Source organism: Janthinobacterium sp. PAMC25594, assembly GCF_019443505.1.
In the GTDB taxonomy this organism is placed as follows: domain Bacteria; phylum Pseudomonadota; class Gammaproteobacteria; order Burkholderiales; family Burkholderiaceae_D; genus Janthinobacterium.
Genome location: NZ_CP080377.1, coordinates 4351035 through 4408705, shown reverse-complemented (window position 1 = coordinate 4408705; position 57671 = coordinate 4351035). Strand labels below are relative to the sequence as shown.

47 protein-coding genes (2 of these 47 cut by a window edge) are annotated in these 57671 nt (G+C 62.7%); 14 read left to right on the top strand and 33 right to left on the bottom strand.

The features are described 5' to 3' along the window. Window positions 1-434, top strand: partial view of a bacterioferritin gene (gene bfr, locus KY494_RS19710; RefSeq protein WP_034745609.1) — the 3' portion only. Its footprint begins 43 nt before the window's first position; 434 of the gene's 477 nt are visible here — the last part of the coding sequence; its start codon lies beyond the left edge, outside the window; it ends in the stop codon at window positions 432-434. A 54-nt stretch (window positions 435-488) separates the two neighbouring features. On the opposite strand, the gene KY494_RS19705 is transcribed toward bfr, so the two are convergent. The 5 genes from KY494_RS19705 to KY494_RS19685 all read right to left on the bottom strand — a co-directional run bounded on the left by KY494_RS19705 (window position 489) and on the right by KY494_RS19685 (window position 7967). Beyond that, window positions 489-1817, bottom strand: coding sequence for an MFS transporter (locus tag KY494_RS19705; RefSeq protein WP_219887936.1), 1329 nt, complete (start codon window positions 1815-1817; stop codon window positions 489-491). After that, window positions 1814-3694, bottom strand: coding sequence for an alpha-amylase family glycosyl hydrolase (locus tag KY494_RS19700; protein WP_258194339.1), 1881 nt, complete (start codon window positions 3692-3694; stop codon window positions 1814-1816). The genes KY494_RS19705 and KY494_RS19700 overlap by 4 nt, the downstream gene beginning before the upstream one ends. Window positions 3695-3709: 15 nt before the next feature. Continuing rightward, the gene (locus KY494_RS19695; RefSeq protein WP_219887935.1) at window positions 3710-6004 is read right to left on the bottom strand and encodes a TonB-dependent siderophore receptor; all 2295 of its coding nucleotides are present in this window, start codon (window positions 6002-6004) and stop codon (window positions 3710-3712) included. Between the two features lie 312 nt (window positions 6005-6316). Next, window positions 6317-7345, bottom strand: a complete 1029-nt coding sequence (locus KY494_RS19690) for a LacI family DNA-binding transcriptional regulator (protein WP_219887934.1) — start codon at window positions 7343-7345, stop codon at window positions 6317-6319. Between the two features lie 7 nt (window positions 7346-7352). Next, entirely contained in the window at window positions 7353-7967 is a 615-nt protein-coding gene (locus tag KY494_RS19685) for a glutathione S-transferase N-terminal domain-containing protein (protein ID WP_219887933.1), read from the bottom strand. Window positions 7968-8244: 277 nt separating this feature from the next. Here KY494_RS19685 and purB point away from each other — a divergent pair, with 277 nt between their 5' ends. The 6 genes from purB (at window position 8245) to KY494_RS19655 (ending at window position 14541) form a co-directional block, all read left to right on the top strand. Then, window positions 8245-9624: an adenylosuccinate lyase gene (purB, locus tag KY494_RS19680; protein WP_219887932.1), complete on the top strand. Its 1380-nt coding sequence runs from the start codon at window positions 8245-8247 to the stop codon at window positions 9622-9624. A gap of 186 nt (window positions 9625-9810) precedes the next feature. Then, a complete protein-coding gene (locus KY494_RS19675) occupies window positions 9811-10335 on the top strand; it encodes a cytochrome b (protein ID WP_219887931.1) in 525 nt (174 codons plus the stop codon). Window positions 10336-10374: 39 nt separating this feature from the next. Continuing rightward, window positions 10375-10929 carry a YceI family protein gene (locus KY494_RS19670; protein WP_219887930.1) on the top strand — a complete coding sequence of 185 codons (555 nt, stop codon included), beginning with the start codon at window positions 10375-10377 and terminating at the stop codon, window positions 10927-10929. Window positions 10930-11068: 139 nt separating this feature from the next. Continuing rightward, window positions 11069-11644 carry a YceI family protein gene (locus KY494_RS19665; protein WP_219132437.1) on the top strand — a complete coding sequence of 192 codons (576 nt, stop codon included), beginning with the start codon at window positions 11069-11071 and terminating at the stop codon, window positions 11642-11644. A gap of 166 nt (window positions 11645-11810) precedes the next feature. After that, window positions 11811-12080, top strand: a complete 270-nt coding sequence (locus KY494_RS19660) for a GlsB/YeaQ/YmgE family stress response membrane protein (RefSeq protein WP_071075198.1) — start codon at window positions 11811-11813, stop codon at window positions 12078-12080. A 307-nt stretch (window positions 12081-12387) separates the two neighbouring features. Then, window positions 12388-14541 carry a S46 family peptidase gene (locus KY494_RS19655; protein ID WP_219887929.1) on the top strand — a complete coding sequence of 718 codons (2154 nt, stop codon included), beginning with the start codon at window positions 12388-12390 and terminating at the stop codon, window positions 14539-14541. 68 nt (window positions 14542-14609) lie between these two features. On the opposite strand, the gene KY494_RS19650 is transcribed toward KY494_RS19655, so the two are convergent. After that, entirely contained in the window at window positions 14610-15176 is a 567-nt protein-coding gene (locus KY494_RS19650) for a hypothetical protein (RefSeq protein ID WP_219887928.1), read from the bottom strand. A 152-nt stretch (window positions 15177-15328) separates the two neighbouring features. On the opposite strand from KY494_RS19650, the gene KY494_RS19645 reads away from it, so the two are divergent. Further along, the gene (locus KY494_RS19645; RefSeq protein ID WP_219887927.1) at window positions 15329-17017 is read left to right on the top strand and encodes a M14 family zinc carboxypeptidase; all 1689 of its coding nucleotides are present in this window, start codon (window positions 15329-15331) and stop codon (window positions 17015-17017) included. A gap of 90 nt (window positions 17018-17107) precedes the next feature. Then, window positions 17108-19258 carry an FUSC family membrane protein gene (locus KY494_RS19640; RefSeq protein WP_219887926.1) on the top strand — a complete coding sequence of 717 codons (2151 nt, stop codon included), beginning with the start codon at window positions 17108-17110 and terminating at the stop codon, window positions 19256-19258. Between the two features lie 10 nt (window positions 19259-19268). On the opposite strand, the gene KY494_RS19635 is transcribed toward KY494_RS19640, so the two are convergent. The 6 genes from KY494_RS19635 to KY494_RS19610 all read right to left on the bottom strand — a co-directional run bounded on the left by KY494_RS19635 (window position 19269) and on the right by KY494_RS19610 (window position 28335). After that, window positions 19269-21218 (bottom strand): S9 family peptidase, encoded by a 1950-nt coding sequence (locus tag KY494_RS19635; RefSeq protein WP_258194338.1) that lies wholly within the window; start codon window positions 21216-21218, stop codon window positions 19269-19271. Between the two features lie 67 nt (window positions 21219-21285). Continuing rightward, window positions 21286-22758, bottom strand: a complete 1473-nt coding sequence (locus KY494_RS19630) for an amino acid permease (RefSeq protein WP_219887925.1) — start codon at window positions 22756-22758, stop codon at window positions 21286-21288. 454 nt (window positions 22759-23212) lie between these two features. After that, the gene (locus KY494_RS19625; protein WP_219887924.1) at window positions 23213-24643 is read right to left on the bottom strand and encodes an amino acid permease; all 1431 of its coding nucleotides are present in this window, start codon (window positions 24641-24643) and stop codon (window positions 23213-23215) included. A gap of 129 nt (window positions 24644-24772) precedes the next feature. After that, the gene (locus KY494_RS19620) at window positions 24773-25231 is read right to left on the bottom strand and encodes a RidA family protein (RefSeq protein ID WP_219887923.1); all 459 of its coding nucleotides are present in this window, start codon (window positions 25229-25231) and stop codon (window positions 24773-24775) included. A gap of 254 nt (window positions 25232-25485) precedes the next feature. After that, a complete protein-coding gene (locus KY494_RS19615) occupies window positions 25486-27069 on the bottom strand; it encodes an ATP-binding cassette domain-containing protein (RefSeq protein WP_219887922.1) in 1584 nt (527 codons plus the stop codon). A gap of 153 nt (window positions 27070-27222) precedes the next feature. Further along, the gene (locus KY494_RS19610; protein WP_219887921.1) at window positions 27223-28335 is read right to left on the bottom strand and encodes an NADH:flavin oxidoreductase/NADH oxidase; all 1113 of its coding nucleotides are present in this window, start codon (window positions 28333-28335) and stop codon (window positions 27223-27225) included. Window positions 28336-28499: 164 nt separating this feature from the next. Here KY494_RS19610 and KY494_RS19605 point away from each other — a divergent pair, with 164 nt between their 5' ends. After that, window positions 28500-29051, top strand: a complete 552-nt coding sequence (locus KY494_RS19605) for a glycine zipper 2TM domain-containing protein (RefSeq protein ID WP_219887920.1) — start codon at window positions 28500-28502, stop codon at window positions 29049-29051. A gap of 108 nt (window positions 29052-29159) precedes the next feature. Here the strand turns inward: KY494_RS19605 and KY494_RS19600 are convergent, their stop codons facing one another. The 10 genes from KY494_RS19600 to KY494_RS19555 all read right to left on the bottom strand — a co-directional run bounded on the left by KY494_RS19600 (window position 29160) and on the right by KY494_RS19555 (window position 44131). Further along, a complete protein-coding gene (locus KY494_RS19600; protein WP_086138669.1) occupies window positions 29160-29669 on the bottom strand; it encodes a DUF1993 family protein in 510 nt (169 codons plus the stop codon). Window positions 29670-29779: 110 nt separating this feature from the next. After that, complete coding sequence (locus KY494_RS19595; protein ID WP_258194337.1) at window positions 29780-30742, bottom strand: DUF2167 domain-containing protein; 963 nt, start codon at window positions 30740-30742, stop codon at window positions 29780-29782. Between the two features lie 148 nt (window positions 30743-30890). Beyond that, entirely contained in the window at window positions 30891-31910 is a 1020-nt protein-coding gene (locus KY494_RS19590) for a succinylglutamate desuccinylase (RefSeq protein WP_219887919.1), read from the bottom strand. Beyond that, window positions 31910-36619 carry an NAD-glutamate dehydrogenase domain-containing protein gene (locus KY494_RS19585; protein ID WP_219887918.1) on the bottom strand — a complete coding sequence of 1570 codons (4710 nt, stop codon included), beginning with the start codon at window positions 36617-36619 and terminating at the stop codon, window positions 31910-31912. The genes KY494_RS19590 and KY494_RS19585 overlap by 1 nt, the downstream gene beginning before the upstream one ends. Window positions 36620-36772: 153 nt before the next feature. After that, window positions 36773-38113, bottom strand: coding sequence for an N-succinylarginine dihydrolase (astB, locus tag KY494_RS19580; RefSeq protein ID WP_219887917.1), 1341 nt, complete (start codon window positions 38111-38113; stop codon window positions 36773-36775). 9 nt (window positions 38114-38122) lie between these two features. Next, entirely contained in the window at window positions 38123-39604 is a 1482-nt protein-coding gene (gene astD, locus KY494_RS19575) for a succinylglutamate-semialdehyde dehydrogenase (protein ID WP_219887916.1), read from the bottom strand. Continuing rightward, window positions 39597-40652 carry an arginine N-succinyltransferase gene (gene astA / locus KY494_RS19570; protein ID WP_219887915.1) on the bottom strand — a complete coding sequence of 352 codons (1056 nt, stop codon included), beginning with the start codon at window positions 40650-40652 and terminating at the stop codon, window positions 39597-39599. The genes astD and astA overlap by 8 nt, the downstream gene beginning before the upstream one ends. Before the next feature lie 13 nt (window positions 40653-40665). Then, entirely contained in the window at window positions 40666-41697 is a 1032-nt protein-coding gene (locus KY494_RS19565) for an arginine N-succinyltransferase (protein ID WP_077408834.1), read from the bottom strand. A 107-nt stretch (window positions 41698-41804) separates the two neighbouring features. Beyond that, a complete protein-coding gene (gene astC, locus KY494_RS19560) occupies window positions 41805-43046 on the bottom strand; it encodes an acetylornithine/succinylornithine family transaminase (protein ID WP_219887914.1) in 1242 nt (413 codons plus the stop codon). A 140-nt stretch (window positions 43047-43186) separates the two neighbouring features. Further along, window positions 43187-44131: a GlxA family transcriptional regulator gene (locus KY494_RS19555; RefSeq protein WP_219132420.1), complete on the bottom strand. Its 945-nt coding sequence runs from the start codon at window positions 44129-44131 to the stop codon at window positions 43187-43189. Between the two features lie 131 nt (window positions 44132-44262). Between KY494_RS19555 and KY494_RS19550 the strand changes: the two genes are divergently transcribed. The 3 genes from KY494_RS19550 to KY494_RS19540 all read left to right on the top strand — a co-directional run bounded on the left by KY494_RS19550 (window position 44263) and on the right by KY494_RS19540 (window position 46031). Then, window positions 44263-44697 carry a MarR family winged helix-turn-helix transcriptional regulator gene (locus tag KY494_RS19550; protein ID WP_219132419.1) on the top strand — a complete coding sequence of 145 codons (435 nt, stop codon included), beginning with the start codon at window positions 44263-44265 and terminating at the stop codon, window positions 44695-44697. Between the two features lie 45 nt (window positions 44698-44742). After that, window positions 44743-45027 carry a hypothetical protein gene (locus tag KY494_RS19545; protein WP_219132418.1) on the top strand — a complete coding sequence of 95 codons (285 nt, stop codon included), beginning with the start codon at window positions 44743-44745 and terminating at the stop codon, window positions 45025-45027. A 158-nt stretch (window positions 45028-45185) separates the two neighbouring features. Then, window positions 45186-46031: an HDOD domain-containing protein gene (locus KY494_RS19540; RefSeq protein WP_219887913.1), complete on the top strand. Its 846-nt coding sequence runs from the start codon at window positions 45186-45188 to the stop codon at window positions 46029-46031. On the opposite strand, the gene KY494_RS19535 is transcribed toward KY494_RS19540, so the two are convergent. The 9 genes from KY494_RS19535 to queA form a co-directional block, all read right to left on the bottom strand. Then, a complete protein-coding gene (locus KY494_RS19535; RefSeq protein ID WP_219887912.1) occupies window positions 46028-46192 on the bottom strand; it encodes a hypothetical protein in 165 nt (54 codons plus the stop codon). The genes KY494_RS19540 and KY494_RS19535 overlap by 4 nt on opposite strands. Window positions 46193-46379: 187 nt before the next feature. Further along, window positions 46380-46985, bottom strand: a complete 606-nt coding sequence (locus KY494_RS19530) for a glutathione S-transferase family protein (protein WP_258194336.1) — start codon at window positions 46983-46985, stop codon at window positions 46380-46382. Window positions 46986-47080: 95 nt separating this feature from the next. Next, on the bottom strand, window positions 47081-47782 hold the full coding sequence (locus tag KY494_RS19525) for a YafY family protein (protein WP_219132415.1): 702 nt from the start codon (window positions 47780-47782) through the stop codon (window positions 47081-47083). Beyond that, entirely contained in the window at window positions 47779-48528 is a 750-nt protein-coding gene (locus tag KY494_RS19520) for a hypothetical protein (protein ID WP_219887910.1), read from the bottom strand. Before KY494_RS19520 ends, KY494_RS19525 begins: the two co-directional genes overlap by 4 nt. Before the next feature lie 75 nt (window positions 48529-48603). Further along, window positions 48604-49626 carry a protein translocase subunit SecF gene (secF, locus tag KY494_RS19515; RefSeq protein WP_219887909.1) on the bottom strand — a complete coding sequence of 341 codons (1023 nt, stop codon included), beginning with the start codon at window positions 49624-49626 and terminating at the stop codon, window positions 48604-48606. A gap of 90 nt (window positions 49627-49716) precedes the next feature. After that, window positions 49717-51582, bottom strand: a complete 1866-nt coding sequence (gene secD, locus KY494_RS19510; protein WP_219887908.1) for a protein translocase subunit SecD — start codon at window positions 51580-51582, stop codon at window positions 49717-49719. A 96-nt stretch (window positions 51583-51678) separates the two neighbouring features. Continuing rightward, window positions 51679-52011 (bottom strand): preprotein translocase subunit YajC, encoded by a 333-nt coding sequence (gene yajC, locus KY494_RS19505; RefSeq protein WP_096238151.1) that lies wholly within the window; start codon window positions 52009-52011, stop codon window positions 51679-51681. A gap of 196 nt (window positions 52012-52207) precedes the next feature. Next, on the bottom strand, window positions 52208-53347 hold the full coding sequence (gene tgt, locus KY494_RS19500; protein WP_071075171.1) for a tRNA guanosine(34) transglycosylase Tgt: 1140 nt from the start codon (window positions 53345-53347) through the stop codon (window positions 52208-52210). A 2-nt stretch (window positions 53348-53349) separates the two neighbouring features. Then, window positions 53350-54405 (bottom strand): tRNA preQ1(34) S-adenosylmethionine ribosyltransferase-isomerase QueA, encoded by a 1056-nt coding sequence (gene queA, locus KY494_RS19495; protein WP_219887907.1) that lies wholly within the window; start codon window positions 54403-54405, stop codon window positions 53350-53352. 178 nt (window positions 54406-54583) lie between these two features. On the opposite strand from queA, the gene recG reads away from it, so the two are divergent. Continuing rightward, a complete protein-coding gene (recG, locus tag KY494_RS19490; protein WP_219887906.1) occupies window positions 54584-56686 on the top strand; it encodes an ATP-dependent DNA helicase RecG in 2103 nt (700 codons plus the stop codon). Window positions 56687-56740: 54 nt separating this feature from the next. Here the strand turns inward: recG and KY494_RS19485 are convergent, their stop codons facing one another. Together KY494_RS19485 and KY494_RS29830 are read right to left on the bottom strand one after the other, a co-directional pair. Then, window positions 56741-57229, bottom strand: a complete 489-nt coding sequence (locus KY494_RS19485; protein WP_258194335.1) for a transposase — start codon at window positions 57227-57229, stop codon at window positions 56741-56743. Window positions 57230-57559: 330 nt separating this feature from the next. Further along, window positions 57560-57671 carry the 3' portion of a hypothetical protein gene (locus tag KY494_RS29830; protein WP_258194334.1) on the bottom strand. The gene runs 14 nt beyond the window's last position, so only the last 112 of its 126 coding nucleotides appear in the window; its start codon lies off the right edge, out of view; the stop codon is at window positions 57560-57562.

The window sequence follows — 57671 nt, the reverse complement described above, 5'->3', positions numbered from 1 at the left end:
TCACCAACGAACTGTCGGCCATCAACCAGTACTTCCTGCATGCGCGCATGTACAAGCACTGGGGCCTGGAAAAGCTGGGCAAGAAGGAATACGAAGAATCCATCGGCGAAATGAAACACGCCGACAAGCTGATCGACCGCATCCTGATGCTCGACGGCCTGCCTAACCTGCAAGCGCTGCACAAGCTGCTGATCGGCGAGAACACGCCGGAAATGCTGGAATGCGACTTGAAGCTGGAGCGCGCCGCGCACGCCACCGTCAAGGAAGGCATCGCCATCAGCGAAAAAGCGGGCGACTACGTCTCGCGCGACCTGTTCCTGATGATCCTGGAAGACACGGAAGAGCATATCGACTGGCTCGAAACGCAGATCGATCTGATCGCCAAGGTCGGCATCCAGAACTACCTGCAGAGCCAGATGGCGATTGAAGAGTAATCGTTTCGCAGCATCGTAAAAAAACCGGCAGAGCCGGTTTTTTTACGTCCGTCCTCAAATCTTTGTGGCCTGCTGCGGGCGCAGCTTGACGAACAGCACCGCCACCGCCGCGCACAGCAACAGGGCGCCGGCCAGCCGGATGACGTTTTCCGGATTGCCGCCCAGCCAGCTGCGATAGTACAGGGGCAGAGTAAATATCTGGATGATCATCGGGATGACGATGAACATATTGAAGATGCCCATGTAGACGCCCGTGCGCGCGGGTGGAATGCAGCCGGCCAGCATGATGTAGGGATTGCCCATGATGCTGGCCCAGGCCAGGCCCACGCCCAGCATGGGCAGCAACAGCAGCGCCGGGCTGTGGATCAGCGGGATGCTCAGCATGCCGATACCGGCCGCGCACAGGCACAGGCTGTGCATGCGCTTGGGGCCGAAACGGCGCGTGAACGGCACCAGCGCAAAGGCGGCGATAAAGGCGACGAAATTGTAGAAGGCGCCCACTTGCCCGTTCAGCAGGCCCGCGTCGCGAAAGCCTTGCGACGCCGGGTCCGTCGTGTGGAACAGGGTCGCCGCCAGCGACAGCGCAATGTACTGCCAGTAGCAGAACATGGCGTACCACTGGAACAGGTTGACGAGGGCCAGCTGCTTCATCGTCGGCGGCATCTCGCGCAGGGCCGCGCCGATATCGGCCAGCGTGTGGCGCCAGCCCGGCGGGCGGCTGCGGATGGCCGCCAGCTCGCTGGCCGTGAGCGGGTTTTCCGGCGTCGTCTTCAGGGTCCATAGCACCGAGGCGAGCGAGAACACGGCGCCGATCAGGAAGGCGGCGATGACGATGTGCGGAATATGGCTGCCATTGACGGCATCCTTGTTCATGCCCAGCATGACCAGCAGCGATGGCGTCAGGTAGGCCAGCGTTTGCCCCAGTCCCGTAAACGCGCTTTGCGTGAGAAAACCCAGCGAGTGCTGCTTCTTGTCGAGCTTGTCGCTGACGAAGGCGCGGTACGGCTCCATCGTCACGTTGTTCGCCGCGTCGAGTATCCAAAGCAGGCTGGCGGCCATCCACAGGGTGGGACTGAACGGCATGGCCAGCAGGCCCAGGCTGCACAGGATGGCGCCGATCAGGAAGTATGGCGTGCGGCGGCCCCAGCGCGTCACCGTGCGGTCGCTCATGGCGCCGATCAGGGGCTGCACGAGCAGCCCCGTCATGGGCCCGGCCAGCCACAAATATGGCAGGCTCGCCTCGTCGGCGCCCAGGTATTTGTAGATGGGGCTCATGCTGCTTTGCTGCAGCCCGAAACTGAACTGGATGCCGAAAAAACCGACATTCATGTTGACGATCTGCCAGAACGACAGATGCGGGCGGTGCGTGCTGGCGTCGCTCATGCTGGTTCCCGTTTTTGCTCTTGCTCCCGCTCCAGCCACAGCATATGCCATGGCTGCAGGCCTACCGTGCCGGCCAGCACGCTGCCATCGAGGCTGTCGCGCCATTCGCCCGCGGGCAAGGTGAAACGCTGGCTGGCGCCACTGAAGTTGCTCAGGTTGAGAAACGCGTCGCCACGCAGCAGCGCCAGCACGGCCGGCGTGTCGGCGGGCAGTACGCGGCGCGGCGCGGCGGCGGCCAAGGCGGGCAAGCGCCTGCGCGCGTCGACCAGCTGGCGCAGCGCCAGGTACAGCCGGCCGCTGGCGCTCACGCCATCGTGGCGCCATGCCAGCAGGCTGTCGTCGAACGCGGGGCGCTGCAGCCAGCGGCTGTCCATCGCCCGGTCGGCGCGCTGCGTGTAGCTGTAATCGTTGGTCATGCCCAGTTCATCGCCCATGTACAGCACCGGCAAGGCGCCAAAGCTCAAGGCCAGGCCATGCAGCAGCAGCAGGCGGCGCAAGGCGTATTCCTGCTCCTGCACCGTGGTGGCGCTTTCCAGGCCGGCCAGCGAGGCGGCCATGCCGTTGCTGCCATGCGCCTTGTCGGCGCTGCTGCTCTGGAAGGCGGCGCCGCGCGCATAGCTGCCGGGGGCACCGGCAAAGAAGCGGGCGATGCGCGCCAGGCGCGCCGGCCCGTCCGCGCCCGCTTCATTGAGCAGCACGTTCCAGCCGATATCGTCGTGGCAGCGCACATAACTGAGCCAGCTTGCGGCCGGCGGCAGCGGCGGCGTGGCGGCGATCACCTGCTGCAGCAAGTCCGTGCTTTCCTCGGCCAGCGCGCCCCAGCCGGCGGCCATCAGGCTGCTGTGATAGGCGATATGGCATTCGGGCGCGGCATCGCTGCCAAAGTAGGCGGGCAGCTTGGGCGTGGGCACGATGGCTTCGGCCTTCAGCAGCACGCCCGGCGCGACGATGGCGGCAATCGCCCGCAAGGCTTGCAGCAGGCTGTGGGCTTCGGGCTGGTTCATGCAGTCGGTGCCTTCGCGCTTCCACAGGAAGGCCGTCGAATCGAGGCGGAACACTTCGATGCCCTTGTTGGCCAGGCCCAGCATGGCGCCGGCCATGGCCGCGAAGACGGCCGGATTGGCGTAGTTCAAGTCCCACTGATACGGATAAAACGTGGTCCAGACCCAGCGCTGGAGCTCCGGCACGAAGGTGAAATTGCCGGGCGCCGCCTGCGGGAATACCTGGCCTACCGTTTGCTCGTAGCGGTCCGGCTGCGCGCGGTCGGGATAGGTGTGGAAAAATTCGCGCAGCAGCGGATCGCCCGCCTTGGCGCCCAGCGCCCAAGCATGGTCGTCGGCCACGTGGTTGAGGATCAGGTCCGAGCACAGGCTGATGCCGGCCGCGCGCAGCTGCGCCGTCAGCGCCAGCAGGTCGGCATTGCTGCCCAGCGCGGGGTCGACCTCCTCGAAGCTGGCGACGGCAAAGCCGCCATCGCTTTCACCGGCGCGCGCACGCAAAAACGGCAGCAGGTGCAGGTACGTCACGCCCAGTTCGCGCAGGTGGCCAATGCGCGCGGCCACGCCCTGCAAATTGGCGCCGAAGCGCTGTACATACGCGCTGTAGCCCAGCATGGACTGGCTGGCAAACCAGTCCGGCTGCGCTTCGCGCTGCGCATCCTGCCGCCGCAGTTCGGGCGCGCGCGCCGCGTACAGGCGCCCCACGCTTTCCATCAGGTCGCCCAGCCAGGGCAGGAAGTCCGGCCGCTGGCCATACAGGCTGCCCAGGCGGTCGAGCAAGACCGCCTCCTGGCGCGCGTAGCGGCGCGCCGCATCGTCGCGCAAGTGCGTGGGGAGCGGCGCCAGCAGGCGCGCCAGGGGGCTGCGTATCGACATCATGAATCCTATCCTTGCTTAAAATGCGTATTTCAGGCTGACCTTGACGGCGCGCCCCGTGATCGAGCGGGCCGCATGGCCATCGCCCTCAACTTCCGTATAGCCGATCTTGTTGAGCAGATTGTTCGCCGTCAGCGCCACCTGCATTTGCGGCGTCAGCTGGTAATTGACGAAGGCATTGAGCACCTGGTAGGCGGGCAAGGTGATCGTGTGCGCATCGTCGCCCCACGACTTGCCCGTGCCGACCAGGCTGGCGCCCAGGGTGGCCGGTCCCCATTCATAGGTGGGCGCGAGCTGGTAGACGACACGCGCCTGGCGCCGCGGCGTATTGCCGATCAGCGCCACGTCGGCCGCCGCCGTGCCCGTGATCTCGGCATCCGTGAACGTCAGGCCGCCATTGATGCGGAAGTCGCCGGCGCTGTAGGCCGCTTCCAGCTCCACGCCCTTGGCTTCATAGCTGTTGGCCGTGCGCAGCTGGGTGGTCGCCTCGTAATTGCTTTCCTTGGTTTTGGCCTGGAACACGGTGACGAAGGTGCTCAGGGGACCGCGCCGCCATTTCACGCCGCCTTCGAGCTGGCGCACGGTATTGATGGCCACCGGCACGCTGCCGTCGAGCGGCGTGCCGAACAGGATACGGTCGGCATTGAAGGCCACGCCTTCGCTGACGCGGGCAAACACGGCCAGGTTGGCTTGCAGCTTGTAGTTCGCGCCCAGCGAGTACGAAGTGTGGCCCAGCGTGTAGTCGACCTGCTGCACCGTCGACGGCAGATAGGCTTGCGCGCCGGTCGCCTGATTGGCCGTGCCGCTGGCGTGCTGGCGGTCGCGCCGCAGGCCGCCGTCGAGGTTCAGCGCGCCGCTTTCCCAGGCCAGGTTCAGGTACGGTGACGTCGTGCGGTATTCCATGTCGACGGCGCGCGAGCAGCAGGCGCCGAAGGCCGGGCCGATGTAGCCCGGCGTGCCGCTGGCCGTCTGCAGCAGCGCGGGCTGGTCGCCCGTGGCCTGCATCAGGTATTCATTGAAGTTCCAGGTCAGGCCCAGCTTTTGCTGCGACAGGTACAGGCCGGCCGTGGTGGTCAGCTTGCCGCTGTCAAGCACGAAAGTCTTGGCCAGCTTGGTGTCGCTCAGGGTATTGCTGGCGTCGTCGATCGAGGTATTGAACACCACGGCGGAAAACGCGCGGCCCGTGTAGGGCTTGCCCTGATTCGGGCCGCTGGCAAACACATAGCTGCCGTCGCTGCCGTTATTCGACGGGAACACGCCCGTGAAGCGGCCCGAATTGTCGGCGTAGCGGAAGTTTTCGCTCACGCTCCAGCCCTGCCCCAGCTTGAACGACGCTTCCAGGCCCACGGTATCGCTTTTGACGTGCAAGCCGTCGTTGACGCGGGTGGCCACGCGCTGGTTATCCTTGTTCAGCACCATGTCGGGCACCCAGTACGGCGAATAGAAACTGGCCTTGCGCGGGTCGATGCCGGCGATTTCCGTGATGCGGCCATTGCGCACGCTGACCGGCACCGGCAAGGCCGTGGGCGACTGGTCGTCGAGGTGCTTGAACGACAGGCGCACGAAGCCGCTGTCGAATTCATGCGTGACATTGCCGCGAATCTGGCCGCCCTTTTCGCTGTTGACGCCACTGTGGCGGATGCCTTCGCCCGTGCGCCAGGAGCCGCCGATGAAGAAGCGCGTGCGCTCCGAAACCGGCGCGCCGTAATCGAAGTCCACGCGCGTCTGGTCGTAGCCCAGGCCGCGGCTGATGGCCACGCTGCCACCCTGCTCCTTGCCATTCTTGCTGATGAAATTGATGATGCCGCCCGGCGAATTGGTGGCCAGGGTGGAGGCCGAACCGCCGCGCACCACTTCCAGGTGGTCCAGCGTGGAATCGATTTTCACGAAGCTGTCGGGCGTGGTGAAGTTGAAGTCGCCGAACTGCAGCACCGGCAAGCCGTCCTCCTGGATCTGCACATAGCGCGCGCCGCCGGCGGAAATGGGCAAGCCGCGCACGGTGATGTTGGCATTGCCTTCACCGCCCGAGGATTCGGCCCGCAAGCCCGGCACCGAGCGCAGGACTTCGGCGGCGCTGGTCGGCGCGTTGTGCAGGATGGTGTCGAGTTCCATGCTGCTGACGGAATTGCTCGATTTCATTTTCGACGTGCCGCCGGTGCTGCCCGTGACCACGATGCGTTCCAGGTTCAGGCCATCGGCGGGGGCGGCGCTGGCGGTGTCGCCGGCCGATTGCGCCTGGGCGGCGCCCAATTGCAGCATGGCCAGGGCGACGGCTGCGGCCATGCAGCCGCGTTGAGCAGTACGTGTCTTCATCTTGTCTCCAGTGTTGTATGCCGATACATCGAGGTATCGGCTTGTTATGAGTCCTGGCCGCTGCATGCCGTGGCGCGCTGGCTGAGCCGGTACGTCATTATTCAACGAATAAGAATTTATTGCAATCGATTGCAATCTAGCGCTGCAACATGAAAATATTGTTGTTTTTAAGAGAATTTTACGGGTGAAACGGGGATAAATATGGGGAATTTGAGGCGAATACGAGGGTTTTCATGCTGCGGCACAGCATGAAAATAAACGGATAAATTTGAGTTTATTGCAATCGGTTGCAAACAAGAGACAATGCGCGCCTCAGCGGCCCGAAGCACGCACGATCAGCTCGGTTGGCAATTGCCGGGATGGCGCAGGCGCGCCGTCGACCAGCGCCAGCAGCGAGGCCACCAGCGCGCGCCCGGCGGCGCGGATCGGCTGGCGCACGGTGGTCAGCGGCGGATGGAAATACGCGGCCAGTTCGATATCGTCGTAGCCGACCACGGCCACCTGTTCCGGCACGGCCAAGCCGCGCGCGCGCAGGGCGCTGATGGCGCTCATGGCCAGCAAGTCGCTGCAGGCAAAGATGGCGTCGAACGGCAGGTGGCGGTCCAGCAGTTCCTGCACGTCCGTCGCGCCGCCCTGCGGCAGGAAGGAGCCGGCCACATACAGCTGCGGGTCGGGCGCCAGCCCCTGCGCGGCCAGCGCCTGCGCATAGCCCTGGTGGCGCTGCGCCACTTCGGGCAGCTTGGCGTCGCCAAAGAAGGCGATGCGCGTGCGCCCCGCCGCCAGCAAGTGTTCCGTCGCCAGCCTGCCGCCGGCGACGTTGTCGCCGCCGACGGTGCAATACAGCTGCTGCGGCAATTGCGCGCCCCACACGACGATGGGTACCTGGCGCGCGGCCAGCTGGTTCAGTTGTTCATGGTGGCGCCACTGGCCGATCAGGATGATGCCGATCACGCGGCCGCTATCGAAGGATTGGGCGGCCGCATCGAGCGTTTCGGCATCCACGCGCGAAATGAGCATGTCGAAGCCCTGCTCCGTCAGCGCATCGGCCAGGCTGCCCAGCATGCTGAGGAAAAAAGGATCGGACAGGTGCTGGCGCGTGGCCGCGTCATACGGCACCACCACGCCGACCGTGCGGTTCTGTTTCAGGCGCAGGTTTTGCGCGCCGATATTGATGGAATACTTGAGCGAACGGGCCAGCGCGATGACGCGTGCGCGCGTCTCTTCATTGACCAGCGAACTGCCGCTCAGCGCGCGCGACACGGTAGACGTGGACACGCCGGCCAGGCGCGCGATATCGGCCATCTGCAGGCGTTGTTGCGCCTTTGAATCGGTACCGTTCATCGTACGCTCACTGCGGCACGGTGTCCTTGAACGATGGCCGCTCGGACAGTTTGTCGAACAGGCGCGCCAGCGCGGGATGCTCGGCGCGCCAGTCGATTTCCGGGAAACGGAAGCTGAGCCAGCCCAGCGCGCAGCCCACAGCCACGTCGGCCAGGGTGTAGTTGCGGCCGGCGCAATACGCGCTCTCGCCCAGGCGCGCCTCTAGCGCGGCCAGACCCAGCGTGATTTTGTCGAGCTGGCGCGCGATCCAGGCCGCGCTTTGCTGCTCCGGCGGGCGCTGCGTGCGCTCCAGGCGCACCAGCACGCCCGCGTCGAGGATGCCGTCGGCCAGCGCTTCCCAGTTCTTGATATCGGCCCGCTCGCGGCCATTGCCGCCAGCCGGCAGCAGCTTGCACACGGGCGTGAGCGTGTCGAGGTATTCGACGATGACTTTCGAATCGATCAGCGTGCTGCCATCCTCCATCACCAGGCAGGGCACCTTGCCCAGGGGATTGGCCTGGGCGATGCGGGTTTCCGGCACCCACACGTTTTCCAGCTCGAAGACATAGTCGAGCTTTTTTTCCGCCAGCACGATACGGGCTTTGCGGACATACGGGCTGGCGAGGGAACCGATCAGTTTCATAGGTACTTTAAGGTAAGGGAGCAGCAAGCAGTATAGCATCGGCGGCAGCGGCGTTTGGCAGCATGCGCCTGGCGGTCCCCGGGGTGTGGCAGGCACGCCGCATCGGGGCCGGATTCAGCCAAAATGGGGGCCATCCGCCGCCGACGGACGGCTGGCCAGCGGCCAGCGGTGGTAAAATCGCCCTTTACTGTGGCGCCGTCAGTGTTGCTGTATTGCAATAGCCCTGCCCTCCCCGCGCGCCACACGCCAACCGTTTCTTTAACTTGCGTCCGCTCTCATGACTTCTACTACTCCGTATTCCACGCTGTCGGCCCTGTCTCCGCTCGATGGCCGCTACGCCAGCAAGACCGATCTGCTGCGCCCGATCCTGTCCGAAGCCGGTTTCATGCACCACCGCGTGAAAGTGGAAATCTCCTGGCTGCAAGCGCTGTCGCAAGCCGGTTTCGCTGAAATCAAGCCGTTCTCGGCAGAAGCGAGCGCCCGGCTCGACAAGATGGCGGCGGATTTCTCGGAAGCCGACGCGGCCCGCATCAAGGCCATCGAAGCGGTCACCAACCATGACGTCAAGGCGGTCGAGTACTGGCTGAAGGAACAAGTGGCGGATGTGCCGGAACTGGTGGCGGCGTCGGAATTCATCCATTTCGCCTGCACCTCGGAAGACATCAACAACACCTCGCACGGCATGATGCTGAAAGCCGCGCGCGATGGCGTGATGCTGCCTGCATTGAACGGCCTGGTGGCCAAGCTGACGCAGATCGCGCACGACAATGCCGACGTGCCGATGCTGTCGCGCACACACGGCCAGACGGCCAGCCCGACCACCCTGGGCAAGGAAATGGCCAACGTCGTGGCCCGCTTGCAGCGCGCCGTCAAGCGCATCGAACAAGTGGAAATCCTCGGCAAGATGAATGGCGCCGTCGGCAACTACAACGCCCACCTGTCCGCCTACCCCGGCTTCGACTGGCCGGCATTCTCGCAGGCCGTCATCGAACAGCGCCTGGGCCTGGTCTTCAACCCGTACACCATCCAGATCGAGCCGCATGACTACATGGCCGAACTGTTCGATGCCTTCGCGCGCGCCAACACGATCCTGCTGGACTTGAACCGCGACATCTGGACGTACGTGTCGCTGGGCTATTTCAAGCAAAAACTGAAAGCGGGCGAAATCGGCTCGTCGACCATGCCGCACAAGGTCAACCCGATCGACTTTGAAAATTCGGAAGGCAACCTGGGCCTGGCCAATGCCGTCCTGAAACACCTGTCGGAAAAACTGCCCGTCTCGCGCATGCAGCGCGACCTGACCGATTCGACCGTGCTGCGCAATATCGGCGTGGGCCTGGGCTACACCCTGCTGGCCTATGACAGCTGCCTGCGCGGCCTGAACAAGCTGGAAGTGAACCACGCGCGCCTGGCGCAAGACCTGGACGCCACCTGGGAAGTGCTGGCCGAGCCCGTACAAACCGTGATGCGCCGCTATGGCATCGAAAATCCGTACGAGCAACTGAAAGAATTGACGCGCGGCAAGGGCATCTCGAAAGAAGCGCTGCAGGAATTCGTCAACGGCCTGGCCATTCCGCAGGATGCCAAGGAAGTGCTGCTGACCATGACGCCGGGTAACTACATCGGTATCGCGGCGCAGCTGGCCAAGGCAATCTAAGCCACACTCTGCACCTGGATCAAGCAGATCCACTCCCGCGGGGCGGCCAGCACACAAATGCTGGCCGCCCCGCGGTTTTTCCGGCAGTCTTTCTTGTAGAATCTGCAGCACGCAGCGCAATTTGCTTTTCTTTGGTATATTAGGCCGAATTAGTCCTAATGCGTACTACTTTCAAGAAAGCCGCCGATGCAACGCTACACCACCACCGCCATCATCCTGCACTGGCTGACTGCCCTGCTGATCATCAGCGCCTTTGTCATGGGCCTGGTCATGACGGACATTCCCGGCCTGACGCCCACCAAACTCAAATATTTCTCCTGGCACAAATGGCTGGGTGTGACCGTGCTAGCCATCGCCGCCATCCGCCTGCTGTGGCGCAAGGCCAACGTGCCGCCGCCGCACCCGGCCAGCATGGTTGTCTGGCAAAAGAAGGCGGCCGATGCCATGCACGTGCTGCTGTACATCCTGATCTTCGCCGTGCCCATCTCCGGCTACCTGTACACCCTGGCCGCCGGCGTGCCGGTGGTCTATCTGGGCCTGTTCCAGCTGCCGGTCATCATGGCGCCGAACCCGGAACTTAAGCCACTTTTAAAAGAGATTCATTATGTTCTGAACATGACGATGGCCGCCGCCGTGGCCGCCCATGTGCTGGCGGCGCTGAAGCACCAGTTCATCGACCGCGATGGCGTCCTCAAGCGCATGCTGCCATAACGTCCTCCCCTTGCTCACTGAAACACAGGAAAAAACAAGATGAAAACCACCCAACGCATCGTCCTCGCTTCCCTGCTGGGCCTGTCCGTGGCCGCCACCGCCGCCACTCTGCTGAAAGTCGATCCCGCCAAGACCAGCGTGTCGGCCGTGTTCAAGCAAATGAACGTGCCCGTGGAAGCGAAGTTCAAGAAATTCAATATCGCCATCGATTACAACCCGGCCACGCCGGACGCCTCGAAGGCGTCGGTGGACATCGAGACGGCCAGCATCGATATCGGCGACCCCGAGTACAACAAGGAAGTGGCGAAGAAAGAATGGTTCAATTCGGCCCAGTTCCCGAAAGCCACCTTTGTCTCGAGCAGCATCAAGGCGGCCGGTGCGGGCAAGCTGACGGTGACGGGCAAGCTGAGCATCAAAGGCAAGACCACCGACGTGACTTTCCCCCTGACGGTGAAAGCCGACGGCGGAAAATATGCGTTTGATGGCGCCCTGCCGATCAAGCGCCTGACCTACAACATCGGCGAAGGCGAGTGGAAAGACACGAGCATGGTTGCGGATGAAGTCACCATCAAATTCCACGTCGCCGCGCAATAACACCTGAGAAAACGTCCATGACTGCGTTGCTCTTGCCTCGTCGTGCTATTCGCACTGCCTTCGGCAAGGCGCCTTGTCCTGAACGTTTTTCAGGCGTTACCAAAAACAACCCCACAACCTGTTCAACTTTAGGATCTGCATGAAATTTTCACACTTGATGATCGCCGTGCTGGCAGCCGCCGGCGCGGGTTCGGCCATGGCCGCCACCGACACCTACAACCTCGACCCGACGCACACTTTCCCCAGCTTTGAAGCCGATCACATGGGCATGTCCGTCTGGCGCGGCAAGTTCAACAAGACCAAGGGAACCGTGACCCTGGACCGCGCCGCCAAGACGGGCAGCCTGGACCTGGTCATCGATGCCGATTCGATCGATTTCGGCCTCGACGCCATGAACACGCACGCGAAAAAAGCGGACATGTTCAATGTGGAAAAATTCCCGGCTATCACCTACAAGAGCAAGTCGTTCAAGTTCAACGGCGATCAGCTGGTGGAAGTCGATGGCGAACTGACCCTGCTGGGCGTGACCAAGCCCGTCAAATTGAACGTGAGCAAATTCAAGTGCATCATGCACCCGCGCTACAAGCGTGAAGTGTGCGGCGCCGATGCAAGCGCGGAATTCAAGCGCAGCGACTTTGGCCTGAACTACGGCATGCCGGCATTCTCGCCGGAAGTCAAACTGGCCATCCAGGTGGAAGCCATCAAGGCCGATTAAACCTCATCTTGTCGCATGACAAGCCCGCCTCGCTGCCCGCAGCCAGGCGGGCTTTTGCATGCGCGACGCAAATCCGCTGGACTTTTCTATCGTGCGGCATCAGTATCACCTGGCATGATGTTTTTCTAACATGACACCCCCACTCAACCATCGCGCGGAGGACTACATGAATTTCATTATCTGGATCGTTATTGGCGGCGTCATCGGCTGGCTGGCCAGCATGGTCATGAAAACCGATGCGCAACAGGGCATCTTCCTCAATATCGTCGTCGGCATCGTGGGCGCCTTTCTGGGCGGCTGGCTGCTGGCCCCGCTGTTCGGCACGGGCACCATCAATAGCGACAATTTCAGCCTGTCTTCGCTGCTGGTCTCGTTCCTGGGCGCCGTGATCCTGCTGGGCATCGTGAATCTTTTGCGCCGCGGCAAAATACGCTAAAACAGACGAATAGCAGCACATCAGCAAGTGGCCGGGCGGCGCAAGCGCCCGGCCATTTTTCATTGCCGTCACGACACGTATGGACAAATACAACAGCCACGACACGGAAAAATGCGCGTTAGCGGCCGGTTCCAGCCCCTATGCCAATGAAAATCATGCCACTCAAGCAACTGCTTGCAAACATGCTGCCCGGAAAATGTGATTGACTAGTGCGAGTTCGATACGGATACTCTAGGTCGCCCGCTGCACAATCAGCGGGTACTCCGCTGATTCCGACTTCCCTACAATGTAAAAGAACAGAACTCGAATGAAAAAATCTCTCATCGCGCTCGCCATCCTGAGCAATTTCGCACACGCCGACGAAGGCATGTGGATGCCCCAACAGCTGCCACAAGTAGCCAAGGAACTGAAAGCGGCCGGACTGAAACTCGATCCGACCACCCTGACCAAACTGACCGAGTTCCCGATGGGCGCCATCGTCAGCCTGGGCGGTTGCTCGGCCTCGTTCGTCTCGCCGCAAGGCCTGGTTGCCACCAATCACCATTGCGTCTACAACAGCGTGGCGGTCAACTCGACCAAGGAACGCGATTTGCTGGCCAACGGTTTCCTGGCCAAGACCTTCGCTGAAGAATTGCCGGCCGCTCCGGGCAGCCGCATCTTCGTCACCTCGGCCGTGACCAATGTCAGCGACAAGATCATCACCGCCGACGTGGCCAAGCTGCAAGGCAAGGCACGCATCGACGCGATCGAGAAAAACCAGAAAAAACTGGTCGCCGAATGCGAAAAAGAAGCGGGCTTCCGTTGCACCGTGTCGAGCTACTACGGCGGCCTGGAGTTCTACCTGATCAAGCAACTGGAAATCCGCGACGTGCGCCTGGTACACGCGCCTCCAGCGGGCGTCGGTAAATTCGGCGGCGACACCGACAACTGGATGTGGCCACGCCACACGGGCGACTACGGTTTCTACCGCGCCTATGTCAGCCGCGATGGCAAAGCTGCCGACTTCAGCAAGGACAACGTGCCGTACCAGCCAAAACACGTGCTGAAACTGGCCAAGGATGGCTTGAAAGAAGGCGATTTCGTGATGGCGCTGGGCTACCCTGGCCGCACCAACCGTCACCGCCTGCCATCCGAAGTGGCGTTCACGTTTGACTGGAACTACCCGGCCTTCGTGAAAGCGTCGGGCGAAACCCTGGCCATCATCGCGCGCGAAACCAAGGACAACAAGGATGTCGCGCTGAAATACGCGGGTCAAGTTGCCGGCGTGAACAATTACTACAAGAACCGCCAAGGCATGCTCGATTCTTACGCCGGCAGCGACTTCCTGGCGCGCAAGACAACGGAACACGAAGCCCTGAAAACCTGGGTCAACGCCAATGCTGCCCGCAAGGCGGAGTTTGCCGGCGACATCGAGCAAGTGGAAAAGCTGATCGCCGAACGCGATGCCGACACCAAGCGCGACTTCTTCCTGGGCTACGCACAGCCACGCCTGCTGAACACGGCACGCAGCCTGTACCGCCTGTCGAACGAAAGCACCAAGGCCGATACGGAACGCAAGTCCGGCTACCAGACGCGCGATTTGCCACGCCTGGCCTCGGGCGTCACGTCGGTCGAGCGCACCTACGATGAAAAAGTCGACAAGGCGCTGGTACTGAACAGCCTGACCAAGTACGCCGCGCAACCGGCAGCACAACGCCGCGCCAGCTTCGACGCCGCCATCGGCATCAAGGACGGCATGTCGCCAGCCGACCTGTCCGCCGCCCTGGACAAACTGTATGCGGGCAGCAAACTGGCCGACAAGGAAGAACGCGCGGCATGGCTGAAACGCACGCCAGCCGAATTCCAGGCCAGCAAGGACAGCTTCATCCAGGCAGCCGTCGCCATGTATCCGGATTCGCTGAAAAACGAAGCGGAAGACGAAGAACTGGCAGGCAAGATCCAGCAAGCCTATGCCAACTACATGAAAGCAAAAATTGCCTTCATGAAGAGCAAAGGCCTGGCCGTCTACCCTGACGCCAACAGCACCTTGCGCGTCACGTTCGGCAAAGTTGCCGGCCGCGACCATGGCGCCGACGGCACCACCTGGACCGCCTTCACCACCGTCAATGGCGTCGCCGCCAAAGCCACGGGCGAAGGCGAGTTCAATGCACCAGCGAAACAACTGGCGGCGATCAAAGCCAAGGACTTCGGCAAATTTGTCGATCCTAAGCTGAAAACCGTGCCGGTCGACTACCTGGCAACGTTGGATATCACCGGCGGCAACTCCGGTTCGGCTGCCCTGAACTCGAAAGGCGAATTCATCGGCCTGGCATTCGACGGCACGCTGGACTCGATCATCTCCGATTGGGACTACAACAAGGCCAACACCCGTTCGATCCAGGTCGACCTGCGCTACATGCTGTGGAACATGAAACACATCGACCACGCCGACAACCTGCTGAAAGAAATGGGCGCTGAATAACAAAAAGCAATAACCCGGCAACAGGCGCTTTAGCCTGAGCCACTCCTGCGGGAGTGGCTTTTTTTCGCCTAACGTTTTACTTTGGCAAAGCGGTAAGGCACGGCTTGCTCCTCGCCAAACACTGGCGCGCGGCCACTTCCCAGCGGCAACATCACGCGCCGGCCATCCTGCAGCAACAAGGCCAGGTCGGCGCCGGGAAAGCGCTGCGCCAGCAGCGAATAGGCTGGCCGCTCGATGGTAGCGGCGGGAATCACGATGCGATAATCGGCCTCGCCAAAATCGAGCAGCAGCGCGGGCGCCTCAGGTCCCGGCAGCGCCGTGATGCGCAAGCGCGTGCTGCCCTTGATCAACTCGAAGGCTGACCACAGGGGCAAGCTGCGCCGCATGGAGCCGATCTGCAGCCGCGGCGCCTGGCCCGCATCGGCCGATGTCAGCAAGACATCGGGCCGCTCCTCCGATACTGCCCCATCGACGGCCAGCAGCCAGCCCCGGTAGCGTATCAGCGCCCCCTGCGCGGCGGCCGTCACGAACCCGCCCTGCGCCACCGGCCCCTTGCCCGCCGGCAAGCGCAACGGCGCAGCCTGTGCCGCCAGGCAAATCCACCACACCAGCGCCGCCATCGCCGCCTTGCCCATGCCGCCTCCATCCTTGCGCGTGAAACGTATTCATAGCACAAGTACTGCAGCAAGCCCCTGCGACGCATCAAGGCAGGAGCGCCGGTGCTACAATTGGCCCCTAGCGGGCGTACTTACCCAGCGCGCCTTCCCCCTCCCAGACTCAGACCGCTATGCCACCAGACTTGCGCACGACCTACGAACTCGGTAACCATAACCAGACCACGACCTGGCTGGAATGCATCACCTTCTATCAAGATCTCGCCGCACGCTATCCGCAGGTGCTGCACTTCGAACAGATCGGCCTGTCCGACTCGGGCGTGCCCATCCACGCTGGCGTCGTCAGCGCCGATGGCGTGTTCGACCGCGAGCAGATCAAGCGCGCAGGGCGCACCGTGTTCTTCAACAATAACGGCATCCACCCGGGCGAACCGGAAGGCATCGACGCCTGCATGGCCATCGTGCGCGACCTCTGCACACAGCCCGAACGCCTGGCGGCGCTGGGCAGCACCGTGCTGCTGTTCATTCCGATCTACAACGTCGATGGCAGCCTGAACCGAGCCAACACCTCGCGCGTGAACCAGGATGGCCCGGAGCAATTCGGTTTCCGCGGCAACAGCCGCCACCTGGACCTGAACCGCGACTTCATCAAGTGCGACAGCCTGAACGCGCAAGTGTTCAACCGCCTGCTGGCCAGCTGGGACCCGGACGTGATGGTCGATACCCACACATCGAACGGCGCCGACTACCCGTACACGATGACCCTGATCCACACGCAGACGGATAAGCTGGGCAATGGCCTGGGCCCCTTCCTGCAAGACACCATGCTGCCGCACATCTTTGCGCGCATGGAAAGCGCCGGCTGGCCCACCTGCCCGTACGTGAATCCCGTCAAGGACAGCCCCGACCACGGCATCGCCGAATTCCTCGAAGTACCGCGTTTCTCCACCGGCTTTGCGGCCTTGCATCACGTCATCGGTTTCATGCCGGAAACGCACATGCTGAAACCGTTTGCCGACCGCTACGCTTCCATGCGCGCGCTGCTCGACATCACGATGGCGTTCACCATCGAACATGGCGAGACAATCCGCCAATTGCGCGCGCAAGCCAAGGCGGCCGGCCGCACGCAAGCCGAGTGGCCCATCCACTGGGCCATGAACGAAGCGCAACCGTCCACCTTCCCCTTCAAGGGCTACGCGGCGCAATACACGCCGAGTATCCTGGGCGACTACCAGCGCCTGTCCTACGACCGTTCGCAGCCGTGGGAACGCGATATCGCCTACTACAACCGCTTCGATGCGGACGTCACCGTGGCCGCGCCGAAAGCCTATGTCGTGCCGCAAGCGTGGCGCGAAGTGATCGAGCGCCTGCGCTGGAACGGCGTCGAAATGAGCCGCATCACCGCCGAACAGACGCTAACGGCACGCTACTACCACATCACCAATGTCGGCACACGGGCCACCGCCTACGAAGGCCACATGTTCCACGATACGGTGGACGTGGAAGCACGCACGGCACAATTCACCGTGCAGGCGGGCGACTATGTAGTGTCCCTGGAGCAGGACAACGCGCGCTACGCCGTGGAAACGCTGGAACCGCAGGCGCACGACAGCTTCTTCCGCTGGGGCTTCTTCAACAGCGTGCTGGAGAAGAAAGAAGCGTTCTCCGATTACGTCTTTGAAGACATGGCATCCGAGCTGCTGCGCGATGAGCCTGCACTGGCGGCCAAGTTTGCCGATTGGAAAGCAGCGAATCCGGCCTTGCTGAGCAATCAGGAAGCCGTGCTCGACTTCATTTTTGAGCACTGCCAGCGCTTTGCCGAGCCGGAATGGCGGAGATATCCTGTCATTGCCCTGATGTAAATCCGGGCTGTAGCGAATGCAACATCCTGGCGCCGCATCGGAGATCCCGGTGCGGCGCCTCTTTCTGTGCCCTGCCCACAAGGTAATCCCATGCACTACGCACTGAACCTGCGCACCTTTATTTACAGCCATTATTTTTACCTGGGCTTGCGCGTGGCCATCGGCCTGGTCGGCCTGGCCTTGCTGGTCCAGGAAATCAGCGACAGCGCCACCGCCATGACGGTGTGCATCGGCGCCCTGTGCACGACCCTGATGGACATGCCCAGCCCGCTGCGCCACAAGTTCAACGAAATGCTGGCCTCGGTCCTGCTGTGCAGCGCCGTCACCTTGTTGATCAGCCTGTGCGGGCCCGTGCAGTGGCTGCTGATGACGGTACTCGTCCTCGTGAGTTTTCTCGCCAGCATGATGGTGGTGTACGGCAAGAAATCCATGCCCTTGCAACTGGCCGCCCTGTTCATCATGACCATGTCGATGGAGCATCAGATGACGTGGCAGCAATCGTTTCACCACGCCGGCCTGTTCATGCTGGGGGGATTGATCTATCTGGCCTATGCCATGGCCATCGCCTGGGTCTTGCGCCACCGCATCAAACAGCAAGTGCTGGCCGAAGCCCTGTTCGAACTGGCCGCCTACATCGACATCAAGGCCGATTTCTACGACACGCGTTTTAATTTGACGGAGCAATTCAACAAGCTGGTGCGCCATCAAAGCATCCTGGCCGACCGCCAGCAAGCGTCGCGCGACTTGATTCTGCGCAGCCACAAGAACAGCAAGGATGCCATCGTGGTGCAGGTGCATGTGTGCATGCTCGATTTATATGAACTGATCCTTTCCACGCACACGGACTACGCGCTGCTGCGCCAGCACCTGACCGACTCCGAGGTACTGCAATCCTTGCATGACCTCGCCTACAAGGCGGCGCGCGATATCGAATCCGTGGCGTATGCCGTCACGCGCAAGCGCGCTTCGTATGCGCAGATCAGCTACGACAAGGAATGGGCCGATATCGAAGGAGAAATTGCCCGCCTGCACGCACAGGGCGACGCTGCGCAGGAAGCGCTGGCGACCCTGCGCGCGCAGCGCAACAAGATCCGCGCGATTCTGAAGATGATCGCGGAGCTGCACCTGGCGACGCAAAAAGTCTATGCCGACGTGCCGTTCTGGAGCGGCGCGGACATGGCGCCATTCCTGTCGCAGCAAAAGTATGAACTGAAAACCCTGCTGTCGAATCTGCGCCTCGATTCACCCGTGTTCCGCTTCGCCCTGCGCGTGTCGATGGCCATCTCGGTGGGATTGCTGATCGGCCACTGGTTGCCGTACGCGGCGCACAGCTACTGGATCGTGCTGACCATCGTCATCATCCTGCGCCCCACGTTCAGCATGACGCGCCAGCGCCGCGCCGACCGCATCATCGGCACCATCATCGGCTGCGTGGTCACGGCCATCGTGATCCGCTTCGTGCACAGCAATATCGTGCTGATGGGCATTTTATTTCTCTCCATCGTGGCCACGCCCACCTTCATCTATTTGCGCTACCGCTACACAGCCATCGCCGTCAGCCTGATGATTCTGTTGCAGATGCATCTGGTGGCGCCCAGCAACCCGAACCTGGTCAGCGAACGCCTGATCGACACGCTGATCGGCGCGGCGGTCGCCACCGTGTTCAGCTTTGTGCTGGCCAACTGGGAATACCAGAGCCTGCCACGGCTGGTGCGCCAGGTGCTGAACGTGAACCTCAGCTATATGCAAGCCAGCTTCGCGCTGCTGCAGGGAAAATGTTTCGATGATTTCGCCTACCGCATCGAACGCAAGCGTTTGATGGACAGCCTGGCCGCGCTCAGCTCGGCACTGGTGCGCATGCTCGACGAACCGGCCAGCAAGCAGCGGGCCGTGGAAGACATCAACCTGTTCATCGTGCAAAATTACCTGCTGGTGGCCCACGTGGCGGCACTGCGCTCGATCCTGGGCCGGCACGCCAGCCAGCTGCCCGTCGCGCCCGTCAACGCCCTGCTTGGCCACAGCCATACGCAAGTGTGTTTGACCCTGTCGCGCGCGCTGGAACAGCTCGACGACAAGGCCACCATCAGCGCGCCACAGACTCCCGCTGCCGCGCCGCCCGTCAGCGACGTGGCCTGGTCGGGCTGGCCGCTGGTCAAAAGACGCATCCGCCTGTTGCAGGCAGATGCCGACAAGATCGTGATACATAGCGCGGCGATCGTGCATATTGTGGCGCCACGCTAAATACCGGACTTTACTTCAGATACTGCTCGAACCAGCCGATGGTACGCTTCTGCAAGTCGCGCTGGTGTTCGGGCTTGCGGAAGGAATGGCCTTCGCCGTCGTAGATGAACAGGCTGGACGGCACGCCCATGGCGCGCAAGCCGTGCCAGAATTCCAGCGACTGGGCGGCCGGCGTTTCCACGTCGCGCTCGCCCACGTAGATCAGGGTCGGCGTCTTCGCCGCCTTGATCGATTCGATGGGCGAGGCACGGCGGTAGACCTCGGGCTTGTCATACGCGGAGGCGCCAAAGAACGGGATCATCCACTGGTTGATGCCATTCTGGCCGTAATAACTGATCCAGTTCGATACGCCCGCCCCCGCCACGGCCGCCTTGAAGCGCTCGCTGTGCGTGACGCCCCACATGGTCATGAAGCCGCCATACGAATGGCCGGTCAGGCCCAGGCGCTGGCCGTCGACGGGCGCCACTTTTTCCACCGCATCGATGCCGGTGAGAATGTCGCGCCAGTCGCCGCCGCCAAAGTCGGCCATGTTGGCGCGCGTAAATGCCTGGCCCTGGCCAAAGCTGCCGCGCGGGTTGGGCAGGAAGACGAAATAGCCTTTTTGCGTCAATTCCTCGATCACGGTGCTCGCCGCCACATAACGGGGCGAGGCGGCGGCGCCCGGGCCGCCATGCACGTTGACGATCATCGGGTAGCGCTTGCCGGCCTCCACCGACAACGGTCCCAGCAACCAGCCCTGCACCTTGTATTGCTCGTTGTTCCAGCCCACGTTCTGCACCGTCAGTTGCGGCGCAAAGCCGTCATTGTCGCGCGTGATCTTTTTCAGCTGGCCCACCGGTCCCGCCACCAGGTAGCTGGCGTGCGTAAAATCTTCCTGTGCGGCAGCGGCTTGGCGGCCATCGGCGCTGAACGACAGACGGCCATCGCTGCCGCTACTGCTGATCTCACCGAGCAGCAGCGGCTGGGCCGGACCGCTTTGCGCATCGACAGGCACCAGCGCCAGTTGCGAATCGATCAGGGCCGTTGCCAGCAAGCCGGTGCCGCGCCAGACGACGCCATTGAAGGTGCCGCGATAGTCTGGCGTGAGATTGCGCGGCGTGCCACCGGCCAGCGGCACGGTATAAATATCGCCGCCGATGGAGCCGAAATCGCTCATCAGGCCGCCGATGAAGGCCACCGTCTTGCCATCCGGCGAGACGGAAGGCAGGTTCAGCTGCATGGCCGGCGAGGCGATCACGCGCAGGGCACCCGTGGCCGCATCGATATGGCTGAGCTTGGCGACCCACCAGTTGCTGTCGCCATTGCCTTGCGCGCTGGTGGCGACAAAGCCGCGGCCATCGGGTGTCCAGCTGTATTCATACACATAGGTGTCGGCGGGTGACAGCAAACGCGGTTCGCCGCCACTGGCAGGCACGACGGCGATGCGCTGGGCATCGTCTTCGCTGCCCACTTCGCCCACCTGGCGCGCGCCCGCCTCCACGGCGCCGGCCAGCTTGCGTGCGCCCACCGTGGCAAGCAGGGCCAGTTGCGTGCCGTCGGGCGACCAGCGCGCCGTACCGGCCACGCCCTTGATACTGGTCAACACGCGCACTGGCGCCTGCGACAGGGTGGCCAGGTACAGCTGCGCCGTGCCCGCCTTGGCGTCGTAGCCGACGAAGGCCAGCTGCCGGCCATCGGGCGACCAGCTGGGCTTGTCGTAAGAACACACGGTGCATGGATCGAATTGCTGCACGACGGCGCCGTTGGCGGCGTCGCGCACGACGATGACTGCATGCGGGCGCTGCGGCTGCTCGCCCGCCTTGCTCGATTCGATGGCGGCGATGTGCTGGCCATTGGCCGACAGCGCCACGGCGCGGTAATCGCGCAAGGCCGACTCGGTGGCAGGGGCGGCTTGCGCCAGGCTCCCCAGAAGGCTGCTAGCCAGCAAGCCACAGGCGGCCAGATCAGTTATTTTCATCATGTAAATTCCGGTTAGAAATAAAAAAAACCGCCGGCAAGCGCGGCGGTTTTGGATGGAGCAAACTGCATTAGCGGGTCTTCTTGCCCAGGTGCGAATGCCGCATGCTGTACAAGAAATAGATGGCCACCGTTACCGCCATCCACACGCTGAACACGACAAATGTCGTATGCGGCAAATCGCGCATGATGTACAGGCAAGCCATGATGCTCAGGCCGGGAATCACATACGGGCCGAACGGCACGCTAAAGCCTTCGATGCGGTTGGCGCCCTGCTTGTGGCGCAGCACGGGCACGGCAACCGAGACGACCATGAAGGCGGTCAGGGTGCCGATGCTGACCATGTCCCACAAATAAGTCGCATCGATGGAGCCGGCCACCACGGCCACCACCAGGCAGACGATGATGGTATTGCTGACTGGCACCAGGGTGCGCGGGTGGATCTTCTGGAACGACTTCGGGATCAGGCCGTCGCGGCTGACGGCAAACAGGATGCGCGTCTGGCCATAGATCGTCACCAGGGTCACGCTGAAGACGGAAATGACGGCGCCGGCCGACAGCACGAGGGCGGGCCAGGTCTTGCCCGTGACGTTTTGCAGGATCACCGCCAGGCCCGCTTCCTGGCCTTCGAACAATTTCGCCTGTTGCGCGCCCAGGGCGGCCACGGCCACCAGCAGGTAAAACACGGTGACGATGAGCAAGGCGCCGAGGATGCCGCGCGGCACATTGCGCGTGGGATTTTTCACTTCGTCGCCTGCGGTGGCCACCGTATCGAGGCCGATGAAGGAGAAGAACACGGTGCCGGCCGCGGCCGTGACACCCGTCATGCCGGCAAAGCCCTTGCTATTGTCCGTATTAAAGAAGGGAAAGAAGTTGTCGGCATTGAATCCGGAAAACGCGATGACGACAAAAAATACCAGGATCGCCAGCTTGATGATGACCATGATGGCGTTCATCAGGGCCGATTCCTTGGCGCCGCGCAACAGCAAGAAGCCGCACATGCAGATCAAAAAGATCGGCGGCAGGTTGATGTGGCCGGCATGAAATTCCATGCCATGCGGGCCGGAAACGATCATCGGCGTGCGCAGCATCTCGGGGATGTGCCAGCCGAAGGCATTTTCCAGGAAATTGTTCAGGTAGGACGACCAGCCAATGGCCACGGCACTGCCCGCCAACCCGTATTCGAGCAGCAAGCAGGCGGCCATGATGAAGGCAAGAAACTCACCCACGGTGGCGTAGGCAAACGAATACGAGGAGCCGGAGGCGGGAATGCGGAACGACAGCTCCGCGTAGCACAAGGCCGTCAAGCCGGCCGTGATGGCGGCGATCAGGAAAGACAGGACGACCGAAGGGCCCGCCTTGGGGACGGCTTCGACCATGGTAAAGAAAATGCCCGTGCCGATGGTGGCGCCGACGCCGATCATGGTGAGGGAAAACAGGCCGATGGACCGGCTCAAGCCACTGCTGCTGAGGCCTTCACCATATTCGACCGTGGTATCGATCGGCTTGGCGCGGCAAAGTTTCTGGACCAGGGTTTGGCTCACTAGACTTCCTTTATGAGGCATACGTATTTTCGTACGACGGGTAAAAACACTTGAAACGGCGCTCCGGCCTTGAGTAACCCCCAATAAATTCTTGTGTTTTCTAGCTTCCATAAGTGGCGCGCTGCTGCGTTACCCATCGCTAGCAGTGCTCGCACTGCGTCGCGCCGGGCGCCTTGCATCACATCCACTTCTGTTTGCTATAAATTCACAATAATTTCCTGGCGATTACCTACCTGGAAAAAACCGGAAAGATTGCGTCCATTTTTCAAAACTAAGCGATTATAGGGCTTTCATCGGCTCAGCTAAACAGAACTTTGATGCAAGGAAACAACGCCAGGCGTGCGCCGGCAAAGCCGCAAGAGTGCAAGCGAAGAAGAAATTGTTTATATGAAAGAAAAAGCGCGCCGCTGCAGGGAGCAGGGGCGCGCTTCTGGCTCAGCTCAACTACGCTGGCTTACTTCTTGACGTTTGGCGCATCGGCCGGCGGCCAGCCTGCCTCGTAGCCTTGCGGCACGTCGTCGCGGCGGTCTTTCGGCGCCAGACCCAGCACGTAGTACAGCACCGTCAGCAGGATCAGCCAGGCTGGTCCGACCATCAGGGCGATGCGCGTATCGGGGAAATACGCCATCAGGCCGATCACCAGCGCCAGGAAGGCCAGCGAAATCCAGGAACCGTAGGGCGCGAACGGCATGCGGAAGGCCAGGTTCTTGATTTCCAGCAGCGTCAAGGTCTTGCGGAACTGGATCTGCGTGACCAGGATCACGCCCCAGGTCCAGACGGCGCCGAAGGTGGAGATCGAGGTGACCCAGATAAACACTTTTTCCGGCACCAGGTAGTTCAGCAGCACGCCCAGCAACAGCGCGAAGACGGACACCAGGATGGCGCGGCGCGGCACGCCGCTGGCCGTGGTTTCCGCAAACGCCTTCGGCGCCTGGCCTTGCAGCGCCAGGTTGTACAGCATGCGGCCCGTGCTGAAGATGCCACCATTGCACGACGACAAGGCCGCCGTCAGCACGACGAAGTTGATGATGCCGGCGGCCGTCTTGATGCCCAGGCGTTCGAACGTCATCACGAAGGGGCTGCCGGTGGTACCGATTTCATTCCATGGGTAAATCGACAGGATGACGAACAGCGCGCCGACGTAGAAAATCAAAATGCGCCAGAACACCGAATTGATGGCGTCGGGAATCGATTTCTTCGGGTTCGCCGCTTCGCCGGCCGTCAGGCCGATCATTTCCACGCCCAGGTAGGCAAACATCACCATCTGCAGCGACATCAGCACGCCCTGCGCGCCATTCGGGAAGAAACCGCCATGCGTCCACAGGTTCGAGATGCCGATGGCCACGCCGTTGTTGCCAAGACCGAAGACGATCATGCCCGTGCCGCCGATGATCATCAGGATGATGGTGACGACCTTGATCAGGGCAAACCAGAATTCGAATTCACCGTAGGCTTTCACGGCCAGCAGGTTGATCGCGCCCATGGAGCCGAGGGCAGCGAGGGCCCAGATCCAGCGCGGCACGTCGGGGAACCAAATGCCCATGTAGATGGCGACGGCGGTAATTTCCGCCACGCACGTGACCAGCCACAGGAACCAGTAGTTCCAGCCCGTCAGATAGCCTTGCAGGGGGCCCAGGTAATCCTGGGCATAGCGGCTGAAAGAACCGGCGACCGGGTTGTGCACGGCCATTTCGCCCAGCGCGCGCATGATCATGAAGATGACCGCGCCACCGATGATATACGACAGCATGATGCCGGGACCGGCCATCTTGATGGCGTTGCCGGAACCCAAAAACAGGCCCACGCCAATCGCGGCGCCCAGCGCCATCAGGCGGATTTGCCGCTCGCCCAGGCCGCGGTGCAAGCCTTGTTCACTCGTTTTCATTACGTGTCTCCGTTTTTTTCTTGAATACACCGATCCCTCCACCCCAATGGCGGTTCCGCTCTTGCGGGAAAGGAGGAAAAGGCGAGCCGGCGATTATCGCCGGCCTGCTCAGATGATCAGGCTATTGCGTCAGGCCAGTTCGGCGATCAGTTCGATCTCGACGCAAGCACCCAGCGGGATTTGCGCCACGCCGAAGGCGGAGCGGGCATGCTTGCCGCTGTCGCCGAAGACTTCGACGAACAGTTCCGAGGCGCCATTGGTCACCAGGTGCTGTTTCGTGAAGGTGGAGGTGGAGTTGACCAGGCTCATGACCTTGACGATGCGCTTGACCTTGTTCAAGTCGCCGCCGCACGCGTCTTGCAAGGTGGCGATCAGTTCGATGGCGATGCCGCGCGCAGCGATCTTGCCTTCTTCCGTGGTGACGTCCTTGCCCAGTTGACCGACCCAGACCTTGCCATCCTTCTTGGCCAGGTGGCCGGACAGGAAGACCGTGTTGCCCGTGCGGGCATGCATTACATAGGCGGCAGCTGGTGCGGCAACGACTGGCAGTTCAATGTTGAGGGCTTTGAGTTTTTCGTAAAACGACATGCTATTTCTCCAAGAAAACAATATAAGCGAAACCAAAATTCATGCACGGCAGGGCACGGAGGATGACGCCCTGGCAGCGCGGTAGTGACCGACAACAGTGCCAGATTAAACATCATCATATTGGTGAACGAGCAGTTTTAGTTCACAAATAGGCCCGGTTATTCAGTGGATTATACCGACAATCAAACAAAATTCAGCATTGGTTCATGAAGCATGCTCTACAGGCATCGAGCGTGACTTTTTTCATTCAATTGTCACTTGTGCAATGTCAAGCCCTCGGGGTCAAGGTTTATCGCTGCCAAAAATGCCTGGTCGTGCGAAACCACAAGTAACGCGCCCTGATATTGCAGCAGCATCTGCTCCAGCGCCTGCAGGCTGGCCAGGTCCAGATGATTGTCGGGTTCATCGAGCAGCAGCAGTTGCGGCGGCGCCAGCGCATACAATTCGGCCGCCAGCGCCACCTTCATGCGCTCGCCGCCGCTGAGCAAACGGCTGGGCATGGTGGCGCGCGCGCCGGCAATGCCCAGCAGCGCCAGCCGCGTGCGCAGTTCGCCTTCCGCCATGCTGCTATTGCGGGTCTGCAAGCGCTGCACGGCGCTCGACTCGCCGTCTTGCAGGCCCGCATGCTGATCCAGCCAGGCCACCCGCGCATGGCAGCGCAGCTCGCCGCCAGCAGGCGCCAGTTGCCCGGCGATCACGCGCAGCAGGGTCGACTTGCCGCTGCCATTGTCGCCCGTCACGGCCAGGCGGCCCGGCCCGGCCAGCACCAGGTCGATCGCGTGCGCCTGGCCATGCGGCAAGACCACGTCGCGCAATTCCAGCAACAATTTTCCATTCGGCACCAGGCTCTCGGGCGCCAGCAGCAAGCGTTCGACCTCGGGCGCGCAGCGGGCGCTGGCGTCCATCACGCGCTGCTGGCGCGCCTGCTGCGCCTCTTGCGCGCGCAGGCGCAGCTTGCCCTGGCTATCCTGGCTTTTCTCCTTTTTCGCGTCCAGCAGCAGCTTGCTTTGATTGCCTTCGCGGCCTTCGCGCTCACCGCGCGTCACCCGTTTATGTTGCCGTTCTGCCTGCTGCTGCGCCTCGCGCTGTTCGCGTCTGGCACCAGCCTTTTCCGCTTGCAGGGCGGCAACGTAGCCGGCCTGCTCCAGTTCCCGCTGCTGCGCATACAAGGCGTAATTGCCGCCATAGCTGCGCAAGCCCTGCGGCGACAGCTCGACAATTGCATCGACGTGCTGCAGCAAGGCGCGGTCATGGCTGATCAACAGCAAGCCGCCGGGCCAGCGCGCCATCTGCGCCACCAGGCGGGCGCGCTGCTGAGCATCAAGGTGGTTGCTCGGTTCATCGAGCACCAGCCAGTCCGCCTGCGACAGCCAGGCGCCTTGCAAGGCGATGCGCTGGCGTTCGCCACCGCTGAGGCGACTCGTCGGCGTGTCGGCATCGACATGGCGCAAATCGAGCGCATCGAGCGCCTGGCGCAAGCGGGCGGGGGCATCCCAGCGTTCGCCCACCAGGGCGTAGTCGGCCTCGTCGATGCTGCCGGCGGCGATGCGCACCAGCGCCGCCAGCAAGGTCTGCATGCCGGCGAGCGCCGCCACGGTGGGGTAGCGTTGCGGATCGAGCTCCTGCGCCACGGAATGCACGCTGCCGTCGCAGCGCACGGCGCCAGAAGACGGCAGCTCTTGGCCCACCAGCAGACGCGCGAGAACGCTCTTGCCCACGCCGTTATCGCCGACGAGGCCGATACGTTGCGGGGCAAAGGCAAATTGCAAATCGGAAAACAATACCCGGCCATCGGGCAAGGTAAGGGACAGACGGTCGAGTTGTAGTAATGCGGGCATCGATACTCCTTGAGCAAGGCTGGCGAACCCGTGCGGCGCAATGCTGCGCTGGCGGGAAGGGCGAGGCCGTGCACAGCACGGCAGTATCAATGGCGCATGTCGAAGCGTCCTGGAGAAATGGGGAAGAAGCGACAGTGTAGCAGAGCAAACCTGTTAGCGCTGGCCCAGGGTCGTGTCGCCGAACAGGTTCTTGAATTCGCGCGGCTGCGAGCGCCAGTACTGCGGTGGCGCCTGCACCTGTGCACCCAGCTGGGCCGCCGCATGCCAGGGCCAGCGCGGGTCGAACAGGATGGCGCGCGCCAGCGCCACCATGTCGGACTGGCCGTTGGCGATGATATCTTCCGCCTGCTGCGCCTCCGTGATCAAGCCGACGCTGATGGTGGGCAAGCCGCTGTCGCGCTTGATGCGTTCGGCAAACGCCACCTGGTAGCCGGGTCCCACGGGAATCTGCTGCTGCGGCGCAATGCCGCCGCTGGAGACGTGGATGAAGTCGGCGCCCAGCTGCTTGAGTTCCTGCGCGAAACGCACGCTTTGTTCGATTTCCCATCCGCCCTCGACCCAGTCAGTGGCGGAAATGCGCACGCCCACGGCCATGCTGGCGGGCACGGCGGCGCGCACGGCTTCATAGATTTCCAGCGGAAAACGCATGCGGTTTTCCAGGCTGCCGCCATACGCATCCGTGCGCTGGTTGGACAGGGGCGACAGGAACTGGTGCAGCAGATAACCGTGCGCCGCGTGCAGTTCGATGCCCTCGATACCGAGCGCATGCACGCGCTGCGCGGCCGCGACAAAGGCGCCCTTGATCTGCAACAAACCCATCTCGTCGAGCGCGATCGGTACCGTTTCGCCCGGTGCATGGGCGATGGCGGACGGCGCCACCGTTTGCCAGCCGCCCTCGGCCAGGTGCACGCAAGTGCCGCCCTGCCATGGCGCGCGGCTCGACGCCTTGCGTCCCGCGTGGCCCAGTTGCACCACCAATGGAATCGGCGCATGGCGGCGGATCGCCTGCACCACCTTGGCCAGCGCAGCCTGATTCGCATCCGACCACAGGCCCAGGTCATCGGCCGAGATGCGTCCCTCGGGCGAGACGGCCGTCGCTTCCGTCATCAGCAAGCCCGCGCCGGACAGGGCCAGGTGGCCCAGGTGGATCATGTGCCAGTCGGTGGCGTTGCCGTTGTCGGCCGAGTACTGGCACATGGGCGCGATGGCGATACGGTTGGCCACCTGCAGCGGCCCCAGTGCAAACGGCGTGAATAGCTGGCTCATGGCGGACTTTCGGAAAAGGGGAAGCACCGATTCTACTGTGCTTTGGAAAGTGCGGCTTACACCTGCTTACGTTTGATACAGCGCAAGGGCTAGCCTTGGACAGGTGCGGCCGCTAATCTGAACACATCAACAACACGGCAACACCTTGCCACCCAGGAGAACACATGAACACGACGACCACCGCCAGCCGCATCCACCCTTTGATGGCCGGCGCCGCCATTTCCGTCACGGTCCTGTGCCTGGTGGGCGCGGCGTCCATCGCCGGCATCCTGCCCAATTCGCGGGCGAATGTGCCGGCCGCAGCGGTCGTACCTGCCGACGTGGCGGCACTGACGCCAGCGAACGCGGCAGCCCTGGCAGCGCCAGTGGCCGCACCAGTCGTGGCGCAAGCTGCACCAGCTCCGGCGCCCGTCGTGCACAAGCGCGTCGTGCACCACACGCAAGTGGCGCAAGCGCGTCCTGCCTACCGTGACAACAATGACGGCTACCGCGACACAGCCTACCGCGAACCGGTACGCCAGCAGCAGCCGGTTCCCGCTCCAGCGCCTGCGCAGCCCAACTACGTGGGTATCGGCACGGGCGCCGTCATCGGCGGCTTGATCGGCAATCAGGTCGGTGGCGGCCGCGGCAAGGCGCTGGCGACGGTGGCCGGCGTGATTGGCGGCGGCATGCTGGGTAATGCGGTACAGAACCAGGTTCAGCAACCACAACGATAAAAACCTGCTGCGCGTCGCGCTTTGCGGCCTGCGATGCTCACTGTGCTTCAGCACAGTTGCGCTTCTCGGCCACAAATCATCGCCGCTCGCGACGGTTTTTCAGACCTATCAGTCGTACGGTCCCAGATAATCGAGCTTGCCCACGGCCACGCCATTGTTGCGCAAAATGGCGTGGACCATGGAGACATGAAAATAGAAGTTCGGCAAGGCAAAACTGAGCAGGTAATTATCGCCCGAGAATTTCTTGCCCTCGTCCGTCCAGTTCAGCACGACTTCCTTCTGCGCGCTGCCGGCCATCTGGCCCGCGTTGACGCTGTCGATGTAGGCGATGGTGTTGGCGATGCGCTCCTGTAACTGCTCGAACGACGCTTCGTTATCCTCGAACTTCGGCGCCGGCACGCCGCTCAGGCGCTCGACCGACATCTTCGACGTATCGCTGGCGCGCTGCACCTGCGCCGTCAAGTCCAGCATGTCGGGCGCCAGCTGCGCGCCCAGTAAAATCTCGGGCACGATGCCATCTTCCTCGACATGGGCTTGCGCTTTTTCAAGCAGGGCCGAAACGACCCGCAAGCCGCGGATGAAGACGGGAATGGTTGCCTGATACATGGACACGGACATGGGGAACTCCTCGATAGTGAACGATGAGTCAGTGTACCCGAGGCGCTGTTTTCCGGCAGCGTGCACGATGCCACTCCCGTGCGTCAGCGCACCGAACGGCCCAGTTCATCCTACTTTTCCAGATTCACCTTGCCATCGGGCGCATGGCCAGGCTGTTCCGCAGGTTCGGCCTGTGGCGCCGGCTTGTCCTTGCGCTTGCCACCGAAGAACTTGACGATGGCCGCGCCGCCGCCCACCACGGCGAGGAGCAGCACTTTCTTGAAGGCCAGCAGCAGCGCCAGCAGTTTGCCGAACAGGCCCAGCTTGCTGGCCACGCCGCCCGCCACCAGCGCCGCCAGGCCGTATTCCGCCACCTTGTCCGTCTTGCTGTCGAAATCCGTGTAGCGGTTACCGTCGGTAAATTCCGTGAACGCCGTCACTTGCCGCATTTCTTTCTTGATCGCTTCGATCTGTTGCATGCTGGCGATCGCATTCAGGTTCAGCACGCCTTCGCGGCCCAGTACGCGCACGTTGTAGTTCAGCGAGTGCTCGCCGCCATCGACCATCAAGTCCTTGGCCCAGTACAGTTTGTGCGTATCCTTGGCATAGCTGGGTTTTTCCGCCCAACCCATCAAATGGATGCCGGGATAACCCTGCTTCTTGCGCTCCGCGTTATGTTCCAGCACGGACGCCTGCATATCCTTGAGCAATTCGTCGTACTTGATGCTGTCCGCATCGTCATCCTTGATATGGCCTTCCTTTTCATACGTGACGATGACACCCCAGCTATCGCGCTCGAGCACGCTGGTCTTGGCGGGCACGATCATGCCCAGCGATACCATGCCCGGTGGATTGCCCCAGGCATCGACCAGCACGCGCTCGGCGTCCGTCGGCGACAAATAACGGAAGCTGGCCGGCAAATCCAGGGTGGCGATGCCGCCCGGTAAAGTGATCTTGCCACGCTGCAGGTGCAGCTGGGCAAGAAATTGCTCGGCCGTCATTTCCGGTGCGGCGGCCTTCTCTTCGGCAGGGGCGGCAGCCGTCAGGCCGGAGAGGGTCAGGCACAGCAAGGCTGTCAGCAGGCGTTTCAACATGATCGGTCCAAAAAAATTACAAAGGGTAAATATTTTAAATCAATTAATTGCTTAATAAATAATTATTTCCATGCAGCATTTTTCTCATGAAAAAAGCGCCAGGCGGGAAATCCCGGCTGGCGCCTGAGGCGATACGATGACTGGACAATCAAGAAACGCGCACCACCATCAAGCCCGCGCGCAAGCCAACCCGCACGTCCGGGTTCGGGAACACCACCAGTTCTTCCGCGTGCTGCACCGTGTACACATGGTCGCCATCGCTGGCGATCACGGCATGTTGCGGCAGGGAGGTGAAATTCTGCGTGCCGCGATCAAACGCCATGCGGAATTCATCGCTGTGCTTGATGATTTCCTGCGCCACCTTGAACACGTGCGGTTGCGCCTTGACGGCTTGCGCAGGCAGGCCGCGCAACAGGCCGTCCAGCGCCCGCGACACGTCGTCGAACAGGGACAAATCGTTCTGCCCCAGGGTGCCCACGCGGCCCAGTTCCACCGTGCTGGCGGCCGCGCCGAAATGCTCGGCCGAATAATAGCTGTAGGTGCCGGCCGACTGCGGGTTCATGATGATGGCGCCGATGGCCGCCTGGCCCAGCCAATCGATCAGCTGCGCCTTGGCGTCGTCGGCCACCAGGTCCGGCACGATGGCAAACGTGGGGTACACGGAAGGCCGGATGGCCGTGTGCAAATCCAGGTGCCAGCGCACGGGGCCGGCCGCGTCAAAGAACGCTTTTGTCGCAGCGATCATTTCATCGGCGCGCGCGCTTTCCGCCGCTTGCGCCAGGCTGCCCCGCACGGGGCGGAACATGCGATTCAGGTCGGCGTCGATGAAACGCTTGCCGGCCCGGATCGCATCGACATTGCCCACGCAGACGAGCAGGTCGACGGCCAGTGCCGACGCATCGCGCGACAGCGCGTCGAGCAGATGTGCCAGCACTTCGATCGGTCCCGTCTCGTCGCCATGCACGCCCACCGAGACGGCCACGCTGGCGCGCCCCGCATCGGCCTGCGGCTTGACGACTTGCAGCATGCCGGGCGCCGGCAAAGCCACCGTGAAACCGGCGTTGGCGAACAGCTGCGCCACGCCGCTGAAATCGGCCTGCGCCAACGCCTGCACGGCTGGCGGCAAGCCGCCAGCGCCCTGCCCAACTTGTCGTACTTCTTGCGTCATTACACCGCCGCTTCCACTGTCACTTTATTCACAGCCTCGGAGAGCGTCCACACGTCCAGCATGGCTTGCTCCAGTTCCGTCGTCGCCACATACGCCGACAGACCCAGCGCGCCCGTCACCGCATCGACGGCCTGGCCCGCATTGCCTTGCTCGGCGCGTGCCAGCACCTGCGTCAGCAGACGCTGTTGCGTGCGGCGCAGCGCTTGCTGCGCGTAGTTGCGCAACTGCTCCTGCGATTTGCCTTGCGCGGCCAGCTTCAGGCCACGTTCCAGCGTGTCGATGCCCGCCTGGCTGCGCAGGGCCAGGCCCACTTGCAGGAAGGCGGCCAGGTCCATCGCCGCAGGACGCGGCACGGACAGGGCCGGGAACAGGAAGCCGGCGACGACTTCCAGCGCGTCGACCGCATCCCACGCCTGCACGAAGGCCGGCGTCAGGCCCGGCACCAGCGCCGCTTCGGACTTGATGCCAACGGCTTGCAGCAGTTCGCGCTTCGATTCCGCACCAAACAAGCGCGTCAGTTCGGCCAGGCCGGCGCCACGCAATTGCTCGGCCGGCACGGACAGCACGCCAGTGATCATGGTTTGCTGCAGCACGCGCGTTTGCGCGTCAACCTTGATCGACACGGCGCGCGGAATCGTCAACGCATCCGCATCGAGCGCGTCGAACACGGGCGCCAGGTTCAGCGCCACCCAGGCCTGGCCCCAGGCCAGGATCACGGCCGACTCGTCCACGCCGTGTTCCGCCGCCAGGTTGCGGATCATCAGCGGGCCGCAGCGGTTGATCACTTCATTGGCCAGCACGGTCGCCAGGATGGCATTGGCCAGCGGGTGGTCCAGCGCCGAACGGGTTTCCACCAGCAGCGACGGGAAGTACGGTTTCAGGACCGGCTCGGCCCACGTTTCATCGATCAAAGGCAGCGCGGACAGGATGCGCTTGAAGCGGTTCTTCACGTTGGCGATCACCACCGCCAGTTCCGGCGTCGTCAAGCCACGACCATCGGCCTTGCGACGCGCCAGTTCGGCCACCGACGGCAGCTGCTCCAGTTCGCGCGACAGGGCGCCCTCTTCTTCCAGGCTGGCGATCAGCGCGGCATAGCCATCCTGCACGGCACTCTCGCCTTGCGCCTGCAATTCGCGCACCAGCAAATGCGTCTGCTGCGTGTTGTCGCGCAAGACCAGGCGCTCGACGTCGTCCGTCATCGCATACAGCTCGCGATTGCGTTCGGCTTCCGTCAACTTGCCCGCATTGACTTCCACGTCCAGCCAGATTTTCACGTTCACTTCATGGTCCGAGCAATCCACGCCGGCCGAATTGTCGATCGCATCGGTGAAGATGCGTCCACCCGTCAGCGCGAACTCGATGCGGCCTGCCTGCGTCGCACCCAGGTTGCCGCCTTCGGCCACCACTTTCACGCGCAGCTCATTGCCGCTGACGCGGATATGGTCGTTGGCGCGGTCCTTCACCTGTGCGTGCGTCTCGGTGGAAGCCTTGATGTAGGTGCCGATGCCGCCGTTGTAGAACAGGTCCACCGGGGATTTCAGGATGCGGTGCATCAGCTCTTCCGGCGCCAGTGAGGTCTCGGCAATATCGAGCGCGGCGCGAATTTGCGGCGACAGCTCGATCGTGCGCGCGGAACGCGGATACACGCCGCCACCCGCCGAGATCAAGTCCTTGTTGTAGTCGTCCCACGAGGAGCGCGGCAAGGCGAACAGGCGCGCGCGCTCTTCGAACGAGACGGCGACGTCCGGTGTCGGGTCGAGGAAGATGTGGCGGTGGTCGAATGCGGCCACCAGTTTCAGCTGGCGCGACAGCAATACGCCGTTGCCGAACACGTCGCCCGACATGTCGCCCACGCCGACCATGGTGATCGGGGTGGTGTTCAAGTCATGGTCCATTTCATAGAAGTGGCGTTTCACGGCTTCGAATGCGCCCTTGGCGGTGATGCCCAGCTTCTTGTGGTCGTAGCCGTTCGAGCCGCCCGAGGCGAACGCGTCGCCGAGCCAGAAACCGCGCTGCACGGCGATGCCGTTGGCGATGTCCGAGAACGTGGCCGTGCCTTTGTCGGCAGCCACCACCAGGTATGGATCGGCATCGTCAAAACACACGGTGTCGACTGGCGGGACGATATTGCCCAGCGAACGGTTGTCCGTCACTTCCAGCAGGCTGGAAATGAACAGGCGGTAGACGGCTTCGCCTTCGGCCGCGATGGTTTCGCGCACGGCGTCTTTCGGCATCATCTTGCAGACAAAACCGCCCTTCGCGCCGGCCGGCACGATGACGGCATTCTTGACCATCTGGGCCTTGACGAGGCCCAGCACTTCGGTGCGGTAGTCTTCCATGCGGTCGGACCAGCGCAAGCCGCCACGGGCGACAGGGCCGCCGCGCAAGTGCACGCCTTCGAAGCGGCGCGAGAAGACGAAAATCTCGCGGTAAGGACGCGGTTCCGGCACCAGCGCCAGGCTGCTGGTGTCGAACTTGAAGATGATCTTGTCGCCTTGTTGATTATTCTGGAAGTAGCTGGTGCGCAGGGTGGCAGCCATCAGGTCGGCCAGCGCGCCGAGGATTTCCTCGGTATCGGCATGGTTCACGGATGGCAGGCCGGCCTTGATGGTGGCGATCGCCTCCAGGGCCGCCGCGTGCTGCGCGTCGGACAGCGATGGATCGAAGCGCTGCAGGAAGGCGTCGACCAGGGCTTTCACGTGCGCCGGCTGCTTGCGCAGGCTTTCGGCAATATAGCGCACCGAGAAGCGGCTGCCCGTCTGGCGCCAGTAGCTGGTGTAGGCGCGCACCAGTTGCACTTCGCGCGTCGACAGGCCGCCTTCGATGACGAGGCCATTCAGGCGGCCATCTTCGGCCGTGTCGTTGAACAGGGCGGCAAACAATTCCTGCGCCACGGCGACGACCGATGGCTGCGCCAGTTTCGCCGCACTGGCGGCATCGACCGTCAGGCTGGTGACGAAATAGCGCGTGCCGTCCAGTGGCGAAATCGAGAAGGCCTGCTCGCGGTCGATCGCCACGCCCGCGTTATGCAGCGCCGGCAGGATGGCCGACAGCGGCGGCACCTTGTTGGCCGAATACAGGCGAATCGTGGTGACGGCGCCCGTCTCGATGCGCACGGCTACATGCGATGGATCGGTGTTGCGCAGGATGGTGTCGAGGTCGCGGAAGGCGACGGCCGGCGCGGTGGCGGCAACGTAATCGAGCGGTAACGTAGCGCAGAGTTTGCGCAGGCTGGCGCGCAGGGCCACGTCGGGCACGGCGTCGGCCACGGCGGCAAAGCCGTTATGCCAGCCATCGAGCACGCCCAGCAACGGCTGTTCGATATCCGTTTCCAGGTCCAGCGGGTAACGGGCGGCGTGGGCGATCAGGTAGACGCGCGCCAGGGGGCCGTCGGCCACCAGGGTTTGCGTGCTCACGTGCGTGGCGCCGGAACTGGCTTGCAGGGCTTTTGCCAGGCTCGATGCGACGCTGGCGCTGTAGCGCTCGCGCGGCAGGTAGACCAGTACGTTCAGGTGGCGCGCATACACGTCGCGGCGCGCAAAGACCTTGGTGCGCGGCTGCTTGTACAGCGACACGACGGCGCCGCATACTTGCGCCAGCCAGTCGAGGTCCGCTTCCAGCGCTTCGGTGCGCGGCAGGGATTCGAGGATTTCACGGAATTTCTCGGCGCGGAAGCCTTGCTGGCGTACGCCGGCCAGGCTCAGCACCTTGGCCACGCGGCCGCGCGCAAACGGCAGCGCCGCCAGCGGGGTGGAATTGCCGGCGCGGGTGAACAGGCCGACGAAGCAATGCTCGCCCAGGATGGCGCCTTGCGCATCCATGTCGCGCACGCCGATGAAATCGAGCTGCTGGTCGCGGTGCAAAGTACCCGCCACGTCGGCCTTGACGATGGACAGCGCCGATTCGCGCTTGGCCAGGGTATCGAAGTCGCCGGGAATATTCGCCAGGCAGGTGCCGTACACGGGGTGCGCCGTATCCTGCAGCACGCCGACGCGGCTCGGGATGTCGCGTTCCAGTTCGCGCACGCCCGGCTTGACGCGGTAATAGGCGTAGCCGAACACTTCAAAGCCACCGCTGCGGGCCCATTCCAGGAAGGCGGCGACTTCCGCGCCTTCTTCCCCATGCTGGGCGGCGGCGACGGCGGCCAGGCGCTCGCCCATGGCGGCGCTGTCGCGGCGCACGATGGCGGCATCACGCGCGACCATCTCCAGGGCGGCGACCAGCGCGGCCAGGGCTTCCGGCGCCAGCTCTTCGTCGAGCAGCACCAGCACATACGATTCGAGCGGGTCGCCCGGCTGGCGCACCGCTTCCACGCTGCCGTCAGCGGCGCGGCGCACGGGCAGCACGGTGTTCATCACGCCGCGCACGGCCAGGTGCTGGCGGCGCATGGCCATGACGATGGAGTCGACCAGGTAAGGCATGTCTTCGTTCAGGATCAGCAAGGCGCTCGCCATGCCGCCACGGCCATCGGCATAACGCAGGGTGGCGATTTGGCAGCCGCTGCCGGTGCGCTTGGCCGCTTGCGTGAAGCCCTCGACCAGCACGGGCGCCAGGCTGTCGGGCGCGATATCGGCCAGATCTTCGGCGTCGAGCGAGTCGAGCCATGCCTGCACCAGTTGTACGACGGGCGCTGCCGCCTTGTTCGCATTGCCAGCCGCGTTAATCAGCTCCAGCGTTTGTGTGCGCAAATCTTGTGGCGTGTGATTCATCTTGCATCTCCATTACGGTAATGTGAATGTCCAACGCTGTCGTTCGGGCTTGTGGCTGGGCGGCAGCGGTGTCAAGAGACGGGGGTCGCCCGTCCAATTCTGTCTGTGCTACGGATAGTCTGTCTCGGATTTTTTCTGTGTTTTTTCTATCGCCTACAAGTCGTACAATCCAGGTAAGTTGAGGATGATCGTCAATTCTTCAAGCGCCGCATGCACTTCCAGCGCCAGCTGCGGGTCGGCCAGGTCTCCCGGCTCCAGATGGTCGCGGTAGTGTTTTTCCACCCACTGCACCAGCCGATGGTACAGCGTTTCCGTCATGATCACGTCCTGGTGCATGGCGCGCGCTTCGGTTTCCGTCAGGGCCACGCGCAAACGCAGGCAGGCGGGCCCGCCGCCGTTGCGCATGCTCTGGCGCAGGTCGAAATGAATCAGTTCATCGATGGGTCCACCGCTGGCCACCAGGCCTTCCAGGTAGCGCGACACGGCGCGGTTTTCCTGGCACTCCTGCGGTATCACCAGCGCCATCTTGCCGCCCTCTTTCGTCAGCAACTGGCTGTTGAACAGATAGCTGGTCACCGCATCCTGGATCGGCACCTGGCCCGTGTCCACGCGCAGCGCGTCCAGTTGCGCGCCCGTGGCGGCAACGGCGCGGCGCAGCTGCGACAGGCTTTCCCCTTCATCGGCAAACGCCTGCTCGTGATAGAACAGCACATTGCCATTGCCGACGGCGATGACGTCGTTATGGAACACGCCCTGGTCGATCACTTCCGGATTCTGCTGCACATACACGGTGCGCTTCGCGTCCAGGCCATGCAGGCGCGCCACAGCTTGCGACGCTTCCAGGGTCTGGCGCGCCGGATAGCGCTTCGGCGACGGCGCGGAAGGATCGAACTCCACCCGACCATACACGAACAACTCCACCGATGGCGCGCCGTGGTTCGCACCCAGCCGCGTGTGGTTGGCCGCGCCCTCGTCGCCAAAGGCGGGCGTCGACGGCAGCGCGTCATGCACGGCGAAGTGTTTTTCATCGCCGAAGATGGCGCGCAGGCTGCGCGCCGACTGCGCGTGCTCGAAAGCGCGATGCAGCTTGTTATTCAGGTTGGCGGCCGTGAAATGCACGCGGCCGTCCTGCGTGTCGGCTGACGGGCTGACCGTGGCGGCATTCGCCGTCCACATGGGCGAAGCGGAATACGCGCAGGCCAGAATCACAGGGGATTCCTTGTAGGCGCGCGCCAGCACCTCGGCGTCCGTGCCCGTGAAACCGATAGAGCGCAGCAGGCGGAAATTGGGCCGGTCCTGCGGCGGCAGCAAGGCTTGCGCAAAGCCGCGCGCGGCCAGCGCGCGCATCTTGGCCAGGCCCTGCAAGGCGGCCTGCTTCGGATTCGAAGCGCTTTTCACATTGCTGAACGAGGCCACGTTGCCGAACGAGAGTCCGGCATAGTTATGCGATGGCCCGACCAGGCCGTCAAAATTGTATTCGCGCGTGCTGTGCATGGGATGTCCTTAAAAATTCAGGCCGGGCGACAGCTTGGCCGGCATTTCCAACGCGCTGTTCTCGATCGAGGCGACCGGGTAGGCGCAGTAATCGGCCGCGTAATAGGCGCTAGGACGGTGGTTGCCCGACTTGCCGATGCCGCCGAACGGCGCCGTACTGGCCGCGCCCGTGGTCGGACGGTTCCAGTTGATGATGCCGGCGCGCGCGCGCGTTTGAAACAGCTGCCACAGCGTCGGATCGTCGGACAGGAGCGCGGCGGCCAGGCCGAATTCGGTGGCGTTGGCCACCTTCAGGGCCGCATCGAAATCGGCCACGCGGATCACCTGCAGCAGGGGGCCGAACCATTCCTCGTCGGGGATGCCGACAGCGTTGGTCACGTCGACGATGCCGGCCGTGACAAAACCCGCCTCGGGATTCAACTGGCGCATTTGCAGCAGGGCCGTGCCGCCCTTGGCAACCATATCCGCCTGCGCCTGCACCAGGCGCGCGGCCACGGCGCTGGACACCACAGGGCCCATGAAGGGTTGCGGCTGCGCGTCGGAGGCGCCGATGCCCAGCTTAGCCGCCACTTCCACCAGGCGCGCCACAAAAGCAACACCGGCGGCATTGTCCTGCACCACCAGGCGGCGCGCGCAGGTGCAGCGCTGGCCGGCCGAGACGAAGGCGGAGAAGATCGCGTGGTGCACGGCGGCATCGACGTCCTTCACATCCCACACGACCAGGGCGTTGTTGCCGCCCATTTCCAGCGCCAGCATCTTGCCCGGCTGGCCGCCGAACTGGCGGTGCAGGCTGATGCCCGTCTGGCAGGACCCCGTAAACAGCACGCCGTCGAGGTGCGCATTGGCGCCCAGGGCCACGCCCGTATCGCGTCCGCCGTTGACGAGGTTGACGACGCCATCCGGCAAGCCGGCCTGCTGCCACAGCTGCACGGTTTTCACGGCCGTGCGCGGCGCATATTCGCTGGGCTTGAAGACGATGGTGTTACCGGCGATCAGGGCCGGCACGATGTGGCCGTTCGGCAGGTGACCGGGGAAATTGTACGGGCCGAAGACGCCGAACACGCCATGCGGGCGGTGGCGCAGCACGGCGTCGCCATCGGCGATCTTGCTTTGCGTGATGCCCGTGCGCGCGTGGTACGACTGCACCGAGATATCGATCTTGTTGGCCATGGTGGCCACTTCCGTGCGCGATTCCCACAAGGGCTTGCCCACTTCTTCCGAGATCAGCAGCGCCAGCGCTTCCGCATGAACTTTCAGCAGTTCGCGAAAGCGCACGCAGATGGCGATGCGCTCCTCGATCGGCATGTCGGCCCATGCTTCGAACGCCGCGCGGGCGGCCTGGCAAGCCTGTTCGACTTCGTTTTCCGTCGCTTCCAGGCTGGCCCAGGTCTGCTTGCCGTTCGACGGGTCGATGGTGCGCAGTTCGCGACCCGTGCCCGGCAGCCATGCGCCGTTGATGAAGTTCGATTGCGTGGTATTCACATTAGACATGGGGATGCTTCCTCGGGTTGAGTGACAAGGTGCGCACGGTGTCGCCGTTGTGGCAGCGCAGCAGGTGCAGTTCATCGTTGTCCAGCGCGATCTTGCCGCTGTGCGGATTGGCGCTGGTGACGATCATGCGGAAATCTTTCAGGTCGGTGTTCGACACCAGGTAAGGCTCGGCTTGCGCCACCTCGCCGGCGTCCAGCGCAGGCACAGTCGCGGCATCGAGCACGGCGGGCATGCTGTCGCGCATGGCGCGCAACTCGGACACGCGCGCCTGCAGCACGGGACCGGCGTCGAAAATGTCGACATAGCCTTCGAAGTGCAAGCCTTCCTGTTCCAGCAGGCGGCGCGCGGGCGCCGTGCTCAGATGCACCTTGCCGATCACTTCCTGCGCCTCGTCGGGCAGGTAGGCCACGTACATGGGCTGGCGCGGCATCAGTTCGGCGATGAAGGATTTCTTGCCCAGGCTCGTCAAGTCGTCGACGTGGTGGAAATCCATCTTGAAGAAGTGCCGGCCCAGACCTTCATAAAACGGCGAGCTGCCGTCCGGCGCCTGGTAGCCGCGCATTTCGGCGATCAGCTTTTCCGTGAACAGGTGCGGGAACTGGGCGATGAACAGGAAGCGGCTTTTCGACAGCAGCTTGCCGTTGTTGCCGCTGCGGTAATCGGGGTGCAGAAACAGCGAGCACAGTTCCGTGCTACCCGTCAGGTCGTTCGACAGGTACAGCGTTTCCATGCGCGTAAACACGTCGAGCTCGCGGCTCGAATGGACCAGGGTGCCGATGCGGTAGTTATAGAACGGCTCTTCCAGGCCCACGGCGCCCTTGATGGCGCACACGCCGGCCAGGCGGCCCGTATCGGTATCCTCCATGACGAACATGTAGTCGCGCTTTTCGGGCGCGATGGTTTCGGCGAACGAGGCGCAGGCGATAGCCAGGCGGTCGCCCAGCATTTTCATGTCCGGCTTGAGGGTGGTCATGCCGGTGCCGACCTGGCTGGCCAAGCCGTACAGGGCGTCCAGGTCAGAAGCGTTGATGGCGCGTACTACTAGCATAATGTTCTCTCGGTTAGATGCGCACGCAAATGACGCTGTCGCCTTCGGCCACGGCCAGCGCTTCCAGCAGCTCGGGCGGCAAGCCGACGGTGTCCTGCGCTTCGAGCGCATCGCAGGTGAAGGTCACGGCGCGGAAGTTGCGCTCCGCGCCCGAAGCGACCGCGTAATGCACTTTCAGGCCCGTGCGGCTGGGCGTGACGCCGGCGACGACGCGGCGCGTAAGCGAGCCCGTAAACGAGCGCAGCGCATGCTTGTGCGCCTGCAGGATCGGGCCGCCATCGAAAATGTCGATGTAATCGTCGGCTTCAAAGCCTTCTTCCGTCAGCAAATTGAACGCCAGTTCGCCACTCGGGTGGATCTGGCCCATGGCCGCCTGCGCGTCGCCTGGCAGCAGCGGCACGTACACGGGGTAGTGCGGCATCAGTTCGACGATCAGGGTGCGGTTGCGCGCGCCGCCGATGACTTTTTCGGCATCGAGGAAATCCATCTGGAAGAACTTGCGGCCCAGCGCATCCCAGAACGGCGACTGGCCGTTGGCGTCCGTGATGCCGGCCAGCGGCACGAAGAAGCGGTCGCCGAAGCGGTGCGGCGCCAGTACGGCAAACAGCAGCCGCGCGCGCGACAGCAGGGCCGCTTCCAGGCCCGCCTGCTCCATATTGCGCACGAAGAAGCCGGACAGCTGCGAGTACGCCGTCAACTCCGAGCACAGGGTCAGCGCATGCACGCTGTGACTGATGTTCAGGTCGCGCGAGACTTGCTGGATGACGTCGTTGCGAAAGGAAAAATAGGTGCCGTTCGAGCCGGCCGAGGCGAAGATGGCGGCCGTGCCGGCGATGCTCTTGTCGAGCAGGGATTCAAGCACGAAGAGATACGACTCTTCGCTGGGGATGTCGACATGGGCGGCAAACGAGGCGATGGAGCGCTCGACGGAGGCGGCGATTTTTTCGCGCGTCTTCGGCAGGGTATGGACACCCGGCATGGTTACCGCGGCCAACGCTTCGAGGGCTGCGATATCCGCAATTTCTACCGGACGGACAACATACATGGGTACTCCTTCAATGCTGACGATACTTGGGCTGAATACCCGGGTAGAACCAAGCCGGCCCGCGGCAAAGCGGCGGGCCGGTGATGAAACAGGGAGCGAGGCTAGCCTCAGGCTTTCAGCAGGCCGTCGATGGCGACGCGCAGCAGACGGCCCGCTTCGGCGATCTGCTCGTCCGAGACGATCAGGGCCGGCGCCAGGCGCACCACGTCCATGCCGGCGATCAGCACCATCAAGCCTTGCGCTTCGGCCGCTTTCTGGATGTCTTTCGCGCGGCCCTTCCAGGCATCGCTGACTACCAGGCCCAGCAGCAAACCGCTGCCGCGCACGATGGAGAACACTTGTGGGTAATCCGTGATCAAGCCTTGCAGCATGGCGATGGTGCTGACGCTGGCTTCTTTCACACGCGCCAGGAACGCTGGCGTGTTGATGGTTTCCAGGACACTCAAGGCCACGGTGGCGGCCAGCGGGTTGCCGCCGTAGGTGGTGCCGTGGGTGCCGACGGCCAGGGTTTGCGCCAGTTCATTCGTGGTCAGCATGGCGCCGATCGGGTAGCCGTTGCCCAGAGCCTTGGCAGCCGTCAGGATGTCCGGCGTGACGCCATAGCCCATGTAGGCGAACAACGCGCCAGTGCGGCCCATGCCGCTCTGGACTTCGTCGAAAATCAGCAAAGCGCCCGTCTTGTCGCACAGGGCGCGCAGCTCCTTGAGGAATTCCGGATTGCCCGGCACCACGCCGCCTTCGCCTTGTACCGGCTCGACGATCACGGCGCACACGTCATCGCCGATGGCGGCGCGCGCCGCTTCGATGTCGTTGTAGGCGATGTGGTCGATCGACGGCGGCAGCGGCTCGAAGCCTTCCGTGTACTTGGCCTGGCCGCCGACGGAGACCGTAAACAGGGTGCGACCGTGGAAAGAGCTGAAGCACGAAATAATGCGCGACTTGTGCGCGCCGAACTTGGTGTGCGCGTACTTGCGCGCCAGTTTCAGGGCCGCTTCGTTGGCTTCCGCGCCCGAGTTGCAGAAGAAGGCGCGGTCGGCGAAGGTCGCTTCCGTCAGGGCCAGCGCCAGACGCAGCACAGGCTCGTTCGTATAGCCGTTGCCCAAATGCCACAAATTATTGATTTGTTTGGTCAGCACGTCGACCAGCACAGGATGGCAGTGGCCCAGGCTGTTGACGGCGATGCCGGAGGTGAAATCGAGGTAATGCTTGCCAGACTGGTCCCACAGATCCAGTCCGGAACCGCGCACGGGCACCATGGCTGCAGGAGCGTAGGTAGGAACGAGGACCTGGTCAAAGGTTTCCCGGGTGACTGGACGAGCCGTTACGGTCGAATCAAGCTTGGCATTCATAGCATTTCCCCATCAATATGTTAGGTACTCCGCAGCTACGACAGCTACGTGTGTACTGCATTATAAAAAGCGGGATGCTAAAACTCTTTTGAATCTGCGACAAGGATTTTCACAATTCATCACAGCCGGGCTTGCTTTAATCAAACAGGCGGCATCAGCTTGCGCTGCCGCTCTTCGCGCGGGGTATTGCCAAACAAGGTGCCAAAGGCCGTGGAAAAGTGCGAGCCCGAGGAAAAGCCGCACATCAGGCCCACTTGCACGATGGAATAATGTGTATCGAGCAATAGTTGCCGTGAGCGCTGCAGCCGCAGCTCCAGGTAGTAGCGCGATGGCAAGCTGCCCAGGTATTGCTTGAACAGCCGTTCCAGCTGGCGCCGCGACAGGCCCACCAGGCTGGCGATGTCATCGGTCGACAGCGGCTCCTCGATATTGGCTTCCATCAAGGTGACCGCTTCGGACAATTTTGGCTGCAGCACGCCGAAGCGCGCCTGCAAGGCCACGCGCTGGCGCTCTTCCTTGCCGCGTACCTTGTCCACGCACAACGCTTCCTTGACGAGCGCCTGCACATCGGCGCCAAAGATGGTCTCGATCAGGGTCAGCGAAAAATCGATGCTGGCCGCGCCGCCGCAGCAGGTAATGTGCGGGCCGTCGATGTCGAACAGGTGCGGCGTCAAAATGGCGCGTTCGGCCTTCGCTTCCGCATCAGCATACAAAGCCCAGGGCAAGGCGATGCGCACGCCATCCATGACGCCCGCGTCGGCCAGCCACAGCACGGCCGCGCCCACGCCGCCCCAGAACGGCGCCGAACGGCAGCGCTCGATCACGGCCCGGCACAGCTCGGCGCGCAGCGGCGCCTGCGTTTCATCGGCCACCAGCAGCGCGATATGCCAGTTGCCGCCCTGCTGGGCCACTTGCTCGGGCGTGCGCACGTCCAGCTGCAGCGCGTCTGGCCCCAGCGCCCGCGCGCACAGGCGCAGCGGCTGCACCAGGCCCGCCCAGGTAATCGACTCGGCATCGCCGGCATGGACCAACAGCAGGCGCAGCGGTTTGTCGAGGCCGATACGGGAAAGATTAGCGAAAGACATCGGCGGGGCGGACCAGGGGCAAGGGCTGAGTTGCCCACATGATACCGGACTTCCGCCCCATCGAACCCTTCATGCAATAACGCCGCTGCCCCGGCGGAAAAAAGCGGGATGGAAGGATATAATCACACCCCATGGGTGAACGATATTTAAAAAGTATCCGGCTGCTGGCCGAATGCATGCAAGGCTTCGAGCGGTTTTCAGGCGACTTCGTGCGCCAGTACGGCTTGACGCATGCGCAATTCGACATCATTGCCACGCTCGGCAACACCTGCGGCATGTCCTACAAGGAGCTGGGCCAGAAAACCCTGATTACCAAGGGCACCTTGACGGGCGTGGTGGACCGGCTGGAGCAAAAGGGGCTGGTAGTACGCGAACGTTGCAATAAAGACAAGCGCTCCTACTTCGTGCGCTTGAGCTGCGAGGGTGAACAGATGTTCCATGACGTGTTCCCCAAGCTGACAAAGCAGGGACAGCGCTTGTTTGACGGCTATACCGAAGACGATTTCATGCGCCTGGAAACCACCCTGGCGGGCCTGAAACACGCGATCGCCAACGGCCACAGTTGATAATTCACCAAGCACAGACATTCAAACAAGACAAAGGAAACCAAGTTGAAAACCACACTGCTCGACGGCAAAAAGCCCGCTCATTTCGATAAACACATCATCGGCAACCTGCTGCTCAACGCCAGCACGCCGGAACTGGTCCGCCAGGAAAAACTGATCATCGGCGTGCGCAACGAAGACGGCGAAATCTACCGCCTGATCGGCGCCACCAAGCACAACAGCTTCATGAATGCCGTCGAGGAACTCTTCGACCTGGGCTTGACGGATGAGCTGGAAGACAGCGATGAGTTGGTTGAAGGCTGCGACGCGATCTTCAGCGAATCGCTGTAGTAGCGCTTGACGATCGCTGTCGTTAAAAAAAGGCATGCCACCGATATAGGCATGCCTTTTTCCGTTTACGGGGTTTTACTTGCCTTTTACTCGCCTGTTTGCGAAAAGATCACGGTTAAAAAGTTCCGTACGGAAATATTGCGAGTATAATTTTTTCAATGAACAGACTCGACGCCTTTAAAAGCATCGCCGCACAAGCCGCTCGTGGCGAGCTGACCTTTCCTGCCAATGTGAACGCTTCGCTCAAGCTGCAAGAGGCGCTGGCCGATCCCGACTGCCATATCGAGGCCGCTGCCAAGCTGGTGCAAGCCGACCCGCTGCTGGCCGCGCGCACGGTGGCTATCGCCAATTCGGTGGCGTTCAACCGTTCCGGCAACGAAATCACCAGCGTGCGCAATGCCGTGCAACGGCTCGGCGTGCGTACCCTGCAGTCGGTGGTGGCGTCGCTGATCGTGCGTCAGCTGGGCAGCACCATCACCGATCCCGTGCTGCAGGCGAAGGCCAAGCAGCTGTGGGAGCATACGGCCCACGTGGCGGCCCTGTCGCAGGTACTGGCCCGCCGCGTCACCAGGGTGGACCCCGATACGGCCCTGTTTGCCGGCATCATGCATGAAGTGGGCGGCTTTTATATGCTGTCGCGCGCGGCCGAATTCCCCGGCATCCTCGATGGCGAACCGGAAGACTGGGTAGAACATGGCGAACAAGCCATCGGCCATGGCGTATTGACCAAACTGAAGGTGCCGGAAGCGGTGATGGGCGCCATCGATGCGCTGTGGGAAGGCTTGCGCGCCATCCCGCCCGAATCGCTGGGCGATACCCTGCTGCTGGCGAATGACCTGGCACCCGTCTCGTCGCCCCTCAACGAAAGCCCGGCCGCCATCGCCGTGCGCGCCGCCCGCGCCGCCGGCAGCATCGATTGCGTGATCGGCGATGCGACCCTGTCGAGCATCATGGAAGAATCGGACGATGAAGTGCAGTCGCTGCTGAAGGTGCTCGTGCACTAGTCTGCAGGCGTCTTGCCCGCTGGCGGCGGTGCCGCCGGCTTGACCGTTTCGACGATCAGCACATGCTTGTCCACGGCCTGCGTCCCCTGCTTTTGCTGGACGACTTGCGTGGCGACCGCCTTGGTACTCAACAGGGGTTTCGGATGGCGTGGCATGAACATGGCGTACCTGCTGGAAGTGGGATGCGGCCCACCTGTGCGGTGATGATCAATTTATCAAGACGCCATTCAAAAAAAAACCCGCTCGAAAGCGGGCAAAGTCCAAAGCTAGGGATGTCCTGAAAGAGACAGCCCTATCTTATGCGTGCCGCTGTGCCGGCTCCGTGCGCTGGCACACTTAAGGCACAGATTATCCCGGCAACAGTTCCACGTCCGTTTCCCGCCAGGCGCGCAACTGCCGCACGCGGGCAAACCACGCCTTGATATGCTGGTACTGCGCCAGCGGCAGCCGCACGGCGTCGCTGTACATCAGCGGCGCGGCCACGGCGAAATCGGCCAGGGTCACATCGTCTCCGCTGAGCCAGTCGCGCCGCGCCAGATGCGCATCCAGCACCACGGCGCACTCATGCAGATCGCGCTCGCCGCGCGCCTCTTCCAGCGGGTCCGCCGGACCATTGCCCGTCATGCCCTTCCAGGCGCGTTCCCAGGCCAGCACGCTGATGGCGGGCGCGAAGTGCTGCGCGGCCCAGAACAGCCAGCGGTTGACGTCGGCACGCGCCTGCGGCGCCTGCGGATAAAGCGTCTGGCCCGGCACCTGCTCGGCCAGGTATTGCATGATGGCGCACGATTCCCACAGCAGGAAAGCGCCATCGGCCAGCACGGGCACTTTGCCGTTCGGGTTCAGTTCGTCCAGGCGGCGGCGGTCATCCGCATTCATCAGGTCGACTTCGGCCAGTTCCAGAGGCAGGCCGAGGTGGATCGCCGTCATCAGGGCACGGCGGGCATTCGAAGACATGGGGTGGTGGTACAGGCGCATGGTGGATGGCTCCGGTGAGTGAAGAAGCCACCATCGTAGAACCAGTCACTGACAGTTTTTGTCAGGAGCGCATCTCAGGATTCCGGGTCGATATCGTGCGCCTTGCGCCAGGTATCGAGCAAGGCGTGGCGGCGCGTGGGATAGCGCTCCTCATGCCGCCGCACATCGGCGATGCGGTCGATGCGGAAATGCCGGTAATCGCCGCGCAGCTCGCACCAGGCGGCCAGCAGGCGCTTGCCTTCAAAAAAGGCCAGGGCGAACGGCCACACCGTGCGCGAGGTGGCGCTGCCATGCTCATCCTGATAGGCGAGCGTGAGCTTCTGTTCGTAGCGAATCGCCTCGCGCACCGGCTGCACATAGCGGTCGGCCGGCTGCGTGCCATCGGCGGGAACGCCCAGCGGCACCCACAAGCTGGTCTCGGCCATGCTGTCGCGCAGGTCGCGCGGCGAGGCGGCCGCGATCTTCGCCAGGGCATTGCCGGCCGCCTGCGCCAGGCCCGCATCGCCCTGGCGGCGCACCCAGCGCGCGCCCAGCACCAGCGCTTCCAGTTCATCGGGTCCGAACATCAGCGGCGGCAGAAAGGCGCCGCGGCGCAGCACATAGCCGATGCCGGCCTCCCCCTGCAGGGGCGCGCCCAGTTCGGCCAGGGTCTGGATATCGCGGTAAATCGTGCGCTCCGATACCCCCAGCTGCTGCGCCAGCTGGGCCGCCGTGACGGGCACGCGCCTGGCGCGCATGGCGTCCATCAGCAGGAACAAACGGCCGCTGCGGCTCATGGACAGGCCTGCAAAGCCTGGTCGCCCATGACCAGGGCCGACAGGGCCGGCACGTACAGATAGCCGTCCGGCGCCAGGCGGGCCGCGCGCGGGCCTTCGTCCACGCCGACGATGCCGTAGCAGCGCTGCAGCCGTGCCGCCCCCGGCCACCAGTGGACGGCCGCCTCCTGGTCGGGAAAGCGCTGGCGCACGCCATCGGCCTGCGCCGCCACCTGCCGGAAGTCGCGGTAAAAGGCGGGGGCGATGCCCAGCTCTGCGGCAAACGCCGCTTCCAGCGCCGCCACCTGCGCCAGTTGCACGGCCAGCGCCGCTGTTTCACGCTCCAGCTCATCGGCCGGTACGCCCGCCTCGATCAGGCTGCGGCGCATGTGCTGCGGGCCTTCCTGCGCGCGCAGAAAGGCCGACTCCTGCAGCGCCAGCACGGCGGTGTCTGGAATGCTTTTATGTTGCGCGGCCGGGAAAACGTACAGGGCGCAGCTGCCGGCACATACGGTGTCGATGGCGAGGCTCCATTGCCGCTGGCGCAGGTAGCGCCCCAGCAGCATGGCCGCCTGCGGCTCGCCACCTGCACTATTGATGCGCAGCACGGTGGTCCCTGGCGTGGCCAGCTGCCGCAGCTTGTCCACGTCGCCCTCGACAACCGGGCCGCGCAGGGTGATGCTATCGCTGCCAGTGCGGCTGAAATCGGCGGCGCCGGCCAATGCCGTCACGCCCGCCATCATACCTACGCATAAAAAACGCTTCATCGTCATCCACCACAAAAAAAAACGACCACCGCAAACGGTGATCGTTCTTCATTCAAGCTGCAAAAAGCCCTGCGCTTACACCACGGCGCCGTCGGTTTCGTCTTTTTCCTTGACCGGCTTGATCAAGTCTTCGCGCTTGACGCCCAGCCACATGGCGATCGAGGCCGCGACGAACACGGACGAGTAAATACCGAAGCAGATACCGATGGTCAGCGCCAGTGCGAAATGGTGCAGGGTCTGGCCGCCGAAGACCAGCATCGACAGCACCATCATCTGGGTCGAACCGTGGGTGATGATGGTACGCGAAATGGTGCTGGTGATCGCGCTGTCGATCACTTCATGCACGGTCGCCTTGCGCTGCTTGCGGAAGTTTTCGCGGATACGGTCAAAGATCACCACCGATTCGTTGACCGAGTAGCCCAGCACCGCCAGGATCGCCGCCAGCACCGTCAGCGAGAATTCCCACTGGAAGAAAGCGAAGAAGCCCAGGATGATCACCACGTCATGCAAGTTGGCGATAATCGCCGACACGGCGTATTTCCACTCGAAGCGCACGGCCAGGTAAGCCATCACGCCCAGGATCACCACCACCAGCGCGTTCAGACCGTTCTGCGTCAATTCGTCGCCCACTTGCGGGCCGACGAATTCGACTTTCTGCAGCACCAGCGCTTCGTTGCCGGCGGCGTCCAGGCAGGCGCTCTTGATCACATGCTCGCCTTTATCGGTGACGGTATCGATGCCCTTGGTCGTGCCTTGCTCGACCTTGCACAGGGTTTCGAACACGCGCTGCGAGGTATTCGCGGCAGTCACGCCCTTTTCCACCGGCAGGCGGATCATCACGTCGCGCGCCGTATCGAAGCTGGTCACGCCAGGTTCTTCGTAGCCCATGCCGATCAGGGTGCCGCGTATGCCTTCAAGGTTGGCCGCTTTCGGGTACTTCACCTCCAGCACGGTGCCGCCCTTGAATTCCACGGACAGGTGCAAGCCCTTGTGGAACAGGAAGAAGACGGCGGCAAGGAAGGTCACGGCCGAAATGACGTTGAAAATCAACGCATGGCGCATGAAGGGAATATCTTTTTTGATCCGGAAAAATTCCATGAAATCCTCTGAGTTCTATTCTGTGCGCCCGGCGGTTGTGCCACCGGACGCGATCGCTGTTGTCGCTATTGGGTGAGTCGGGGCCGCCGCTTATTTGCTCGTGCCCGGCACCCACACCGTGCCGATCGACAAGGTCGTCAGCTTTTTCTTGCGGCCATACCAGAGGTTGACCACGCCGCGCGACACGAACACGGAGGAGAACATCGACGTCAGGATGCCCAGGCAATGCACAACGGCAAAGCCGCGCACGGGACCGCTGCCGAAGGCCAGCAACGCCAGGCCGACGATCAGGGTGGTCACGTTCGAGTCGAGAATCGTGGCCCATGCACGGTCGAAGCCGGCGGAGATCGCCGCTTGTGGCGTACTGCCGGCACGCAACTCTTCACGGATACGTTCATTGATCAGCACGTTGGCGTCAATCGCCATGCCCAGCGCCAGCGCGATCGCGGCGATACCTGGCAAGGTCAGCGTCACCTGGATCATCGACAGCAGGCCGACCAGCAGCAGCAGGTTGGTGGCCAGGGCCAGCACGCTGAAGGCGCCGAACAGCATGTAGTAGGCGATCATGAAGATGGCGATGGCGATGAAGCCATACAGGGTCGAGTGGAAGCCCTTGGCGATGTTTTCCGCGCCCAGTTGCGGTCCGATCGTGCGTTCCTCGATGACCGTCATCGGTGCGGACAAGGCGCCCGAGCGCAGCAGCAGCGCCAGTTCATTCGCGTTTTCCGCGCCGCCCATGCCGGTGATCTGGAAGCGCGAACCGAGTTCCTGCTGGATGGTCGCCACCGACAACACTTCCGGCTTGCCCTTTTCAAACAGCACGATGGCCATGCGCTTGCCCACGCGTTCGCGCGTCGCTTCGCGCATCTTGCGGCCGCCGTCGCCGTTCAGGTCGATCGACACGGCCGCTTGCTGGTTCTGGTCGAAGCTGGCCGTGGCGCTGGAGATATAGTCGCCCGTCAGGATCACGTCTTTCGACAGCACGACAGGCACGCCTTTGCCAACCGTAAACAATTCCGAGTTGAACGGGATGGCGCTCGACAGTTCGGTGCCAGGCACGATGCCTTCGTCGACCAGGCGCACTTCCAGCGTGGCCGTGCGGCCGATGATGGCTTTCGCGCGAGCCACGTCCTGCACGCCAGGCAGCTGCACCACGATACGGTCAGGACCTTGCTGCTGGATCAGCGGCTCGGACACGCCCAGCTCATTGACGCGCTTGGACAGGGTGGAGATATTCTGTTTCACGCCTTCGTCGATGGTCGCTTTCAGGGCCGCCGGTTTCAGGGTGATGTTCAGTTTCAAATCGCTGCCTTCGCCCGCATCGGCGAAAGCCAGTTCCGACATCTGGTCGGACAGCACATTCTTGGCCTTCAGGCGCGTTTCCGCGTCGCGGAAGTTGATCTGCACGCTGTCGCCCACGCGCTCGATGCCGGCGTGACGGATATTCTTGTCGCGCAGCACGCTACGCGCGGCGGACTGGACGCCCTGGATTTTCTTGTTCAGTACGGCTTTCGCATCGACCTGCATCAGGAAGTGCACGCCACCGCGCAAATCCAGGCCCAGGTACATGGGCAAGGCATGCAATTTTTGCATCCACATCGGCGTATTGGCTTGCAGGTTGACCGTCACGATGTACGCAGGGTCGCTGGCATCCGTATTCAGGTCCTTTTCCAGCACCAGTTTTGCCTTGAACTGGGTATCGGGATCGGCGAAACGCACGCGCACGGAGGCGAGGTTGCCAGCGCCATCCATGGTGACACCTTCCGACTTGACGTTTTCTTTCGTCAATATTTCCGCGACTTGCGTCATCAGCTCGGCCGTCACTTTGACAGTCGACTTGCCGCTGGTTACTTGCAGCGCCGGTGATTCACCGAAATAATTGGGCGCCGTATAGAGTGCGCCCAGCAATAAGGCGACGACGATGATGATGTATTTCCAGGCAGGATAGCGATTCATAGTGATTCAGCGTTCAGTGTTGAGCGTCGGAGGCGTCGCGAGGGGCGGCGGGTAGCCGCCCCGGGGCATCATTGCCGAGGCAATGACAGCGAGGAATTACAGCGCCTTCAGGGTGCCTTTAGGCAGCAAGGTGGTGATGGAGCTCTTTTGCACCGTGACTTCGGTGCCGGTCGCCACTTCGATGGTGACGTAAGCGTCCACTACCTTGACAACACGGCCCAGCATGCCGCCAGCGGTGACGACTTCGTCCCCCTTGGCCAGCGCGTCCATCATCGCCCGTTGTTCTTTGGCGCGTTTTTGCTGTGGACGGATCATCAGGAAATACATGACCACGAACATCAATACCAGCGGCAGGAAGCTGGTCAGGTTGCCGCCGAAGCCGAGGGCGTCGGTTGGGGCTTGCGCATAAGCGTTGGAAATGAAAAACACGGTGACTCCAGTTCTAATCAGTTTGAAAAAATAGCGCTGTATTCTAGCATTGGCTATACGTCATAACCCGAATTGCAGGCATGGCAACTTTAAGTGGGGCTAAAAAGGCATTATGCAATGCTTTATCGCCCCAGTCCAAGCACCAATACACAAAACTTCCGGCCCTGCCGCCGCCAGGGCTCAAGCTAAGCTTTTCTTAAGTTCCGCGTGCGCGTTCCGCATGGAATTGCAGCGTAAACGCGTGGAAACGGTCTTCGTCCAGCGCTTCACGCATCTGGCGCATCAAGTCCAGGTAGTAATGCAGGTTGTGGATGGTGTTCAGGCGCGCGCCGAGGATTTCCTTGGAACGGTGCAAATGGTGCAGGTAGGCGCGCGAAAAGTTGCGGCAGGCGTAGCAGCTGCAGGTCTCGTCGAGTGGCGCCTGGTCTTCCTTGTACTTGGCGTTCTTGATCTTGATGTCGCCAAAACGGGTAAACAGCCAGCCGTTGCGGGCGTTACGCGTCGGCATGACGCAATCGAACATGTCGATGCCGTTCGACACGCCGGCCACCAGGTCTTCCGGCGTGCCCACGCCCATCAGGTAATGCGGCTTGTTGGCCGGCAGGCGCGGGCCCACGTGGGCCAGCATGCGCATCATGTCTTCCTTCGGCTCGCCGACGGACAGGCCGCCGATGGCGATGCCGGGGAAATCGATCTCTTCGAGCTTGGCCAGCGACTCGTCGCGCAGCATTTCGAACATGCCGCCCTGCACGATGCCGAACAGCGCGTTCGGGTTTTCGCCGCGGTGGAACTCGTCCTTCGAGCGCTGCGCCCAGCGCAAGGACATGCGCATCGACTTGGCCGCTTCCTCGATGGTGGCCGGGCGGCCTTCGATTTCGTACGGCGTGCATTCGTCGAACTGCATGACGATGTCGGAATTCAAGACGCGCTGCACCTGCATCGACACTTCCGGCGAGAGGAACAGTTTATCGCCGTTGATGGGCGAATTGAAATGCACGCCCTCTTCCGTGATCTTGCGCATGGCGCCCAGCGAAAACACCTGGAAGCCGCCCGAATCGGTCAAAATCGGCTTGTTCCAGCCCATGAAACCGTGCAAACCGCCGAATTTCTCCATGACGGTGTTACCAGGACGCAACCACAAGTGAAAGGTGTTGCCCAGGATGATCTGCGCATCGATCTCGTTGAGTTCCAGCGGCGACATGGCTTTCACGGTGCCGTAAGTGCCCACTGGCATGAAGATCGGCGTCTGCACGACGCCGTGGTTGAGTTTCAAGGTGCCGCGGCGTGCCTTGGTCAGGCCGCTCGTGTCGGTCTTGAGTAATGTAAATTCCAGCATGGTCAGTCTTTCACGGGGGTATCAAGGTTCAGCGCAGCGCGCGATTGCGTAGTCAGCAGCATCGCATCGCCATAGCTGAAGAAACGGTAGTTCTGCGCGATCGCATGCGCGTAGGCGTTGCGGATCGGCTCATAGCCGGCAAAGGCCGACACCAGCATCAGCAGGGTCGACTTCGGCAAATGGAAGTTGGTGATCAGCCGCGTCACCGTTTTAAACGCATAGCCGGGCGTGATGAACAGGGCCGTATCGGCGCTGCCCGCCACCAGCTGGCCGCTTTGCGAGGCCGATTCCAGCGCGCGCAAGCTGGTCGTGCCGACAGCGACCACGTCGCGCCCGGCAAGTTGGGCGGCGCGCACGGCGTCGACGGTCTCCTGCGGCATGGTGTACCACTCGGTATGCATCTTGTGTTCGGCCAGTACTTCCGTGCGCACGGGCTGGAAGGTGCCGGCGCCCACGTGCAGGGTCACATAGGCAAAATTGACGCCCTTGGCCTTCAATTGATCGAGCAGGGCCTGGTCGAAATGCAGGCCCGCCGTCGGCGCGGCGACGGCGCCCGGCACCTTGTTGAACACCGTCTGATAGCGCGTTTCGTCAAATTCGTCCGCATCGTGCTCGATGTAGGGCGGCAGCGGCAAACGGCCATGCGCCTCGATCAGCTCGAACACGTCGGCATCGAAATGCAAGGTAAAGAATTCGCCGGCGCGCTGGCCGACCGTGACATCGAAGGCGTCGGCCAGGCGGATGCGGCAACCGGGCGGCGGCGACTTCGAGGCGCGCACCTGGGCCAGCACGGTGCGGTCATCGAGTACGCGCTCGACCAGCGCCTCGATCTTGCCGCCGCTTTCCTTGACGCCAAAGAAGCGCGCTTTCAGCACGCGGGTATCGTTCATCACCAGCAGGTCGCCCACCTGCAACAGCCCGACGATGTCGGCAAAGCTGCGGTCGACCAGGGCGTCGCCGTCCAGATGCAACAGGCGCGAGGCGCTGCGCTGGGCCAACGGAGTTTGCGCAATGTTTTCTTGCGGCAAATTAAAATCGAAATCGGAAAGCGAATACATGCGTTTTGCTTCAAAAGTACGTCAAAAATGATTAGGAGTGCGCAATGGAACATCTGGCACTATACTGTGCGCCTATACAGGCATTACAATAATCCGCCGCAACAAATTACGACTGCGGTACGCACAGGGTGTGCCGGACAACCCTCTATTTTACGCTAGCGGCACCAAAACCTTGCATATGTCCGATCCCAAGCCCGATCTTCCTCCCACAGCCAAGCCCGCCGCGAAGCCGAAAGCCGTCAAAAAGGTGGTCAGCACGGAAAGCCGGCTGGCCAAACTGGGCCTGCGCACGGATATGGACCTGGTGCTGCACTTGCCGATGCGCTACGAGGATGAGACCAAGGTCTACACGATACGCGACGCCTGCCTGCGCGGCGGCGAGTCGTGGCAAGTGGAAGGCGTCGTCACCAAATGCGAAGTCAATTTCAAGCCGCGCAAGCAATTGCTGGTGACGATTGCCGACGAAACGGGCAATTTGCTGCTGCGTTTCATGAATTTCTACGGCAGCCAGGTCAAGCAACTGGCCGAAGGCACGCGGGTACGCGCGCGCGCCGAACTCAAACACGGCTTTTTCGGCGCCGAGATGGTGCACCCGACGTATAAAGTGGTCAACGAGGGCGCGCCGCTGCCCACGGCGCTGACACCCGTGTATCCGTCCGGCGAAGGCTTGTCGCAGCACGTGCTGCGGCGCGAAATCGCCGACGCCATGCGCCGCATCGACTGGCACGACACCTTGCCTGACGAGCTGTTGCGCCAGATGCAGCTGTCGCCGTTCCGCGCCGCCGTGCACCTGCTGCACTATCCGCCGCAGGACATCGATGAAAGCGCGCTGATGGACCGCTCGCACCCGGCCTGGGTGCGCATGAAATTCGATGAGCTTCTGGCGCAGCAGCTGTCGCTGAAACGCGCCCAGCGCGCGCGCCGCTCGAAAGGCGCGGCGTCCCTGCCCATCGTCGGCACTTTATCGGACGCCTTCGGCGCCGCCCTGCCCTTCAAGCTGACGGGCGCACAGGCGCGCGTGCTCGAGGAAATCCGCGCCGACCTGCGCCAGCCGTATCCGATGCAGCGCCTGCTGCAGGGCGACGTCGGCAGCGGCAAGACGGTGGTGGCGGCGTTGTCCGCCACGCAGGCGATCGACAGCGGCTACCAGGCCGCGCTGATGGCGCCCACGGAGATCCTGGCCGAGCAGCACTTCCGCAAGATCGCCGCCTGGATGGAGCCGCTGGGCGTGAAGGTGGCCTGGCTGACGGGCAGCCTGAAGAAAAAGGAAAAGACGGCGGCGCTGGCCCTGATCGAATCGGGCGAAGCGCAGCTGGTGATCGGCACGCACGCGCTGATCCAGGACAATGTGCTGTTTGCCAAACTGGGCCTGGTGATCGTCGACGAGCAGCACCGCTTCGGCGTGGGTCAGCGCCTGACCCTGCGCAACAAGGGCGACAGCGCGGCCGTGCCGCACCAGCTGATGATGTCGGCCACGCCGATCCCGCGCACCCTGGCCATGACGTATTACGCCGACCTGGAAGTGTCGGTGATCGACGAGCTGCCGCCCGGACGCAGCCCCATCGTCACGCGCGCCATCGACCAGAACCGGCGCGACGAGGTCATCGCCCGCGTGTATGCGGCCGCGCTGGAAGGCCGGCAAGTGTACTGGGTCTGTCCGCTGATCGAGGAATCGGAAGCGCTGCAGCTGCAGACGGCCACCGACACCTGCATGATGCTCGCCGATGCCCTGCCCGCGCTGCAGGTAGGCCTCGTGCACGGCCGCTTGAAAGCGGCGGAAAAGCAGGAAGTGATGGATGCCTTCATCGCCGGCCAGATCCACGTGCTGGTGGCCACCACCGTCATCGAGGTGGGCGTCGACGTGCCAAACGCCTCGCTGATGGTGATCGAGCACGCCGAGCGTTTTGGTTTGTCGCAGCTGCACCAGTTGCGCGGCCGCGTGGGACGCGGCACGGCGGCCAGCGCCTGCCTGCTGCTGTATCAAGGCCCGCTGGGCGGCGTGGCGCGCCAGCGTTTGATGACCATGCGCGAAACGACGGACGGTTTTGAAATCGCCCGCCGCGACCTGGAAATCCGCGGCCCCGGGGAATTCCTCGGCGCGCGCCAGTCCGGCCAGGCCATGCTGCGCTTCGCCGACCTGGAAACGGATCAATGGTTAGTCGATCAGGCTCGCGACGTGGCGCACGATCTGCTGCACACCACCACCGCGGCGGCGGCGGCCACCGTGGAAGCGCATCTGGCGCGCTGGCTGGGTGGCAAGGAAGAGTTTTTGAAGGTGTAGTCGGATTACGCGCTGCGCGCTAATCCGACTTCTGGCGCAATCCGACAACATTCACTACCGCCCTACACCGTCCATCGCCGCACCACCCCCACCCCAATCCTCTGCACACAAGCCGTGCTTTACATACCGGTGAAAACTGGAATACGGCCAATCGATGACTTTACTCACCAAGTCATGCTTGACGGGGTTGTAATGGATGTAATCGACATGCTTTATCAAGTCGCGCTCGTCGCGTAGCACATGCTCCCAGTAACGATGCTGCCAAACGTCTTTCAATTCTGCATGCTTGCTGAACCACGTCTTGATCAGCCTCCAGCGCGTCATGAAATCGGCATCGCCTGCAGGTAAGGTCCAGATGCAATGCAGGTGATCGGGCAGGATGACAATGGCCTCGATGTCGAATGGCCGTTTCTGGCGCACGGCGCGGAAAGCATCCCGCAGCACATCCACGGCAGTGGCGGTAGCAAAAACGGGCCGGCGACGGGCAGTCACCACCGTAAAGAAAAAGCTGCCGCCTGGCTGGAATGCGCGTCGGTATCGCATGATTTCGGGTGTTGTCGGATTACGGCCTGCGGCCTGAGCGCCATCGATATTGCTTATTTCCCGGTGTTGTCGGATTATGGCCTGCGGCCTAAGCGCCCTCGATATTGCTTATTTCCCGGTGTTGTCGGATTACGGCCTGCGGCCTAAGCGCCGTCGATATTGCTTATTTCGCGGTGTTGTCGGATTACGGCCTGCGGCCTAATCCGACCTACGCAAATACGCTGACGGCAGGTCGGGTAGGTCGGATTAGCGTAGCGTAATCCGACTTCTGGCGTAATCCGACTTCCAGCGTAATCCGACTTTTCGCAAACTACCTTGCGCCCGCGCAGCCTACATGCACATCCAGAAGCGGTTCGCCAGGTCGAGCATGAAGTCGGGGCGCAGATAGGCCAGGAAGACGATGGCCAGCAGCACGGCGCCAGTCAGACGCCACAGCCATGTG

What these genes read in the sequence shown, in the direction of transcription:
- KY494_RS19705 (WP_219887936.1), bottom strand. Translation starts at nt 1,817, where the DNA reads ATGAGCGACGCCAGCACGCACCGCCCGCATCTGTCGTTCTGGCAGATC.
- KY494_RS19700 (WP_258194339.1), bottom strand. Translation starts at nt 3,694, where the DNA reads ATGATGTCGATACGCAGCCCCCTGGCGCGCCTGCTGGCGCCGCTCCCC.
- KY494_RS19695 (WP_219887935.1), bottom strand. Translation starts at nt 6,004, where the DNA reads ATGAAGACACGTACTGCTCAACGCGGCTGCATGGCCGCAGCCGTCGCC.
- KY494_RS19690 (WP_219887934.1), bottom strand. Translation starts at nt 7,345, where the DNA reads ATGAACGGTACCGATTCAAAGGCGCAACAACGCCTGCAGATGGCCGAT.
- KY494_RS19685 (WP_219887933.1), bottom strand. Translation starts at nt 7,967, where the DNA reads ATGAAACTGATCGGTTCCCTCGCCAGCCCGTATGTCCGCAAAGCCCGT.
- purB (WP_219887932.1), top strand. Translation starts at nt 8,245, where the DNA reads ATGACTTCTACTACTCCGTATTCCACGCTGTCGGCCCTGTCTCCGCTC.
- KY494_RS19675 (WP_219887931.1), top strand. Translation starts at nt 9,811, where the DNA reads ATGCAACGCTACACCACCACCGCCATCATCCTGCACTGGCTGACTGCC.
- KY494_RS19670 (WP_219887930.1), top strand. Translation starts at nt 10,375, where the DNA reads ATGAAAACCACCCAACGCATCGTCCTCGCTTCCCTGCTGGGCCTGTCC.
- KY494_RS19665 (WP_219132437.1), top strand. Translation starts at nt 11,069, where the DNA reads ATGAAATTTTCACACTTGATGATCGCCGTGCTGGCAGCCGCCGGCGCG.
- KY494_RS19660 (WP_071075198.1), top strand. Translation starts at nt 11,811, where the DNA reads ATGAATTTCATTATCTGGATCGTTATTGGCGGCGTCATCGGCTGGCTG.
- KY494_RS19655 (WP_219887929.1), top strand. Translation starts at nt 12,388, where the DNA reads ATGAAAAAATCTCTCATCGCGCTCGCCATCCTGAGCAATTTCGCACAC.
- KY494_RS19650 (WP_219887928.1), bottom strand. Translation starts at nt 15,176, where the DNA reads ATGGGCAAGGCGGCGATGGCGGCGCTGGTGTGGTGGATTTGCCTGGCG.
- KY494_RS19645 (WP_219887927.1), top strand. Translation starts at nt 15,329, where the DNA reads ATGCCACCAGACTTGCGCACGACCTACGAACTCGGTAACCATAACCAG.
- KY494_RS19640 (WP_219887926.1), top strand. Translation starts at nt 17,108, where the DNA reads ATGCACTACGCACTGAACCTGCGCACCTTTATTTACAGCCATTATTTT.
- KY494_RS19635 (WP_258194338.1), bottom strand. Translation starts at nt 21,218, where the DNA reads ATGATGAAAATAACTGATCTGGCCGCCTGTGGCTTGCTGGCTAGCAGC.
- KY494_RS19625 (WP_219887924.1), bottom strand. Translation starts at nt 24,643, where the DNA reads ATGAAAACGAGTGAACAAGGCTTGCACCGCGGCCTGGGCGAGCGGCAA.
- KY494_RS19620 (WP_219887923.1), bottom strand. Translation starts at nt 25,231, where the DNA reads ATGTCGTTTTACGAAAAACTCAAAGCCCTCAACATTGAACTGCCAGTC.
- KY494_RS19615 (WP_219887922.1), bottom strand. Translation starts at nt 27,069, where the DNA reads ATGCCCGCATTACTACAACTCGACCGTCTGTCCCTTACCTTGCCCGAT.
- KY494_RS19610 (WP_219887921.1), bottom strand. Translation starts at nt 28,335, where the DNA reads ATGAGCCAGCTATTCACGCCGTTTGCACTGGGGCCGCTGCAGGTGGCC.
- KY494_RS19605 (WP_219887920.1), top strand. Translation starts at nt 28,500, where the DNA reads ATGAACACGACGACCACCGCCAGCCGCATCCACCCTTTGATGGCCGGC.
- KY494_RS19600 (WP_086138669.1), bottom strand. Translation starts at nt 29,669, where the DNA reads ATGTCCGTGTCCATGTATCAGGCAACCATTCCCGTCTTCATCCGCGGC.
- KY494_RS19595 (WP_258194337.1), bottom strand. Translation starts at nt 30,742, where the DNA reads ATGTTGAAACGCCTGCTGACAGCCTTGCTGTGCCTGACCCTCTCCGGC.
- KY494_RS19590 (WP_219887919.1), bottom strand. Translation starts at nt 31,910, where the DNA reads ATGACGCAAGAAGTACGACAAGTTGGGCAGGGCGCTGGCGGCTTGCCG.
- KY494_RS19585 (WP_219887918.1), bottom strand. Translation starts at nt 36,619, where the DNA reads ATGAATCACACGCCACAAGATTTGCGCACACAAACGCTGGAGCTGATT.
- astB (WP_219887917.1), bottom strand. Translation starts at nt 38,113, where the DNA reads ATGCACAGCACGCGCGAATACAATTTTGACGGCCTGGTCGGGCCATCG.
- astD (WP_219887916.1), bottom strand. Translation starts at nt 39,604, where the DNA reads ATGTCTAATGTGAATACCACGCAATCGAACTTCATCAACGGCGCATGG.
- astA (WP_219887915.1), bottom strand. Translation starts at nt 40,652, where the DNA reads ATGCTAGTAGTACGCGCCATCAACGCTTCTGACCTGGACGCCCTGTAC.
- KY494_RS19565 (WP_077408834.1), bottom strand. Translation starts at nt 41,697, where the DNA reads ATGTATGTTGTCCGTCCGGTAGAAATTGCGGATATCGCAGCCCTCGAA.
- astC (WP_219887914.1), bottom strand. Translation starts at nt 43,046, where the DNA reads ATGAATGCCAAGCTTGATTCGACCGTAACGGCTCGTCCAGTCACCCGG.
- KY494_RS19555 (WP_219132420.1), bottom strand. Translation starts at nt 44,131, where the DNA reads ATGTCTTTCGCTAATCTTTCCCGTATCGGCCTCGACAAACCGCTGCGC.
- KY494_RS19550 (WP_219132419.1), top strand. Translation starts at nt 44,263, where the DNA reads ATGGGTGAACGATATTTAAAAAGTATCCGGCTGCTGGCCGAATGCATG.
- KY494_RS19540 (WP_219887913.1), top strand. Translation starts at nt 45,186, where the DNA reads ATGAACAGACTCGACGCCTTTAAAAGCATCGCCGCACAAGCCGCTCGT.
- KY494_RS19535 (WP_219887912.1), bottom strand. Translation starts at nt 46,192, where the DNA reads ATGTTCATGCCACGCCATCCGAAACCCCTGTTGAGTACCAAGGCGGTC.
- KY494_RS19530 (WP_258194336.1), bottom strand. Translation starts at nt 46,985, where the DNA reads ATGTCTTCGAATGCCCGCCGTGCCCTGATGACGGCGATCCACCTCGGC.
- KY494_RS19525 (WP_219132415.1), bottom strand. Translation starts at nt 47,782, where the DNA reads ATGAGCCGCAGCGGCCGTTTGTTCCTGCTGATGGACGCCATGCGCGCC.
- KY494_RS19520 (WP_219887910.1), bottom strand. Translation starts at nt 48,528, where the DNA reads ATGAAGCGTTTTTTATGCGTAGGTATGATGGCGGGCGTGACGGCATTG.
- secF (WP_219887909.1), bottom strand. Translation starts at nt 49,626, where the DNA reads ATGGAATTTTTCCGGATCAAAAAAGATATTCCCTTCATGCGCCATGCG.
- secD (WP_219887908.1), bottom strand. Translation starts at nt 51,582, where the DNA reads ATGAATCGCTATCCTGCCTGGAAATACATCATCATCGTCGTCGCCTTA.
- tgt (WP_071075171.1), bottom strand. Translation starts at nt 53,347, where the DNA reads ATGCTGGAATTTACATTACTCAAGACCGACACGAGCGGCCTGACCAAG.
- queA (WP_219887907.1), bottom strand. Translation starts at nt 54,405, where the DNA reads ATGTATTCGCTTTCCGATTTCGATTTTAATTTGCCGCAAGAAAACATT.
- recG (WP_219887906.1), top strand. Translation starts at nt 54,584, where the DNA reads ATGTCCGATCCCAAGCCCGATCTTCCTCCCACAGCCAAGCCCGCCGCG.
- KY494_RS19485 (WP_258194335.1), bottom strand. Translation starts at nt 57,229, where the DNA reads ATGCGATACCGACGCGCATTCCAGCCAGGCGGCAGCTTTTTCTTTACG.